We start from the raw sequence: 57,671 nt of genomic DNA on the forward strand, positions 1-57,671 counted from the left end.
ATTGAGCATCTTCCGTTGGAGTAAGGGAAACACCTCCCAGACGAGTGGAGAAATTCGTCTGAAACCAGAAAACGCAATGCGAATCTCGTCTTCCGCATACTTTGCCGAACATTTGGAATCAGGAATATTCGCCGCGATCGGGTGAAACAGGGCATTTGCGAGAGATTCTGCCGCGCCAAGCCAGAGCATCGTTGAACAGACCAATGACTGGCTGAAACGGTCAGGCTGTCTCCACCCCTCCCGCCTTGTGCGGAAGTCATTTCACCGCTGCCACTCGCTTGGTGACCTCAGTCCACGAACAACGTCTCTAGGCTGAGGCCCATAACCCCGTCTAGTGAAGAAGAACCGTTATCCCGGCACTGTTGCCGTTGGCATCGAGTACGGTCACATCCGCAAAACCGGGCGAGTCCGGCTGCCAGACCAGTTGCCGCTCCCGCTGACCGGTGCGGAGAGGCTGACCGTTGACCAGGAAGGAAAACGGCCCGGCACCGCCCTTGAACTTGACGACAAGGGGCTGCGCGGCTCGGTTCGTTGTGCTGTCCTCTGCGAATCCCAGATCCAGTTCGGCGCCATCCGGTGGATAGGAAATCTGCAAACTGTCGCCTGTGCGCAGCGTGCCGCGGTTTTGCGGCAACCGCGCGAAGCGGAGCGGTTCGGGAACCTGTCGCCCGGCAACACCCATGGCTTCCGCCGGACCATCGGGGAGCGGAACCCTGTCCGGCCCCAGTGTCTGAAATGTCTCGAAGAGAATCGGCACCGCGACAGAGGCTCCCGTCGCCCCGGGCACGGGCGTGCCATCCGGACGCCCCGACCAGATCGCCACCACATAACGCCCGTCATAGCCGACAGCCCAGGCATCCCGGTAGCCGTAAGCCGTGCCGGTCTTGTAAGCGACATGGTGCGTTTCCGCGCTTTGGGGCTGCGGTAGTCCAGACAGAATGTCGCCGACCAGCCAGGAAGCCTTTTCAGACAGGACATGGGCAGAAGACACCCTCTGCCTGATCTTCCCGCAATCCGCGCGGCAGACTGACAGAGCGACAGGCGCGCCCCCGCGCGCCATGGCCGCGTAGGCCTGGGTCAGGTCCCTGAGCGACATGCCGAGCCCCCCAAGACTGATGGCAAGGCCAGGGGCAATGCCTTTTTCCATCACGGGATTCGCGCCTGCCCGTTTCAGCCGCGCAATCAGCCGAGCAGGCCCCACGGCTTCCAGCAGTTTCACGGCTGGTGTGTTCAGCGACAGCTGCAGCGCTTCGCGCAAGGTGACCGTTCCCTGGTAGGACTGGTCGAAATTGGTCGGCTGATACCCGCCGATGTTGGTTGCCCGGTCTACAATGAAACTCTCCGGCAGACCGACACCTTCCTCAAAGGCGAGGCCGTAGATGAACGGTTTCAACGTCGAGCCCGGCGAACGGGTCGCACGCGTCATGTCGACATGTCCCTGACGGCGCGTGTCGAGCAGGTCTGGCGCGCCGACGCTTGCCAGAATCTCTCCGCTGTGGTGATCCGCCACCAGAATTGCCAGTGAGACAGGCGACGGCATTGTCTCGCTCTTGCGCCTTGCAAGGGATTCGAGCGCGCGCTGAAGGTCAAGGTCTATGGTCAACCGGTGAACGGGCGATTGTGGCGTGTCGGCCCGGGCTTGCCGGCTTTCGTGCGGTGCCAGGAAGGGCATTGCGTAACGAACGGTTCTTACCGGTTCGTTCGCAGCGGAAGCTGCCTCTTCCAAACTGAGAACACCGGCGGCCGCCGCCCGCCGCAGCACCCGGTTTCGGGCCTTTTTCGCGCGTTCGGGAAAACGGTCGGGCCGCCGTGCCTCCGGGCTTTGCGGCAACGCCACGAGCAACGCGGCTTCCGCAGGCGTGAGACGTCCCGGCTCCTTGCCGAACCAGGTCAGGCTTGCCGCCCGGACACCTTCCAGGTTGCCACCGAAGGGGGCCCGCAGTGCGTAAAGGCGCAGGATGTCTTCTTTTGAGAACACCGCTTCAAGCTGAACGGCTCGAAGCAATTGCTCATACTTGCGCTCGAGCGACTTCGTCGACTGCTCTTCCAGCAAACGCGCAACCTGCATGGTGAGCGTCGAACCGCCAGAAACAATACGGCCGTTCCGAAGGCTTTGCAGGGCGGAGCGAATCAGAGCCCGCGGATCGAACCCTCCATGTTCAAAAAACCGCTTGTCCTCAAAGGCCAGCAGCATTTTGAAATACAGCGGATCGACTTCGGCCAACTCAACCGGCAAACGCCACTTGTCATCCTGACTGGTGAAGGCGCGCAGCAGCCGGTCGTTCCGGTCCAGAACGACGACAGACAAAGGCAGATCCGCGACGCGAGGCGGCGCCGGCAGCGACGCATAGTCGTGCTCAACCTTTGCAAACAGACAGAGCGACAGCGCGGCGGCACCAAGACCGGTGGCGGCCAGCCACCGCCGGATCATGTGCCAGTCCCGCCGCGCCAATGTCTTCATCTTCGGGCCTTACCGAGTCGGCCCGAGAACAACCAGCCGGCCGGTCGACGTGATGGCACGCCGATCGGGACGATACATGTCCTCAACCGATGCCGGCGGGTGCGAGTAGTCCCCCGGGGTCGCCGCCCTTGCAAGATAGGCCAAAGTCAGCTCCTTGCCGCTCGAACGGGTCTGGTCGACAGCCACTTCGAAACGGTCCTTGTAGAAGGCCGTATGCTCCGGCTGATCAACCGTATCAAGGAACGAAAGGCCGCCGAGATCACCGGACCGTACCAGCCGCGGATTATCAATCACCAGACCGGCAGGCAAGCGATCGACCACCATCAGCCGGCCCGGATGATCCGTCAGGGCCCGCACGGTCACGACCACAGCCAGCCGGGTATTGACCGGAACTGCGGTTGGATCGATCGGGTTGCCGTCCAGGTCGTAGACCGTGCGTTCAATCGCATAGTCCTTGCCACCGGCCGGTTCGGGAACCAGCGGCTGACCGGCCACGGAAACGAGAAGCTCCGTTGCCGCGTCACCGTTGTTCTTCACTTCTGCCGGGAAGTCTGCGACTTCGCTGCCCGCCAGCGACCAGGCCAGGCGCCCGGGTGTCACTTCACCACGAACGGAGATCCGGGCGTCCTGCGCGGATTCGTTGAGCGCATTGGCTGCCAGCAGCAGCCAGGCCATGTCCTGGGTCGACCGGTATGGCTTGTTGGCCTGAGCGGTTTTCAGGAAATCGATGGCTTCGGATTTCAGACTGTCGTCCATGGACGCTGAAACGACATAGTCCGTCACCCCGGCGCTATCGCGCAGGATCGAGCCATAGTCGTCGCGATAATACTGAGGAGCTTCCTTCGGCAAGGCGGCAAGCGCCACCCGGAATCCGGTGGTAGCCCGCTCACGCTCTCCATAGAGGGCAAGCCCGGCGGCAACCTGCGCCTTGGCGAGCGGAGTCGCAAAGTTCTGCAGCTTGGCATCCAGGTAGTAGCGAAGATCCCCCATCGAAGCGCGGCCGTTGCGGGCCAACACATAAAGCGCATAGGCAACGCCTTCGCCGCCATCCTGGAAGTCGGACGAATAGGCCAATCTGTTTTCCAGATTGTCCAGCGCTGAAGTGAACGCGAGATCGGGAACCAGATAGCCCTTTTCGCGAGCACGCGTCAGGAAGTCGGTAACATAGGCGTCCAGCCAGGTGTCACCGCCGCCATAGCTGTTCCAAAGACCGAAATCACCGGACGACGACTGGTTCGACAGGATCCGTGCAATCGCCTTGACGACGCGTTCACGAATGGCGCTGTCGCCGCCGAGACCGGCAGCCTCGGCAACTTCGCTCAGATAGAGCAACGGCAGGGCTCGGCTGGTGGTTTGCTCGGTGCAGCCATAGGGATAGCGGTCGAGTGCAGCCAGGAGGCCTGCTACGTCAATGCTTGCCGCCCCGCCCGCAGACAGGGTGATGTCAACCGTGTCCGCCCGCAGGCCGTCAAACGTATCCGCATCCAGCGACAGGCTGTCTCCGGAAGCCAGCGAGAAGGCGCTCTGACGAACGATTTCGGGCTGGTTATCTTCAACCTCGAGGCTGAAACGCTTGACGAAGACTTCGCCCTGGGGCCCGGTGAGAGAGGCCACGATTTCAGACTTGGTCAGCTTGTCTTCCGCTGACACAGCCAGGAGAACCAGCGCCTTCTTGCCGTTTTCCAAATCAAGCGTGCGCGACTGATCCGTGCTGCCGCCTTCCAGCCGCAGGCCGTCCGCCACAGACACATCGAGTGCATAAGCGCCGGACGGACCATCGACATTGTCGATCTCCAGCGCGATGCGCGACTGGTCGCCCGGTGCCAGGAAGGCGGGGGCACTGGCCGTCATCACCACCGGCGAACGTACTTCCACTTCCTGATCCGCAGACCCGACACCATCCTTTGTCCAGGCAACCGCCATCAGTTTGACCGCGCCATTGAAGGCCGGGATATCGAAGGAGACTGTCGCTTCGCCGTTGTCGCCCACGGTCACCAGCCCGGAGAACAGGGCAAGCGGTTCTTCATCCGGCGGGGGTGCATCGAGCCGCATGCCTGCGGCATCTCCTCCGGATCGGACCCGCCCACGGGTTCCTGCCATCCGGTCTATCAACTGGCCATACAGATCACGGAAATCTGTGCCAAGGCGCCGCTGGCCGAAATACCATTTCTCCGGATCGGGCGTCTTGAAACCGGTCAGGTTGAGGATGCCGACATCAACGGCGGCAACCGTCAGATACGCCTGCTCGCCCGCTTTCAGGTTCGCCAGTTTCACCGGCACGTCCAGCGTCGTTTCGGGCAGTATCCGGTTCGGTGCCGACAATTCCACGTCAAGCACCCGGTCACCAGGATCGACCTGCAGCCAGGACAAGCCCACCGCACGCGACGGCATTCGCTTCTGCTCCAGGTCCATTGGCCGGTAGAGGCTGGCTGTTATGTAGGCCCCTGCCCCCCAGTCGTCACTGACCGGTATGTCGACCTCGGTTTCCTCGGCCGACACTTCAACGGTCTTGCTGGCCAGCAAGCCACCGGAAACAACATTGATCACGGCAATCCCGGCCATCTGTGGTTTCAGGCGCAGTTTGGCCGTGTCACCGGGCCGATAGCTGGTCTTGTCGAGACCAACGTCCAGATAATCAGGCGTATCGGAAGAAGCATCGGCGGAATACCAGCCGGCATCGAAGGTGACACGCGTGGATGTCTGCAGCGGTCCGCTGCCTTCGACATCAAGCCGGTACTCGCCCCATTCCACCGGAAGGGAAAGCTGGGCCGGCTGGCCGGCCGTCACCTGCAGTTTACCCGTGGCAACACGGCGGGTTGTGGTGATCGGCTCATACGACCAGTTGCCGTCATACCGGTACCACTGGTATCGCCGGTCGACCTTGGAAAGAGTCCAGCCAATATCAGCCGCATCCATTTCCTTGCCGTCCTCATCGATGACGATCACGGAGAAATCTGCAGGGCCGCCTTCATCGACATCACCGTCGAAAGCTGGCTTCACGCCAATGCGCGGACCGTCGATGGCCACGGGCAGATCCAGATCCCGCTCCACGTAGCGGCCGCCGGCTTCCACGAGGCGCGCAATCAGCTCGCCGGTATAAAGCATGGTGGTCTCTGGAAGGTCGGGCATGAAGACGTCAAAGGTAAGTTTGCCGTCGTCGTCGGTCTTCAGGCCGGACGAAAGTGAGCCGCGCTGGGAATAGGCATCTGCATCGGCAATGCCGAACTGATACCCGGGATGGGCTTCAAGCGTCCGGATGGGACGTACGATGACATCACCCTCCAGCGTCTGGCCACTGGCCGGCGACCCGTAGAGATACTTGGCATCCAGGGAAACCGATGTCGGTCCGGTCCGGTTGAAGGCCTTGGCGTCGGTCTTGAGGTCAAAATCGACGCGCTCGGGCTGATAGTCTTCCACAAGGAAGGTCTGCTCGGTCAGGGCCCGACCTTTCGGATCGGCAAAGACCTGCCAGGACCAGATGCCCTGTTGTGCAGACGCTGTCAGTGTCACGTCCTGAAGGTGGCCGCCGAGCCCGCCATCGTTCACGGTAAAGCGGGCGTGCTCAACCCCGTCGGGCCGGTTGAAGATGAAGGTGAGCGGAAAGTCTTCCTGCGCCGTTGCGCTTGCGTTGCGCAGCAGAGCCTGGGCGTGCACGGTTTCGCCAGCCTTGTAGATGCCGCGATCCGTCCAGGCAAAAACATCGAGCGGACCTGGTGCCGCGCGGCCTTCGACACCGCGGTCGGAAAGATCGAACGCAGGCTTGCGCAGATCCAGGAAGGAATAGTCCCCCTCTGATGTTTCCGCCACCAGAATGCCGGGTGCCTGGCCGCCGCGGCCTCGGGTGAGACCGACTGGAAATTCGGCAAAACCTTCCGCGTTGCTGACGGCTTCACCCAGGATATCGTTGTTGACGGCCAAAAGGCGAACGCTCACGCCTTCCAGTGCCTTGGCACTCGTCAGAGAACGGATATTGGCCGCAATTCCGTTGTCGCCCGACAGGGCCGTCAAACCAAGATCTGACACCAGGAACCACTGGGTTGCCAGTGTGCCCCAGCGGTTCTTCTGATCCAGCTTGGAGCGCGCCGTCATGGCGTAGACACCCGGTTCCAGCTCAATGCCGGTTTCGGAAATCGGTATGGCCGTGGTGATGTCCTGATTGAGGTCGTTGCCGGTCTCGACGATCCCGGTCCAGACCTTCTCGCCCAATTCGTCCTCGATCTGATCCGCCCGCCAAGTGTCGAGCTGTCGCAGGAAGCGATTGTCACGCAGAATATCGGCGATGGAGCGGTTGCCGATGCGGTAGATAGAGGTCTCGACTTGCGAAGTGTTTACGGAGACGATGGGAATCGTGGGATCACCGCCAGCGGGAAGAACATAGGAGCGGCTCAGAAAGCTCACGGACGGCGAGCGGTCCTTGACGTAGACAGTAAGGTCGGCGGTCTTTTCCAGTTTCTCGCCGTCGGCGGCCGGCAGGCCACTGCGAGCTGTGATCTGGTAGCGGCCGCCATGCTTGAGCCCATCGGCACAGATCTGGTTGCCTTCCGATTCGATGGCGAACGATCCCTCACCGCTTACGCTGACATATGGGCTCATGTCCTGGCCGAGCGGCAGTTTTTGCGAGAAGACCAGACAGATCCGCGGCGCCGCACTGTCGGAATCCACTTCGTGATCGACAATCCGGAAGCCATGTTCCGCCACCAGATCCGCATACTGACGGCGAATACTGGGGTTTTCCTCTGCTGCCAGTGACGCCCGCAGGGCCTTGATCGCGGTCTTGTATTCGCTGCTCTGGATCAGCGAGCGGCCCAGCAGTTCCAGCGACAAAGCACGTTCCTGTGCACTCACCGAGCGTAGATAGGCATTGATCGAGGCATATATCGCGTTCTTGCGCTTGGTTTCCCTATCCCGCCAGCTCTCGGGATTCTGCAGCAGCAAGGCAGTGGTGAGCTGGGTCCAGGCGTCGAATTCGCCAGGTTCCAGCTTGATCAGCTGGAGGAAATCGGCTTCGGCAAGTGCACCGTTCCGCGCGCCGAGGGCAGCCTGCCCGCTTCGGCGCAACTGATCCGTCGTCTGACCGTTGGGGCGCACCGAATTTACAATGCTGAGGGAATAGGTCTGCGCACCTTCCAACTGGGACTTGGGAACAAAAACGAGCTCGGCCTTGCGATCCGCGCTCTGGTCGGCGCGCGGCGCCTTGACTTCAACCACACGGCCGGCGATCGCGCCGGCGAAGCTCTGCAATTCGCCATAGTCTGTTTTCAGGAAACACCATCCCGCAGAGGTGTTGAAAGTAAAGGCGCGGCATTGCGTGTCGCCAAGGCAGACGGATTTGCACCCGTCCAGATCGACATCCTTCACAGTGCGATAGTCACCACCGAAGAAATCGGCGTCATCGATGGTGACGACCCGGCGGTCCTGCGCACCAGCGGATGTGGCCACCATACCGGCCAGACCTGTGGCTGCAACGGCCAGCAGTGCCGTCTTCGCAACTGTTTTGAAGCGATGTTTGAAATTCATGGAAAGCCTTTGGGAAAAAAACGAAAAAACGAACATGGCCAATCCTCCGGGGCCCATAGTTTGCCCTATCAAGGCACTGGAACGTGACAAGGACAAGGCAAAAAAGATTTTAGAGTGAACTCTGCTTACGCTAGGAGACTTGGGTAGCCCCGAGAGCTTAACCGATCCTGCCGACCAGTTCCTCGATCAGCAGTGCAACTTCCTGGGCTGCCTTGCTGGACGGCGCGTCCTCGGTCACGGCGTACCCTCTGCCCATTGCGGCGGCGAAAACGGTGCGGTTGCCCAAGCGGGCATTGAGCGCGTCATAGCCAGAGGCTGCAATGGCATCGGCCATTTCGCCGGTCAGGGATGCACGAGGCGGCACGCGATTCAGCACCAGCAGTGCCGGCGTATCTTCACGCGTCGCCATCTCGACGGTCTGCGCCGTCGCCCACAGGTCGACCGGCGTCGGCTGGATCGGCACAATCACGAAGTCCGCCGCGTCGATCGCCGGCTTGGCATCGCTGTCAATCTTGGGCGGTGTATCGATAACCACGTAGCCATGCGACTTGGCGAGCGAACGGGCCTCGCGCCTTGCTCCCCACCCGGAGGCGGTTCGGAATTCAAGACCGGTATTGTCTTCGCCCAGGTTGTCTTCCCGCGCCTCGAACCAGGTTCCCAGAGAGCCCTGCGGATCCACGTCGAGGATCGCCACCGGTTCTCCAGACTGTTTGGCAAGTGCAACGGCAAGGTGGGCTGCAAGGGTTGTTTTCCCTGACCCGCCTTTTTGCTGTGCAACAGTCAATATCCGCCCGGACATGCGTAACCCTCCAGAATTTCAACAATATATAGCGCCGTTGATTTTCGCAACGCAACAAATCTATGGCTTATCCCAATGAATTTCCGCTACGTTAAAAAAATATGCCTATGATACCCAATGATGATTTTTGGAACCTACCGTTGTGGGAGGCGCATCTGAAGGATTTGCAAGAGCGAAGCTGGGCCCTGCGATGGCGTAATCCGGCGTTTTGCAAACGCCTTTTGTACAACGCCCTGCAGCGGGACCCGACGCCGGATCCCGGCAACCGTCCGCTTCAGTTCAATCTTTCCTGGCTGGAACGCTGGTCCGGCCATTTTGATGCGGCGACAAGGCTGGCCGACAAGGCCTTCTCCATGATGGATCAAAAGCAGGATCCGCAAGGCTGGTCCAAGCTTCTGGTGATCAAGTCTGTCTGCGTCTACAGCCTTGGTGAACTCAGCAAGGCCGATGCCATCCTGGGTGAAAGTCTGGAGATCCTGGGCGCCGAAGCCCATGGCCGTGCCGGCATCGAATCGCTCACCGTGCTCGCGAACATGTGCGCCTACCATCATGACTACGAAAAGGCACTCTCCAAGCTACAGGAAGCCATGGCCATCGCCGACCGGCTGAACCTTGTTTATGAGCGCTCGCATATACTGCAAACCTTGTCGCGTATCGAATTGCGCTGCGGCACTGTTGAAGCTGCCGTCGACTCGGCAAAGGCCTGCCTGGCAGTTGCGCTCAAGCATCGCAATGCTGTCAATCTGCCTTACGCTTACGAGGTTCTGGGGGCCGCACTGGTGAAAGCCGGTGAGCTGGAAGAGGCCCGCACACTCGCCGCCAAGGGGCTGGTCGCAGCTCAGTTCAGCGAGGACCGCCGGGTCGCCTGTCACCTGCATTACGTGCTGGGATTGAGCCTGTTCGAGGAGCAGCGCTTTGATGAAGCGCAAGCCGAACTCGAAAGCGGCCTGCTGATTGCCGCCGAAGCCAACTATCACCACTGGACGCGCAATTTCTACCTGAAGCTTTCACATACTCATGAAGCTCTGGAAGATCACCGCAACGCACTCGGGTACCTGAAAGCCTATGTGACACTTCAGCAGAAGATGTTCACCGAGGAAACGGAACGTCAAAGCAACGACTTCCGGAACCGGTTGGAATTCCGGCTGGCGCACAGCAAGGCCGATTATGAGCGGGAACTGCGCACCAGAACCGAAACCCTGAATGCGGAATTGCAGGATGCCAACGCCAGCCTGCGGGACCTCAACGCCCGGATCGAGTTCAATGCCCTGCACGATGCGCTGACAGGTGTCGGCAACCGCCGGATTATGTCGAAATTCTTCGAAACGGCCAGAACCGGCCTCGCGCCGGGCGTCAAGGTCGCCGCCGTTCTGATCGATCTCGACCGGTTCAAAAGCGTCAACGATCATTACGGACACTCGGTCGGAGATCAGGTCATCCAGGCTATCGCCGGCCGGTTGTCGGGTCTGCTGCACAAGGACGAGACGCTTGTCCGCATGGGCGGCGACGAGTTTCTTATCCTGTCGACGCGACGCACGGAAGCCGACAATCTATCGGCGCTCGCCGAAAGAATCGTCCACGAGATCAACCTGCCGATTCCGATCGATGGCGCCGAGGACAGGACAGTCGGTGCGAGCGTTGGTATCGCGGCTCTGCCCAATGGACCTGATCTGGAATACGAGCTGCTGAGAAGCGCGGATGAAGCCATGTATCAGGCAAAGAAAACAGGCCGGAACAGAAGCTGCCTCCATTCCAGCCTGACTGTTTCCCTGCCTCAGAGCGTTGAAGCCAGGGTGTGAACTCATACTCGAAACCCGGTTCCGGCAAGAGCGCGCAAAATTCGCTTTCCGCTATTTGCCCCCAAGCACCGAATAGACATTCCAGGACGGGCGGCCCGTCACCGGCAGGCCGTGGCGTGCCTCCGCCTTGCGGATGCCTTCACGCGTGGCCGGGCCGACCTTGCCATCCGGCTCGCCGACATTGAAGCCATTGCGATTGAGGAGCTTCTGCAGCTCCACGCGCTGCGCACGGGAAAGGCCCGGGTTATCCGTCGGCCACGGTGTCTTGAACGGCTCGCCTCCGGAAACGAGTTCCGACAACAGGGCAATCGCCAGACCGTAGGAGGTCGACGCGTTGTAGGACCGCAGCGCCCGGAAGTTGCGTGTCACCAGGAAAGACGGACCGCCCGCGCCTGCGGGCTGGATCAGGGCCGCGTCCAGTTTGCCGGAAAGGGCGCTGCCATCGATATTGGTGAAGCCGCGCTTGCCCCAGGTCGACAGGGAGGAGTAGTTCTTCCGGCCGGACGGGCCGCTGTAGCTCTTGGGAGCCTTGACTTCATACCCCCAGGGCCGGCTGTTCCGCCACCCGGCGTTCTTCAGGAAGTTCGCCGTTGACGCAAGCGCGTCGGGGACGGAGTTCACCAGATCCTTGCGGCCATCGCCGTCGAAATCGACGGCAAGGCTGTTGTAGGTACTCGGCATGAACTGGGTCTGACCGAAGGCCCCTGCCCAGGAGCCGACAAAATCCTTGGCTGGAACATCGCCACGCGAGGCAATCTGCATGGTCTTGATCAGCTCGCCCCGAAAATACTTCTGGCGCCGCTTGCCGGCGCACGCCAGATTGGCCAGCGCGTGCGGTGTGTAGAAATCGCCCCGGAAATTACCGTAGTCACTCTCGATCCCCCAGACAGCCAGCACCACATGCCGGTCGACACCGTATCGCTTTTCGATGGAGGAGAGCGTTCGGCTGTGCTTCTTCAGATTGGCCTTGCCGTCCTGGATCCGCTGTGTGTCGACCAGAAAGGCCATGTAGTCCCAGATTTCGGTCTTGTGCTCGGGCTGGGACGTCGAGAAGCGAATGACTTTCTCGTCAAAGGTTGCGCCCGACAACATGCGCTCGGCGATTTCCGGACGGACACCGGCAGCAACCGCCTGCTTCTTCAATGAAGCCACACAGCTTTCGATGGCAAAGGCCGATCCTGTCATGGCCATCATCGACAGACCGGTTCCGAACGCAACATTTACCAGATGATTTCGCATGCCCTGACGCACAGGCCCCTCCGCAGCTTCGAAACGATTTGTCGAACGCTGACACGCTAGCGCGACATAAATACGGCAAAAAGAGGGTAGCTGAAGTTATCAAGACAAACCCGACGCCACTGCCGCGCCGGGTCATCCCTTTTTCCGGTCGGAAGGCCTTATTTTCCTTCAATCAGCTTCCGGCGCAACCAGCCAGACGCCTGGTCCATCATTATCACCACGACGATGGTCAGGATGATGATGTAGCTGGTGTTTTCCCAATCGCGCGAGGTCTTCATGGTTTCGACCAGCAAGAGACCGATGCCCCCTGCCCCGAGTGCGCCGATGACCGTGGCCGACCGGGTGTTGGATTCCAGGTAATAAAGCACCTGGGACACGAAAACAGGCAGGATCTGCGGGATCACCCCGTAGCGATACCGCTGGATCTGGTTGGCGCCGGTCGCCCTCACGCCTTCAACCTGCTTGTTGTCGATGTTCTCCAGTGCTTCGGAAAACAGCTTGCCGAGCGAACCGGTGTCGGTGAAGGCAATTGCCAGCGCCCCGGTCAGCGGTCCGAGGCCGAACGCGCGAATGAAGATCAGCGACCAGATCAGCATGTCGATGCCGCGCAGGAAGTCGAAGAGACGACGGGTTCCGAAGTGAAACAGTTTCGACGGCGTGAAATTGCGCGCGGCCAGAAATGCCAGCGGCAGACCGAAGAACGCGGCCGTCAGCGTGCCGAGCACCGCCATCATGATGGTCTCGAACAAGGCGGTGAAGACCTTGCCGTGCTGCCAGTCGGGGTTCTTAAGGAACTCGTTGACGATGAACCAGAGGTTCGATGTGTCCGGGTCCATGCGATCCGCGCTCAACGCCAGCGCATAAAGCTGGCTGAAGGACATGCCGTAGAGCGGCGAGCGGAACGGGAACCAGAAATTCTCCCAGCCACCGAAGTAGTTGTGAACCTCGATCTTCGTCTTGGTGATCTGCAGGCGCCGGTCAAGCGTCGGACGAACGTCGAGTTTGCGCGGATTGTCCTTGATCCAGTCCGGAACTGGCCCGTCCGGCAGAACGGTGTCGACGCCCTTGGCAGTCGCGGTGCCTTTGACCACGCCGTAGCCGGGAATCGTGAACAGGGCCGTCTTGCCGTCAATCTCGACCTGGTAACCGTCCCCGAGATCGACCACGCCGTTTTCGCCTTCGATCTGCACCCACTCCGGCAACTTCGCATTGTCGTATGTCGCAGTGCGCTCGCCTTCTATGGCGACTTTGAAGTCGTTGTGCCGGAAATCCTTGGTGACATGAACCTTGTAGGCAACGGAATCGGTTGCCAGAATCAAGGCCCGCTCCGGTTGGGCGCGGGAGAGCAGTTCCGGCACGCCGAAAGCAAACCACGTGTAGACGAGGTATGTGAGGACTGCGAGCGGTAGAGCCACTGTAACCAGCGCCCGCCGGCGGATCTGGCCCCAGACCAATGCCTGGGTGACGGGTGTTTCGAGCGTATCGACGGTCATGAGATTTTCCCTCAATGCGCCCGGCCGGAGCCAACCAGCTTGCCGCGCAGGTAGGACGAAAGCTGGTCGATGGCCATGATGGTTATGAACAGAAGGACGAAGATCGCGGCGGTTTCATCGCCCGCGCCCTTGCCCCAGCCGATGGTGCGACGCAGCTCCTGACCGATACCACCGGCACCGACGAAGCCGAGGATGGCCGAAGCGCGCACGTTGATTTCCAGGCGCAGCAGAAAATAGCTGAGATAGTTCGGCGCGACCTGGGGCAGCACGGCAAACCGGATGCGCTGCAACCAGCTGGCCCCGCAGGCCGACAGGCCCTCGATGGGCTTGCGGTCGATGTTCTCGTTCACTTCGGAGAAGAGTTTGCCGAGCGCCCCGGCCGTGTGAAAGGCAACCGCGATCATGGCCGGCACCGGACTGGACCCGAGCACGAAGATCAGGAACAGGGCGATGATCAGTTCGGGAAAGGCGCGCGTAATGTCCATGATGCGGCGGACCACCGGGATCAGCGGTCCCCAGCTATCGACATTTCGTGTGGAGGCCATGGCCAGCACCACCGCCATTGCACCGCCCAGAAGGGTCGCGACCGCGGCAATGTTCAAGGTTTCCATCATGGCCGGCACAAACTGCAACACCAGCGAGAAAAAGGCCGGTCCGGCATCAAAGGCTTCAACGACGATTTCGCCCGGATAGTCGAAGAACTTCGACAGGCCCTGAATGAACCCGCCGGAGTTCATGGCATTGGATTTTGAATATCCGGAGACCAGAACCGCGACGACCAGCAGCAGCCCTATCATTGAATAGAGCTGGCGGCGTTTGCGCATGGACAGGATTTCCTGCTCGAGTGCGGCAACAGCCATTGTTTGGAACCTTTACTTGATGCTCGCTTCATCCGGAGCGGAGTGGCGTTGCAGGCTTCATCCTGCCGAAGCCAGGCTCTTCGGGCGGCGTTGAGGCCGGTTGCCGACCCCCAAGGGCAATACGCGGGCCAGAAGCCGGCCCGCGCAAAGTTCGAAGCTGGCGATTATTCGCTCTTTGCCTTGCGGGCTGCGACGATCGACTCGTAAGCTTCATGGGTGATCGGTTCGAAGCCGCGTGCTTCACCGGCCATGACACCATAGGCACATTCCTGGTCGTCCTTGACGAGGTTGGCCATCAGTTCGGTCATCTTCGCCTTGACGTCGTCCGGAAGCTTCTTGGACAGAACGACCGGGCCTTCCGGGATCACTGGCGAACGCCAGATTTCCTTGATCTCGGTCATGTCGACCAGACCGGCATCGGTTGCCTTGCGCAGCGCACCGGAGTTGTAGCCGTCTTCCCATTCGCCGAGGCCGTCAGCCCAGGTCACACCGGCGGCAATGTCGCCGTTGAACACAGCAACGATGGTCTGCTCGTGACCACCGGTAAAGACGACGTCGGAGAAATAGTCGCCCGGCTCCATGGAGTAGCCGAGTTTCGGGATTTCGATGGACGGGATCAGGTAGCCGGAGGTGGAGTTCGGGTCGCCGAAGCCGAAGGTCTTGCCCTTCATGTCCGCGAGGGAATTGATCTCGCTGTCAACGCGGGCAAAGCCGATGGAATAGTAGCCGTAGCTGCCGTCGTTGTTGACCTTGACCAGAACCGGCTCAACAGCTTCCGGGTCAGTCAGGAACACTTTTGCGTAGCCGGAAGCACCGAGCCAGGCCATGTCGAGGTTGCCGCCAAGCAGGCCTTCGATGACGCCGTTGTAGTCAGCCGGAGCGAACAGCTTGGTGGGAACGCCGAGCAGTTCCTCGGTCTTTTCGCGCAGGCATTCGTTGGCACGCAGACGGTCGGAAGCGTTTTCGCCGCCGAGCAGGCCGATACGGAATTCAGTGATTTCCGCTGCACCGGCAACAGAAGCGTTCAGGGCAATCATGCTGACGGCAGCAAGTGCAGCAACTTTAGCAACGAGTTTCATTTGGGACACTCCCCCAGAGTTCTCAATAGTGATGACGTTAAGCGGGTGCGCAGACGGATCAGACCGCTGCCACCGCCGGGGTCATCGCACCGGCGGATTCTGTGGAGCCGGCCTGGCCGGCATCGATGGCGGTGGACGTCGCCGCCTCGTTGAAGCTCTCATCGGCCCCGTAGATTTCGCGTGCGACAGCCGTGGTCAGCGCTTCCGGAGGCCCGTCGAACACGAGGAAACCGTCGCGCATGCCAATCACCCGGTCGCAATAGGTCCGGGCTGTGTCGAGCGTGTGCAGGTTGCAGATGACGATCTTGTTGTCGCGCTCATGGATTTCGCGCAGCGCATCCATCACGATCTTGGCATTCATCGGATCGAGAGAGGCAATCGGCTCGTCCGCCAGGATCATGTGCGGGTCCTGCATCAGGGCGCGGGCAATGGCAACGCGTTGCTGCTGGCCGCCGGACAGCTCCTCGGCCCGTTTGGTGGCTTCCTGGGCAATACCCAGCCTGTCGAGCGCCGCGAGCGCGGAATTGACGTCTTCCTGGCTGAAGATATTGAAGAGACTTTTCAAGGTGCCGTGACCGTTGAGACGGCCAAGCATCACGTTGGTGACCACATCCAGACGCGGAACCAGGTTGAACTGCTGGAAAACCATGGCGCAATCGCGCTGCCAGCGGCGCATCATGCCGCCCTTCAAACCGAGAATGTCCCGGTCCTCGAACAGGATCTGCCCGGAGCTTGCCGGCGTCAGCCGGTTGATCATGCGCAGCAAAGTGGATTTGCCGGCGCCGGACCGGCCAATGATCCCGACCATTTGCGGTTTGTCGATATCAAAACTTACTTTGTTGACCGCGGTCCGAGACCCGAAGGTCTTGGTGACTTCCTTAAATTGAATCACGCGCCAGCCCTGTCCGTTGTGTTCTTTGTGCTGCGCGACAAGAGCCATCGGACGATTACAGAAAAATGACAGTCCTTTGTCTGGAGGCCTAAAATTTTATGACAAATCAATGACATCCAGACCTGGAGCGCGGTCAGGAGAACCGTCCAATGCAGGGATTCCGTAAGTCTCTCAGAGCTTTCCGAGTCCTGTCGGCATTTCACCTGCCTGACTTTAGTCTGCTCAGAAATCCGTGTTCAAAACGACAGCCCTCACTTGCCGGGGGCCCTTTCGCCTGTGGTGATGCCCGTGAAAAAAGATAAGGAAGTCACCTCACGGTCATCAAAGCGTCATGACGGTCGGTACAGGCAAGGCTAAAAGCCAGCTCAGATATCCCTGCCACCGATGATGGAGCCCACATGTCCGCGCCGATCCAGAAGCCTGCCCTCACCGAAGCCCCGAACATTCACCCGGACGCCAGGGTGTTGAACTGTGATCTCGGTATTTGGACCGAGGTGGGGGCACGCACGGAAATGCGCGAAAGCAGCATGGGGGACTATTCCTATATCGTGCAGGAAGGTGATGTCGTCTGGTCGACGATCGGCAAGTTCTGTTCCATCGCCCGGCGTGTGCGCATCAACCCGGGAAACCACGCGACCTGGCGGGCCTCCCAGCACCACTTCACCTATCGCGCGGCAGCCTATGACCTCGGCGAGGACGACGCTGAGTTCTTCCAGTGGCGCAAGGACGACTGGGTGACCATCGGCCATGACGTGTGGATTGGCCACAACGCTACGGTTCTGGCAGGCGTTTCCATCGGCACGGGGGCAATTGTCGCGGCCGGGGCCGTCGTTTCCAAGGATGTCGCGCCCTACACCGTTGTCGGCGGTGTGGCCGCCAGGGAAATCAAACGGCGTTTCTCCGAACAGCAGGAACAGGCCCTGATCGATATTTCCTGGTGGGACTGGAGCCACGACGAGCTGAAGCAACGGCTTCCGGACTTTCGCAAGTTGTCTATCGACGAATTCATCGAAAAATACCGCTGACCCTGCCGTGGCTGTGGCCCTGGCCTGAGTGGCCCGCGCGGCGTTTCCTGCTGCACAAAGGGACATGGACGCGTTACACTTGGCGTATGGGAACAGAAACCGCCGTTCTGGAAAGCAGTCTTGGCCCGTCGCTCCGGCGCTGGCGCGTGCTGAACCGGGTCAAGCAGGAAACCCTGGCTCATGAACTCGGCGTCTCTCAGACGCGGATTTCACGCTGGGAGAGCGGCAAAGTGCAGCCGGATGGCCATGACAGGACGAAAATCATTCGCCTGCTCAGGGCGCGTCCGCAAAGCGCCGCCGACAAGGCCCTGCTCGATCTGGTCTCCCGGTCAGCCGTTCCCGTGCATCTGGTCTGCGACCTCACACACAGGCTGCTGGCCATGTCCGGCCCGCGTGCCTGTGAATGGCGCGCCCCGGTGAGTGAGTTTCTCAATCGTCCCCTTTGGCGTTTTGCGTCCGAAGGCATAAGGGCAACCGAGCATCGGCTGGCCGACTATGGCTGGTTCGAACCAGACGCCCCGGACATTGTCTACAGCACGGAACATGTCGATTTTCCGGAAATGACCATTCCGGAAAGCACCATCCGGATATCGCGCCTGCCGCTTTCCGATGGGCGTTTTGCCCGCCTTGTCCGCGAAGAATTGCCTGGCACGTAAACCAGCATAAATGTCTGGCGCATAAATTATGCGGAAGCTCGTCCGAGCTGGCCACCAGGCCTAGTCTGGCCGCCATGACACAGACCGCCCCTCCCCTCAATCTTCCGGACATCTCCTCAGCCAGACTGACCGGTCTCCTGGATTTCCTGCAATCTGCCGAGCAGCTGAAAGACACGCTTCGCTCAGGGACGACCGCCAATGGCAGGCCTGAAAGCACGGCTGAACACAGCTGGCGGCTCGCCTTGATGGTCCTGCTGTTCGAACAGGAGCTGAAAGCGATCGACTTGCTCAAACTCCTGAAACTGACGCTTGTGCATGATCTCGGTGAAGCCATTTCGGGAGATATCCCCGCCCCCTTGCAGACACCCGGCGACAACCGGCAGGATCGGGAACGGCGGGACTTTCTAACCTTGTGCGAACCACTGCCGGCAGACGTGGCTGAAGAGCTGCTGTCGCTTTGGGATGAATATGCAGCGGCAAAAACGGCAGAGGCTCAAATCGCCAAGGCGTTCGACAAGCTGGAAACCATGCTTCAGCACGTCTTGATGCCCAGGCAGGCCCCTTCGTTTTACGCATTCAACATGGGTTATGGCCGCGATCGTACCGACTGCTGCGCCCTGACCCGCCAGATGCGGGAAACGGTCGACGGTCTGACCCAGGCCTTGATGACGGATGCCCGCCGGTAAAACGCCTGAGCGACCCATCATGACACACCTCCTCGACGACGTTTCCCGCCGAAGAGGCTCCGGTTCCGGTCAGACAGTTTCTTATTTGCCGAGAATGGGTTTACGCTTCCGGATGTACCAGTCAGACACTGCCGGAGGAAGCAGCATGTACACTATCCTGCCCCGCAGCCACGGTGCTGTTCTCGGGGTCGAAATTTCCGGAAAAGTCGATGTCGAACAGGAACAGAGCCTGATCGCCCGGGCAGAAGAAATGATCGAGGACCAGGGCAAGATCAGCGTTCTGGTCGTTCTGGGTGATCATGTCGGCGTGTCCTTCGAGGCTGCCAAGGAGGACATCAGATGGGTGCTGGCCAACATGCAGCATCTCAACAAGATCGCCATCGTGACGGACAGCAAATTGCTGGCGGCGCTTGTTGCAATAGACGCTACGTTCGCCAAGATGGTCGGCATTCAGGAAAAACACTTTGACCGGGACGAAATCGACATCGCCTGGCACTGGATCGAAAGTCCGGCCTGAAGTCTTTTGCAAAAGAGCCTCCGGCCAATCGCAGTTCGGCCTGATCAGGCCTGGTCGATCAGTCGGTGCGATCAGGCATCAACAAGCTGTTCGTCACTCAGGAAGGCAACCTGCTTCACCTTGCCGTCCCTGACTTCGATCATCTGGCCCTGGGGAACCTCCATCCAGCAGCCGCGCGCTTCGTCCAGCGGTTCTGAAACCACCATCACGCCGTCGTCATAGACACGGTAATAGAGTGTCGGTGCCAGGTTGTCCGAAGCGTACCGTGCCGCAAAGAGCGTTTCTCCATCCGACCAGCCGGCGGCAAAACGCATGTGCGGCGTCGTTCCGGCATATTTGGACAGCGCTTCAGCCTCGAACACCGCGCGTGCCATGGCCGCACGCGGGTGCAGATCAAGACCATAGGCAAGCGCCACCAGAAACAGGCTTTCGCTGTCGGTGCCGCCGATTCGGTCGCGGTAGAGGTCGTCCGGGATCATGTTGTCGAGGCGGCGACGTACCTTGTCGTAACCGCCAACCTGACCGTTGTGCATGAAGGTCCAGCGCTGAAAGGTGAACGGGTGGCAGTTGTCCCGCGAAGTCGCCGTTCCGGTGGACGCGCGTACATGCGCCAGAAAGTGGCGCGAGCGTATGTGTTTGGCGATCTGCAACAGGTTCGGATCCGACCAGGCCGGACGCACGTCCTTGTAAACACAAGGAATCTCCCGCTCACCATACCAGGCGACGCCGAACCCGTCGGCATTGACGGACGTCTTGCAGGAAAGTGCGTTACGGCTCTGATCAATCAGCGAATGCGCCGGGTCGCAAATGACTTCTTCCAGATATTTCGGAGCTCCGCTCCAGGCAGCCCAGCGGCACATGTCGACTTGGTATCCTTCAAGCTGCGTCTTGCATTGCCTTGAACCGGGCGGTGGTTTCATCGCACGCGTAATCGTCCGCGGCCGGATAGGGATGCAACGCCAGCTCATCAACGGCGGCAATGATCCTGTCCGCCTTGTCTTCTGTCATGAGCACCGAAAAATTGAGCCGTGTCCAGCCGGGTTTCTTCAGTTCTTCACCGGAAAGAATGCCTGTCCGCAGCGCTTCGGACTGTTCCGGTCCGATATCCAGCAACCGGTGAGCATAAGGCCCCGCGCAGGCGCAACCGCCGCGCGCCTGAATGCCATGAAGGTCCGACAGCATACGGGTGACAAGCTGCTGGTGGACATAACCTCCACGCTCCAGATCACGCACACGGAACGAGAACACCGGCAACACGTGCGACGCCTTGTCGTTTCCAAGAATTTCGATGGCCGGATTGTTGCGCCAGACGGCCAGCGCCCTCGCCCGCCAGGCGGCATTCCGCTCGTCCATCACCTGTTGTCCGATGGCTTCCTTGACCAGAAAGGCAAGGGCTGCGCGGATGTCGCCAATGACATTCGGTGTTCCCGCTTCCTCGCGGGCGGAAAGATTGCCGGAGTAGTCATGTGCCCAGGGCGACACGAAACGCACGGTGCCGCCTCCCGGAAAGACCGGTGTTGCCTTGCTGACGGCGTCCTTGCGCACGATCATGATACCTGAGGCGGCAGGTCCGCCGATGAACTTGTGTGGCGAGACGACAACGGCATCCTTCTGCGCATCCGTCCCGGCCTTCATGTCGACCGGCAGATACGGACCCGAGCCTGCACAGTCCCAGACGCTGAGAGCGCCGTAGCGCTTCAGCAACCGCGTGACCGCTTCGTCGTCGGTAACGATGCCGGTTACGTTGGACATCATGGAAAACGCACCGACGATCAGTCGACCGGAGCCTGCGTTGCGCAGCACATCTTCCAGTTCGGCAAGATCAGGACCGCCAGTCTCTGCTTCGTTAATCTCGACAACCTCAGCCCCACTTTCACGCCATGGCAGAATGTCGGAATGATGCTCGTAGGGCCCGATCACGACGAGCGGATTCTCACCCCGCTCAGCCGCTTCGGAAACGCCAAGAAGATGCACCAGCCGGTTGAGCCCCGCCGTTGCACCTGAGCCGCAGAAAACGGTCGCATAGGTGTCATCTGCCCCGCAAATGCGCGCGATTTCAGACCGCGCTGCCTCGCGCATCCGCGTCATGGCACTGCCGCAGTAGGAGGCTTCCGTGTGACTGTTGGCGTAGACCGGCAGGATGTCTTCCAGAACGAACTCCTCAATCTGGCGCAAGGCGCGTCCGGAGGCCACGTAGTCGGCATAGATCAGCTCGCGCTCACCGTACGGACCGGAGACGGATTTCCCCTCGCCGATCAATCCCGCCCGCAAGCGGGAGATCAGATCCGGGGCCTTCAGATCCTCGATGAAATGATCGAGTGCGGTGCCAGTTTTGTGGGTCATCATATGCTCCGAAACGTCTTTTCCGGATCATACGACCACTTTGTATGTGATTTCCTCACCTTATTCGATTGTCATACTTCTGAAATTGTGTCATTTGATCGAATATGGAGAAAAAATTCGATCAAATTGATCGCGCGCTATTGCGCGCCCTGCAACGGGACGCCCGCCTGTCGCAACGCGACCTTGCAGATACGGTTGGCCTTTCCCAGAACGCTTGCTGGCGCCGGTTGAAAGCACTCTATGACAGTGGTTTGATCGAAGGGCACACGATCCGGCTGGATCCGGCCAGGATCGGGCTGAACCTCACCGTCTTCGTGATGATCCGGACCCGGCATCACTCCAAGGAATGGCTGGAGAGGTTCCGGAGCGAAGTGGTTGCCATTGCGAACGTGATCGATTTCTACCGGATTGCCGGTGATTACGATTACATGCTGAAAGTCGTTGCCGAAGACATGAATGCCTTCGACAGGGTGTATCAGCGCCTGATCGAGAAGGTCGACCTGGATACGGTCACGTCGTACATGACCATGGAATCGATCGCGGACGCCCGCGATCTTCCAATTTAAAGAGCCTCAGCGGCGGCGTCCGCCGCCTCCCCTGCGCACACCACCGCCAGAACGCTGGGGCCGCGCCTGCGGGCGTGAGCGCTGAACATTGCGCTGACGGTTGACCTGCCGGTTGCCGGCCGTTCTGGCCCGCTGATCCCGGCTCAAATGTGCAGGCGCCTGGGGCCGCGCTGCCGGACGCGTGGCGGGACGGGTCGCAGGGCGCTGCACAGTTGGCTTCTGGACGCTCGGCCGCTGCACATTGGGACGCTCCGCCGGCCTTTGCACATTTGGACGTTGAACACTGGGACGTTGAACATTGGGACGCTCAACTTTCGGTCGCTGGCCGGCAGGAAGGTTGGTCGGGCGCTGAACGTTGGGCCGGTTCTGTGCCTTGTCGCCCAACGGTCGGTTGGCAAGGGCGGCCCCTGCCCCGGCACCAATCGCACCGCCAGCCAGTCCGGCGCTGACATCACCCGCACGATCCCGGATTGCGTCGCGGGATGGTGCGGCAACCTGATCCCAACGGCCTCCCTGGAATTTCTGCCACGTATCTCCGTCACGGCGATAAACGCTGCCGTCCCGGCCGGCGAAGACGTCACCCCGGCGATCAAGGTTGGCCACCTGGCCGAGATTGCCGTCCTTTTTCCAGCGCTGGACGGTGCTCGCCTGAACATCACGCGTGCGCGACCATTCCGGCCCGCTTACGACCTTGCCACCCCAGGAGCCATAAATGCCCCTGGCCCCACCAGCCACGACGCGGTTGCCGGTACGCGGATTATACGCGCTGATAAAGCCGGCACTGCCGCGCGGCCCGCTGATGGCGCCGCCGCGGATATAGCCGCCGGTACGGGGATTGTAGATACCGCCTCCGGCAATGCCTCTCAGCGGTCCATAGGCGTAACCGTAGCGGCCGAAAGTGCCCCGGACCGGGTTATAGAAAGCACCGATGCCATAGGTTACGGGTCGTGGAAAGTAGATGGGACGCAGACCCGGGCGATACCAGGGCCGGTAATAATATCCGGTGCCATAGACGAAGACGCCCCAGGACAGGAACCCGGCCAGATAGCCCATCGTATACCCGTACCAGACCGCACCAGGCTCGCTGTCGTAGATGCGAACATAGGTGGTGTTGTAGACCGGGGAAGACGGCGGAATGGTATAGATCTCGTCCGGCACGGCCGTTGCGACGGTGAACGGCCCCTGTGGACTGTCCCCGACAAACCAGACACCGTTCTGCAGCACGTAGTACTTCGCGCCGACCTGGATGACCTGGTCGCTGGTATTGACTGCATAGGACATCGACGTGCCGTCGATCTTTTCAAATTCCGGATCGCCCGCATAGGAAACGTCCGCACTGACGGAACCGACCTCGACACGGGCAGTTGTCGGAATGCTTGCTTTCAGCCTGGCCTGAGAGGCCTCCGAAGTGCCCGGAATGGAGGAGCGGACAGAATAGTAAGGTGCATCTTCCGGCAGGTTCTGAAAATCAGACGGCATGTCCGGTGTCGTGAACGTCCATGGCCCTTCGAGCGAGGCAGACTTGAACCAGCGTCCGGAGACGAGAATGTACCAGGTGGACGTGGATTTCAGGAAGAACACATCGCTGTCGGTGTTGGAGGCCCACTCAAGATCGGTGCCTTTTACCGGTTCCAGCGCAGGTTTGCCGTCAAAGACGATCATTTCCGCCGGTTTGTCGGAATAGATCACCTTCGGCGGCGCGTTGTCGGCAAACGGTTCGCCCGGGATCGCTTCCCTGGTTTCCTTCCAGTTGTCGTCATCGGGCAGAGATCCGATCAGATCCGGCAACTTGTCGACTGCTTGCCAACCGGCGGACACATCCTTGGTTTTCATCCAGGACTTTTCATCGCGAAGATAAAGCTCCCCGCTCTCGTCGATTTTCAGAATGTCCCAGTTGCTGTTGACCACGAAGCTGAGGCCCTGGTCGCCCTTGACGGGCGCAAAGATCGGCGCGCCTTCGGTCTGCACGAGAATGGCCGGTTCGGTGGAGATGAAAATCGGTGGTGCTTCCGAATTCAGGCCCTGGACATCGTCCATGCGTTTGTATTCGGCAAGGCCGGCGGTGATCCGGTCTTCCTTCACCGTGATTGTTCCGGTTGGCATGATCTTGCCGACCTGAAGTGACAGGTCGGTGAGCGACTGCCGGTCCAGTGCCGAAAAATCCAGCTCCGTCACCTGAAGCTGATTGATATCCACTTCGCTCTTGCCGGTGTCTGCCACAGTCGTGCCGCTGACGCCGATTACGCCAAACACCGGCTTGGTATCCTTGTCCTTGATGTATTCCGCGGCCACGAGCGCCTTCAGCGTCTTGAAGTTGTCCCACTCTGTAAATTGCGGCTGATAGAGCACCAGCGTGGCGCCAGCGTCGGTCTGGAAGGACCGGGGCCAGCCGGTTGTCTGTTCCGGTTCGCTGAGCTGAAGATACTGGCCGCTGACGAAGCCGTTCTGACCGTTGTAGCTGATGGAACACCAGGCGCCGCTATCGTCGCAGTCTTCCATCTCGACCTGCGTGCCGGAGGGGACGGTTCCGAGGGAACCGAAGTTCGTTCCCGGGCCTTGCCGGAAATTGACGTTGGCCGTCGTGACGGCAGGCGCGGCAAGCACCCCGTTGATGAAAACCGTTTGCAAAATCAACGTTGAAGACAATAGAACGGAGAGTGACTTACGCATTTGGACCTCCCAGGGGCCGGTTCGACCAGCTCTGTCAATGTCAGTGCATGTGTCTGCGTAGCTTCCGGAGCCTGCCTGGCCCCGCAACAAACAGAAATTTGCCGTAACGCCTATTCCTTGTGAGGGTCGTCACCGCCAAATCTTAGTTTGAGTGATATTCAATCCGCAAGATCACGTTGAAAAAAACCGCATTTCGACCAGGAGTTTATTGGAATGTTGAAACGCTTCGCTCTGCCAGCCGTTCTTGCGGGGATTGTGTCGATCGGCGCCTTCCCGCCAGCCGGTCCGAAGGAAGCCAGGGCCGAGGTCTTTTATTGTGAGAGCACGCGGACACCCAAGGGCACCGAGCCCTACTGCAATTTTCTGCTTTTCGACAAGGGCTTCACACGCCACATGCAGGTGATTGTCGCTCAGGGAGCGCATCGGAACATCGATGTGAACGGCCGCTACGACCTATTTTGCGTCCTGGTGCAAAACCACAGGAACGTGCCGGACAACTTCGCTTACCGAAAGCAGCAATGCAAAAAGACGGATACCGGCCGTGAATACAAGGTACCGATCCGTGCGATCAACATGCGCCGCGGACGTGACGGCTTCAGTTCCAACAACGTTCAGTCCCTGTTGCCGAAGGAACGCTGGTAAGCCGAGACCTCATCTCCGGTGCAAATGAAAAAGGCCGGCACGACGGACGTCGCACCGGCCAGGTATCCGGAGGAGAACCGGCTTGTCAGCAGGCGACGGATGAAAGCGTCTGGGCCCGCAGCGTGACGGCTTGGCCTGTCCGGGCAGACTGCTGCGCCGCCAACCCCATTTCCACGGCCCGCCATCCATCTTCCAGCGTCACTTCAGGTGCCGGCTTTTCACCACGCACGACCGCAACGAAGCCTTCGTGCTGATAGAAGGTTGAGCCGTTGTGGTCGCCTGCGTCGAGGATCAGCGGATCGACCGGAATGTCGATCTGACGCGGGCCCTTCGGGTATCTTGGCGACACGACGAGCTGGGGAACCGGCGGCTCGCCGAGGTGTTCGGGCCAGAAGCGGCCGGGGCCCGGTACGAAGGCTTCGATCTTGCCTTCCGGACCGACCGCCGAAACCTCTTCCTGATACCGGGCGCCTTCAGCGAACATGCACAGTTCCAGCATGGCCCTGGAACCGTTTTCAAAGTCGACGATCACATAACCGTTGTCGAGGATATCCGGCTGCTCGCCGTCGTAGATCTCATCCTTGTGGTTGGCGTCCTGCCCGGCGGAGGCCATCACACGGACGGGTTCGCATTTCATGATAAGCCGCATGAGATCAAAGAAATGGCAGCATTTCTCGACGAATGTTCCGCCTGAATAGCGGTTGAACCGGTTCCATGCGCCGACCTTGTCGAGAAACGGAAAGCGGTGTTCGCGGATCGTCAGCATCTTGATGCCGCCGGTGGCAGGCTCCGCCTGCTCGATCAGCGCGGCGATCGGCGGCATGTAGCGGTATTCCATCGCCACCCACACAGGCGCCGGATAGGACGCCTTGAAAGCCTCCAATTCGGCAACGTCCTTCGGATCGGTGAAGAGCGGCTTTTCGACGAGAAGCGGCAGCGGACGCTTGCGGCGGATTTCTTCCATCTGCGGTACATGGCAGTGGTTCGGGCTGGCAATCAGGATGCAGTCCAGATCTTCCACGTCCAGCAGCTCCGAAACGGATCCGACGAACTGCGCCCGGGGCGCAAAAAGTTCCGCAGCTTCCGCCATTCCGGCGTCCGGCTCGAAGATCACCGTCACTTCGGTGTCCGGCAGGAGTGCAATGTTGCGCAGGTGTTCACGCCCCATCATCCCGCAGCCAATGACGCCATATCTTACCTTTGCAGGCATTCAGTCCTCCATGCGTGGTGGCTTTCCCTGTCCACCTACTTCAAACGCTGCACGTAATGCGCCCGGTCCGTATCGAACCAGGTTCGCGAATATTCGACCGGTTTGGGGCGATCCGCCCAACTGAACCGTTCAATAAATCCAGTGAAGGTGCCCGGCGTCTTCTGAAAGATGTCAGGCGTCCAGTCCGGAAGCGCACCTATGGTGACCCGGTCTTCCGCGCGCACGATCCAGAACCCCAGGTGTTTCTGGTAAAAGCGGTAGAGAGAATCGGACAGGAGCTCGCGGCGGACGAAACCAGCGTCCCCGTCCAGCCAGATTTCCTCGACAGCGATCATCACATCGTTGAGAAACCTCAAACGCCGGATGCGAGTGCCCTGCACGCTGGTGCCGAAGGCTGGCAGGTCGTCGGGCTTGTCCATGCGCTGCACGTCAAGAACGTCCGCTTTCGGCAGACCTCCGCCAGTCAGAAGCTCCAGACGGAACATGGCGTAGACGCTTTCATGCGTGCCGCCCTGGCGTATGTAATTTCCCGACCCCTGTATCCGCTCGAGTAAGCCCTTTTGCGTAAGATCGGCAAGTGCCTTGCGCAGGGTTCCGATAGAGATACCAAGCTCCTCCGCCATCTCCCGTTCCGGCGGCAAGCGCTCTCCGTCGATCAGCCGACCAGACGCGATATCCCTGATCAAAAGCTCGCTTATCTGCACGTATAACGGCAACGCGGTCGAGGTTTGCGAGGCGGTTGGCATGACGGTTCGAAGGTCTCGTTTTCAAAATTGATACACTATTGATTTACATCAAACCGGGTGATATGCAAGAAGAAATCGAAGGCAGAATGAAGCCATTCGAAAACAAACGAAAATAGCGAAACCTCAATCGCGCCTCAGGTGACGCACGCCGGTTTCGCTTTTCGACAAGTTGGTCCAAGGGAGGCACTTCATGACCGTAGTCCCAGTAACGTCACCGGATCTCGATGCAGCGGAGGTATCCTGGTTCGCCGCATTGTGTTCCGACGACTACCAGTTTCTGGGCGTCCCCGAAGGCCACCTGCGGTCCTCCTGGGAGCATTGCTCCTCCATCGTCAAGACAGCCGAACAGCAGGGCTTTCGCAACATTCTGTGCCCGTCTTCCTATCAGGTCGGCCAGGACACACTGTCCTTCGTCGCCGGCTGCGCACCGATCACCGACAAGATCAACCTGCTTGCGGCCGTCCGCTGCGGCGAGATGCAGCCGATCATGTTGGCACGGACCATTGCCACGCTGGACCACATGCTTGAAGGCCGGTTGACGGTCAACATTATCTCGTCCGACTTTCCCGGCGAACAGGCCGACAGCAGCTATCGCTATCAGCGCTCGCGGGAAGTGGTGGAAATCCTGAAGCAGGCCTGGACCCGGGACGAGATCAACCACGAAGGCCAGATCTACAACTTCAAGGGCCTGACCACGGATCCGGTGCGCCCCTACCAGACCGGTGGACCCCTGCTCTATTTCGGCGGGTATTCGCCAGATGCGCTGGACCTGTGCGGACAGCATTGCGACGTCTATCTGATGTGGCCGGAAAAGATGGAAGAACTGGAAGGCCGCATGAAGGCGGTCAACGCAGTTGCCGAAAAATACGACCGGACCCTCGACTATGGCCTGCGCGTGCACATGATTGTGCGCGACACCGAGAAGGAAGCGCAGGAATACGCCGACTACATTGTCTCAAAACTCGATGAAGTTCAGGGAACAGCCATCCGCGAGCGGGCGCTCGACGCCAAGTCTCTTGGGGTAAGCCACCAAGCCAAGAACCGCGAGATCGCTGATGAATTCGGCTATATCGAGCCGAGCCTGTGGACGGGCGTCGGCCGGGCAAGGTCCGGCTGCGGCGCTGCGCTGGTCGGCTCAACCGATCAGGTGATGTCAAAGATCGAGGCCTATCAGAAGATGGGCATCCGCGCTTTCATCTTCTCCGGCTATCCGCATCTGGAAGAAGCCAAGCATTTCGGAGCGCGGGTTCTGCCGAACCTGAAAACCTGTTCCCTGCCGCACGCCTACGGCCGTGTCCCGGCAGAAACCCCGGCAACGCCGCTCGGCAAAGGAGTGCGCCGCTAATGGATCGCGTGAAACTTTCTGACACCCTGGAATTCTCCCGCCTGATCTACGGCATGTGGCGCATCGGCGACGACAGCGACACCTCGCCCGCCCATGTGGAACGGAAAATCCAGACCTGCCTCGACCAGGGCATCACCACTTTCGACCAGGCAGACATCTATGGTGGGTACACCGCGGAAGCCGTGCTGGGCGGGGCACTGAAAGCCAATCCGTCCCTGCGTGGCCAGATGGAAATCGTCACCAAATGCGACATCGTCGCGCCGGCCGGACGGTATTCCGATGCCAGGGTGAAACATTACGACACCTCGCGCGCTCATATCGAAAAGTCCGTCGAGACGTCCCTCACCGACATGGGCATCGAGACCATCGACCTGCTTCTGATCCATCGCCCGGATCCGTTTATGGACCATCACGAGACCGGAGCGACGCTCGACGATCTGGTCAAGAGCGGCAAGGTGCGCAGCGTCGGCGTCTCCAACTTCCGCCCCTGGGATTGGGAACTGCTGCAGTCGGCCATGTCGAACCGGCTTGCGACCAACCAGATCGAGATCTCGCTGAAGGAAATCTCGCCGTTCACCAATGGCGACCTGGCGTTCCACCAGCGTCTCGGCACCAGGCTGATGGCGTGGTCTCCGCTCGGCGGCGGCTCGCTTATTTCCGAAAGCGGAAAGCTGGGTACAGTCATGGATGACATCGCTTCGGAGGCCGGTGTCGACCGGTCCGCAATCGCGGTCGCCTTCCTGCTGGCTCATCCGGCGCAGCTGTTGCCGGTCATGGGCACCAACAATCTGGAGCGCATCGCGCAGATCTCCGATGCGCTGAAAGTCAACCTGGATCGCGAAACCTGGTACCGTCTTTACGAGGCGGCTCTTGGAACAGAGGTGCCATGATGACCATGCAGAATGCCAATCATACCGTTACCTTCGAACCGGATGCCGAAAACACGCGCCTGTTGCGCGATGCGTTCAGCCGATTCGCCACCGGCGTTACCGTGGTGACAACCGGATCGGCCGACGGCCCTGTCGGCATTACCGCAAACAGTTTCTCTTCCGTCTCTCTGGAGCCACCGCTGGTGCTGTGGATGCCGGACAAGGGGGCGCGCAGGTTCCGCTACTTCGAAACCGCCGAACATTACGCCATCCACGTTCTGAGCCACGAACAGGCGGAAGTCTGCAGCAGTTTCGTGCGCAATGCCCATGCCTTCGATCAGCTTCCCTACACGATCGACGACAACGGTGTGCCGCTGATCGAAAACTGCCTCGCCCGGTTCGAGTGCAGGAGGTTCACCGCCTATGAAGGCGGCGATCATCTGATCGTTCTGGGGCATGTTCTGCAGGCGGAGATGCGCTCGGGAGAAGCCCTGACGTTTTACGCAGGCAAACTCGGACAAACCGCCCCAAAATAAGGGCGAAAAACGGGGCGACAAGCGGCCCGTTGAGGAGGAAAGTGACAGGCCTTCTGTTCTGTGTCAGGAGATCGCAGAAGACTGCTTCGCCACTTTAAACGAGATCAGCTTTCCGGTTCTCATGTTCGCGTACATGGCAACCGGTTGGTCCAGGGAGGAGCCCGGATGGGCATATTGCTGGCGGTCCTCGCACCGCTCGACTTCGTCAATTCGCTGCTGTTGCGGATTGGACGGGGCATCGGCATCGTCGCCGTGGCTCTGATGGTGATCGCGATCCTTGTGCAGGTCGTGTGCCGCTATGTCTTCAACAATGCCCTGCCCTGGCCGGACGAAGCAGCCCGTTTCTGCATGCTCTGGATGACGGGACTGATGGCGCCAACCGCGTTCCGAAGAGGCGGTTTTGTTGCCATCGACATGTTCACCCATTCCCTGCCCCGCTTTCTGGGCAGCGCCATTTCGCTGTTCCTCCTGCTGATTTCTCTTGTGGTGCTCGTCGTCGCCCTGAAGATCGGATATTCCGAGGTTACGGGCTTCGGAGGCCGTTTCGCGACCGCTTCCCTCTATGTGCCGGGCAATCTTTCCTTCAGCGAATGGATCCGCGTCCCACGAAGCTGGATGATGGCTTCCATCCTCGTCGGGGTTTTCCTGCTGACACTCGTCAACATCGAACTGATCCTGCGGAACATCATCGCCAACTTCGGCGGCAGCGACCGATTGCCGGCCATCCCCGACCCCGACATGGCAGGAGCTGATTGATGCTGATCTGGTTCCTCCCCGTCTTTCTTGTCTTCCTGCTGATCGGACTGCCGGTTTTCTTCGGCCTTCTGGCTGCCCCTGGCCTTCTGCTCTGGCTGAACGGGCAGGAAAAGGACATCACGCTGCTTTACCGCAACGTCTACAATGGCATGGACAGTTTTCCTCTGATGGCGATTCCGTTCTTCATGCTCGCAGGCGAGCTGATGAACAAGGGTGGCATCACCTTGCGGCTGGTGGAATTCAGCCAGGCTCTGATGGGGCATCTGCGCGGTGGCCTCGCGCATGTGAACATCCTGTCGTCGATGCTCTTTGCCGGTCTGTCAGGTTCGGCAGTTGCCGACACCTCCGCCCTCGGGTCCATGCTGATCCCGGCGATGGAGAAACAGGGCTACACGAGACGCTTTGCGGCGGCGATCACTGCAGCGAGTTCCGTCATCGGACCGATCATTCCGCCATCGGGCATCATGATCATCTATGCCTATGTGATGGGCGAAAGCGTTGCCGCGCTTTTCCTTGCCGGCATCGTGCCCGGCGTCATGGTCGGCATCGGTCTGATGCTGATGGTCAAGGTCATGGCCAACAAGTACGATCTTCCCAAAGCCCAGAGGATCGTCAATCCCGGCCAGACCCTGGCACCGGTCGAGTACTGGTTTTCCTTCGTTGTCCTGCGAGCGAACCTGGCTGCCCTGTTCACCACCCTTGCGGGGCTGATCGGCGGTGTTGCCGGGTTCGAAGACCTGTCCACCACAACCACGCTGCTGCTTTTTGTGGTCTTCCTTGTTGTCTCCCACTTCCTGTTGTGGAACCTCAGAAGCGCCGTCTCGGAGGATTTCCGGGTTGTCTGCAAGAAGGCCGTCGCCCCGCTGCAAACCCCGATCATCATTCTCGGCGGCATTCTGCTGGGTGTGTTCACACCGACGGAAGCGGCCGCGGTCGCGGTTGCCTATGCGCTTGTCATCGGTTTCTTCGTTCTGCACTCAATCAAGGTGTCCGAGATCCCGGGCGTCCTGAACAGGGCCGGCATAACTTCGGCAGTGGTGCTTTTGCTGGTCGGCGCGGCGATGGCCTTCAAGACCGTCGTCAGCCTCAGCCACGCGCCCGAAATCATGGCCGAGTTTGTCCTCACCCTGTCGGAAAACCCGCTGATCCTGCTGTTCCTGATCAACCTGTTGCTGTTCGTGGTCGGCATGTTTCTGGATGCGGGTCCGGCGATCATCATTCTCGGGCCTATCCTTGGACCGATTTTCGTCAACCTGGGCGTCGATCCGATCCATTTCGCCATCATCATGAGTGTCAACCTGACCATCGGCCTGGCAACACCGCCAATGGGTCTGGTGCTCTTCGTTGCGGCCTCGGTTTCAAGAGAACGGGTTGAAACCATTGCCAAGGCCATTCTGCCGTTTCTGGCGGTGGAGATCGCGGTGATCTTCCTGATTACCTATATTCCGGCACTTTCGATGACGATCCCGCGTCTTACCGGATTTGCCCAATGATTATGAGCTTTTAAAGGGAGGAACCTCATGCTCAAAACTGCACTGAAAACGCTCACCGTCGCGGCAATGCTTGCCGGATCGTCGCTGAGCGCGCTTGCCGCGGACTACACGCTGCGTGCAACCGCCAACTCCAACGAAAACGACGAAGACTATGATGGCCTCGTCGTTTTCAAGAACTTCGTCGAAGCCGCCTCCAACGGTGCCATCGAAGTTGAACTGTTCATCGGCACCCAGCTTTGCTCCAACGGCGCAGAATGCCTGCAGGGCATTTCCGACGGTGCGATCGACATCTACATCTCCACCTCCGGCGGTGCGGCCGGGATCTTCCCGTATGTGCAGGTTCTCGACCTGCCCTACATGATGAGCGACGACCGGATTGCCGAACACGTGCTGTCCGGCCAGTTCACCCGCACCATGCGTGACATGGCGCTGGAAGACTCCGGCAACACCATCCGCCTGATGACCATCGGCAACACCGGCGGTTGGCGCAACTTCGCCAACACCAAGCACCGTGTCGCCACGCCGGAAGACATGAAGGGCCTGAAGATCCGCACCGTCGTGGCCGATCTGCCGCAGGAACTGGTCAAGGCCCTTGGGGCTGCTCCGACGCCGATCCCGTGGCCGGAACTCTTCACCTCGCTTCAGACAGGCGTTGTCGAAGGTTCCAAGAACGGCATCACCGACATCATGGGCATGAAGTTCCCCGATGCGGGTCTTCAGTACGTCACCCTCGACGGTCACGCCTACATGGGCGCGCTGTGGTGGATGAACAACGAGAAGTTCCTGTCCATGCCGGAAGACCTGCGCCGCGTCGTTGTGGATGGTTTCTATGCCCTGCAGCAGGCAACCTTCGCCTCGCCGAAGCGCAAGTCGATCAAGGCCTATGAAGACTTCGTCGCCGGTGGCGGCGACCTCTACGTTCCGACCCCGGAAGAAAAGGCAGCTTTCAAGGAAGCTGCAGCCCCGGTCTATGACTGGTTCAAGGGCAATGTCGGACGTGGCGGCGAGATCTTTGGCGCTCTGGAAGAAGCTGTGGCAACAGCCGAAGCCGAAATCGATGCTGATCGCTCTGCCGATCTGAACTGACGAAACTCCGTGTCACGCCCTGCCTCAACAGGGCGTGACACGTGCTATCGCTGCACAACGACGGCCCCTGCACAGGTCCTGACCGGTAGCGGCCGCCGCCTTCAATTGAACGGATACATCCAGACCTTGTAATCGCCGACCAGGATATGCGCCTTTTCAATCTCTTCCCTGGTCATCTTCTTGACCACCTCTTCGAGAGAGATCGCAGCATCGGGGTCTCCCCCGATGGCGGAGAGCGTGTACCACATGTAGGCCCGCACGAGATCGGGAGCCGGCAGGCCACGGCCCACCTCGTAGTACCAGCCGACACCGGACTGGGCGCCGGGATGGCCCTTCATCGCACTTCTGAGATACCACTCGAACGCCCGCTGGTCGTCGCGCTCGACACCCAGACCCATGGCGTACATGACACCGATCAGCTCTTCGGCATCCGCGTTGCCGGAACGCGCCGCCGGCCAGAGTTCCTTCATCGCCTCTTCGTAGCGATTGGCCTCCATCAGGTCGCGCGCGGCTTCGATTTCCGCATGGGCGGTTGCCGTGCAAAGCCCAAGGGCGAGAAGAGCGGCGGTCAGCGTGGTCTTCATGTCTTGCGGTTGCTCCCTCTGGTGTTCGGCCTGTCGGCGCCAGCGTTTTCCGCCGAACTTCCGCCTCCTCTGACGGACGACGACTTCATCGCGTTCGACAGAAAGCAGGCAGCGCTCGGCCAGCTGCTTTTTTACGACAAGATCCTCTCCGGTAACAGGAATATCGCCTGCGCGACCTGCCATCATCCAGCCCTTGGCACCGGAGACCGGTTGTCGCTCGGCATCGGCGAAGGCGGTGAAGGGCTGGGCCCAAAGCGGATTGCCGGAACCGGTGACAACCGCATTAAGAAACGGATTCCGCGAAACGCCCCAGGTCTTTGGAATTTGGGGGCAAAACAGCTTCACGTCCTGTTTCACGACGGCCGCCTGTCCATTGCTGACACCTTCGAGAACGGCTTCAACTCTCCGGCGGAAGAATGGCTGCCCACCGGCTTCAATTCCCTGCTCGCAGCCCAGGCCGTCTTTCCGGTTTCAGCCCAGTTCGAAATGGCGGGCAATCCGAAGGAAAACGAAGTCGCCGGCGCCATCTACGACCGCATCGACATCGCCTGGCCGATCCTGGCCAAGCGCGTCCGCATTATCCCCGAATACGGCCGCCTGTTTGTCGAGGCCTTCGACCACATCGACACGCCGGAAGCCGTCACCATCGTGGAGATCGCCAATGCACTGGCGGCCTTTCAGGCGGTGGAGTGGCAGAGTATCGACAGCCCGTTCGACAGATATCTGGCCGGAGAAGACAGCGCTCTCGAACCGGGCCAGCAACGCGGCCTCGCTCTTTTTTACGGCAAGGCAAACTGTGCGTCCTGTCATTCCGGCAAGCTGCTGAGCGACCAGAAGTTCCACGCCCTTGGCCTTCCCCCCTTCGGCCCGGGCCGCACGCGCAGGTTCGATCCGATGGTGCGCGATGTTGGCGTGATGGGTGAGACAGACCGTCTGGAAGATGCCTACCGGTTCCGGACCCCGATGCTGCGGAACGTCGAGCTGACGGCGCCCTACGGGCACAATGGCGCCTATCCCACGCTCGAGGGTATCATCCGGCATCACCTCGACCCGGACGGGATGCTGAAAGCCTGGAAGCCGCAAACCGCCGCCTTGCCTCAGGCACCCTGGCTGGACGCAATCGATTTCGTGGTCTGGAATGATGCCCGGGAACTGGCGCGCCAGGCCCATTTCAGGGATATTGAACCTCTCTCCTTATCGGATTCGGAGATTGCCGATCTTGTGGCTTTCCTGAAAAGCCTGACTGGAACGCAGTCTGTTACGTCTCCGCCTTTTGGCATTCCTGCCACGGTCCCGAGCGGCCTTCCGGTCGACCGGTAAACATCAACAAGGATCTAGAGCTTTTCATGGTTAGTCCATTGAAAGACCGGGCAAGCCGGCTGTTTCCGGGTATTGCGATTGCCGGCCTTGTCGCCATCGCGGCGCAGTTCCTCAACGAGCACTATGGTGCGCCGGCCATGCTGATGGCCATCCTGCTCGGCATGCCGCTGAATTTCCTGTCGGAGGAACAGCGTACGGGCGAAGGCATCGCCTTTGCTGCCCGCACGCTGCTGCGCATCGGCGTCGCCCTGCTTGGGGTGCGCATCAGCGTGGAAATGGTGCAGCAACTGGGCCTGCCGTTTCTGCTGCTGGTGATCCTCGGCGTTCTGGCCACGATCGGATTTTCTCTGCTGATCGGCGGGCTGTTTGGGCGGGACAGGTTGTTTTCGTTCCTGACCGGCGGAGCCGTCGCCATTTGCGGCGCCTCTGCGGCCATGGCCATCGGCTCGATCCTGCCGAAGCGGGAGCACGCCGAACGCGATCTTGCCTTCACGGTGATCACCGTAACGGTGCTCTCTACCCTTGCCATGATCTTCTATCCAATTCTCAGCTCCTATCTGGGCCTTTCCATGGATGCGACCGGCGTTTTTCTGGGCGGCACCATTCACGACGTCGCCCAGGTCGTGGGGGCAGGTTTCTCGATCTCCGAGGAAACCGGAGACCTCTCCACCCTTGTCAAACTCATCCGCGTCACCATGCTGGCCCCCATTGTGCTGGTCGCAGCGCTCATCCTGCGCAAGAGCTCCGAGCCGGGCAGCGCCCGTCCCCCGATCATGCCGGCGTTTGTCGTTGCCTTTCTGGTGCTTGCCGCGCTCAATTCGTTCGGTTTCATTCCCCAGGTTGCCAAGGATGCAGCCGGCCATGTTTCCCGCTGGGCGCTGCTGGCCGCGATTGCGGCGGTGGGCATGAAAACGTCAATTCCGAAACTGCTGGAAGTCGGCGGTCCGGCCATCTGGATGCTCGTCACGCAAACGGCGTTTCTGGCGCTCTTCGTCATCGGCGGGATCTGGTTGATCGGCTGATCTTTTCATCAGCCTTCCGGCACACCATATCAGCACGTGAAACCCCGGTTCTTTTCAAGGGCCGGGGCTTTTCTTGTGCGGGCGAGTATGGAATATAGCTCGCACCTCTTTTGGCGGAACGGCCGATGCGCCGTGACAAGCCGGACCGGACTTGTTTCCGCCCAAACATTTCGAAAGCGTTTGGATGAAAAGCTACATCACCACCCCGATCTACTACGTCAACGGTTCTCCGCATATCGGTCACGCCTTCACGTCCGTGATGGCCGATATCCTGAAACGCAACCGGCAGGCGCTGGGGTATGACATGATGCTGTCCACCGGCGTGGACGAACATGGGCAGAAGAACCAGGAAGCGGCGGAAAAAGAAGGTATGTCCGTCGAGACCTACCTGGACATGCGCTGCGCGGAATTCCGGGCTGTCTTCGACCGGCTGGATGTGGCTTACGACTATTTCGTGCGCACCAGCCGCGAAGGCCACAAGACGGCCGTTGCCGGTATGGAACAGTCGATCTTCGACAAGGATCTGATCGTCAAGAAGAACTACACCGGCACCTACTGCAAGGGCTGTGAAGAGTTCAAGAAGGAATCCGATCTGACCGAAGACGGTCAGTGCCCGCTGCACCCGACCATGAAGGTAGAGCAGACGGAAGAGACCAACTACTTCCTGAAGATGGAGCCGTTCCGCGAGCGTCTTCTGCAGCACATTGCCGACAATCCGGATTTCGTTCAGCCCGAAGCGTTCAAGAACGAACTGAAGCAGATGTTGTCCGAACCGCTGGAAGATCTTTGCATCTCCCGGCCGAAAGCCCGCGTGACCCTTGGTATCGAACTGCCGTTCGACACCGAGTTCGTGACCTATGTCTGGTTCGATGCGCTGGCGAACTACCTCACCAACATCAACTGGCCGGAAGAAGGCTACGAGAGCTGGTGGGCGGAATGCGAGCATCTGATCGGCAAGGACATTCTCAAGCCGCATGGCGTCTACTGGCCGATCATGCTGATGGCCGCCGGTCTGCCACTGCCGAAGAAGCTGTCCGTGCACAGCCACTGGGTTGGTGCGGGCGGCGTGAAGATGTCCAAGTCCATCGGCAACGTCGTCGATCCGATCGAGGTGATCGAGAAGCTGGGTGTCGATGCTTTGCGCTGGTACCTCGCACGGCACATGCGCGCGGACAGCGACAGCCAGATTTCGGTCGACTTCATCACCCAGTCCTACAACACGGAACTGGGCAACAAGATCGGCAATCTGCTGTCGCGGGCAGCGAAGTTCTCCAAGGCTCGTTTCGACGGCAAGCTGCCTGCGCCAGGTCCCCTGTCAGCCGAGGACGAGGCCATCCGCAAGTCCGTACTTGAGGCGACCAAGGGCATGGGTGAATGGATCAACCTTGCTGAAATTCCGGCGCGCGTGCAGTCGATCATCACCGTCGCCGACGAAATGAACAACTACTTCGCCGAGCAGGCTCCCTGGGATCTGATCAAGAACGAAGAGACCCGCGAGCGCTGCCAGACAGTGATCTACGTGACGCTGGACAGCCTGCGTGTCGTCATGGAAGCGCTGACCCAGGTGATCCCGGCATCCGCCGACAGGGCTCTGGCCATGTTGAACGCACCGGCTATCGCCTGCCCGTGGAAACCGGAACTCGACCGGCTGGAAGGCAATAGCGATCTCGGTGAAATCGAGACGCTCTTCCCGCGCGTTCAGTAAGACGCGGCGAGGATAGAATGGAACGAAACCGCCCGGCGGCAGCCGCCGGGTGGTTGAACCTGGCGCTCAAACATCAGCCAGAACCCGCCTTGCCCGCCAGAGTGAAGAAAGCGGCCCGCCTGTTTCTTCAGCTGGCCTAAGAAATCATCTCAAGACCGGCCACTTCCATGGCCTTGTCAATTTCTCGGCGCGTTGCCTCGGTAACCGCAGTCAGTGGCAGACGGACCTCTTCCCTGCAAAGCCCAAGTCTGGACAGAGCGTATTTGGCGCAGGCCGCGGGCGGTTCCAGAAACATCGCTGAATGAAGCGGCAACAGTCGATCCTGATAATCCCGGGCAAGGTCGAGATTTTCGGCAAGCGATGCTCTTTGGAAATCCGCGCAAAGGCCCGGCGCCACGTTGGCGGTCACCGAAATACACCCACGCCCACCGTGGGCATTGAAGCCCAGCGCAGCAGCATCCTCCGCACTGAACTGCAGAAACGCCTTGCCACAAAGGGCCCTTTGTTTGCTGACCCGCTCCATGCTGCCGGTGGCATCCTTGACGCCGACTATCCGTGGCCAGCGCGCCATCTCGGCCATGGTTTCCGGCAGAATATCGATCACGCAGCGCCCGGGAATATTGTAGAGAATGATCGGGATCGCGCTGTTGTCGTGAAGAACCTTGTAGTGGCTGAGCAGCCCTGCCTGGTTCGGCTTGTTGTAATAGGGCGTCACCACCAGCGCCGCATCCGCGCCAACGGCTTCTGCGTGCTGTAGCATGTCGAGGGACTGTGCCGTTGCGTTGGAGCCCGTGCCGGCAATAACCGGAATGCGGCCAGCCACGAGGTCGACGACACGCTTGATGATGTCCTTATGCTCGATCTTGGAGACAGTCGGGCTTTCACCCGTCGTCCCAACAGCAACCAGCCCGTCGCTGCCCTCGGCTATGTGCCACTCCACCAGACGCTCGAGCGCTTCGATGTCCAGGTTTCCATCCCGGAACGGTGTGACAAGGGCGGGAATGGATCCCTTGAGTTCGAGCATCTGACATCCTCCCGGAGCCATGCCGCATGAGAGCGCCGCCCCGTGTCCATCGATTGACTTGCGTAACCGATGTGCCACCAAAAGCTTGCTGCTGGCAACCTGCTCTGCCCTTGCATGAACACCTTCCTGCGGTCAGGCAGCCAGAAACTCCAGACGATCATCCAGACGTGCCGGGGTGATTTCCAGAATTTCTGCGGTCACGACGCCTTCCGCAACGAAGGGATCCTCGGCAACGAAAGCTTCCAGCTTCTCCAGGCTTGCGCCATGGGCCAGAATCCCGCCGCCACGGTTCGGCTGCAAACTGCCGACCATCAGGAAGTATCCTTCCTCGAAGCCGCGCTGGATCCAGGCCTTGTGACCTTCCATCAGCTCCCCTGCTCGGGCCTTGTCCGCAAAGGTCAGTGTCACGACAAACATATCCGTCTCCATTCCAGTTTATGTGAAAGGCAAAAAGGGGGATTACTGGCTGCGTTTCTGATCCGTTGCAGCCACGATGCCGTCCAGCCAGGTCAGGATCTTCGACACCTCGCGCTCGACATAGGCTGGGTCCTTGAACGCCTGGGCGAGCGTCGCGACGCCCTGGCTCCAGCCAAGGACATGCAAGGCATTGTCCCTGGAGTTTTCACCGCAGCCGAGTTCGAGGAACTGCTGCTCGAGCCAGTCCCCAAACAGAGCCATGATCTCGTTCGCCCTGTCCCCGGAGGGGTGATCGATCTTGGCAAGTTCCGTCGTCAGTGTGCCAACGGGGCAGCCATAGGCCATTATCTTCGCCTGATTGACGATGACGATCCGGATGAAACACTCGATCCGGTTTCGTGCGCCGTCCGCCGTCTCGTCCCATTTGGCGAGCAGCTTTCTGCGGTCCGACAATCGTTTGTCGATGACCGCGTCCAGGATCTCGTCCTTGGTCTTGAAGTGATAATAGAAGTTGCCGCGCGAGATTTTGACCGCTGCGGCAATGTCGGCAAAGGACGTCTGCGCAAAACCCTGGGCATAGAAAAGGCCGTCTGCTGCATCGATGATCTGTTGCCGCGTTTCAGTTGCCGCCACCAAATTCACCTCCTCTTGCTTTCTCCAACGCGCCCCTAGGACAATTGACCTAATCAAGAATTAGGACAATCGTCCAAATTCGTCAAGCCCATTCGGCCGTAGACGGAAGGCGCTTTAAACAAGGGCGCAGATGCACGGGGAACACGGAAGCTTCGCGATGCTTCCTAAGCAGTTTCCGTACGATTTCGTTGCGCCTCACATCAATGTGAAAGGCGGTTGCAGTATCTCCTGACACACCCTGTCAGGAGATCTCATTCAGGATGCCAGCAGGCAACAACGCCGAAGCCACATGATCGCACCCCGAAAAAAACACCATCATTTTCAACAACTTGTTGAATTTACCAACAATAAAACCTCAAATGCAGATTAAATGAAACAATGATATTTTTCATCAACACCATGCAACCAACCTCTTTGACAGCGCATTTACGCACAGGGTGGGCGCAATTTCCGGCATTGGAATGTCACGTTCGCTGCCTATCTAAGGTCCGCTTGGTGGCAGACACAGGTTCGGCTGGAGGCACAGCAGCCGGTTCCCGCGTGGAGGGATATATATGACTTTGCTGGATGGGCGGATGCAGGATGCACCGCGTTCCGACGTAACGGACCTGTTCGATCAGGTCAGAGCGCAAACACTTGCGCTCGCCGCTTCACTTACTGCTGAAGACATGGGGCTGCAATCCATGGAAGACGCCAGTCCGCCAAAATGGCATCTGGCGCATACAACCTGGTTTTTCGAAGAGTTTATCCTAAAGCCTTCCCTGCCCGGCTATCAGCCACGTGATGATCGCTTCGCCGTCCTGTTCAACTCCTACTATGTTCAGGCAGGGCCGAGGCACACCCGGTCAAAACGGGGTCTGCTTTCGCGGCCCAGCGCGAACGACGTGCTTGAATATCGCTCACACGTGGAAGACGCCCTGCGCGAAGGGCTGGTCGGCAACGCGTTTTCGCTGGATCAGGACAAGCTTGAAGACCTGATCACGCTCGGGTGTCACCACGAAATGCAGCACCAGGAATTGCTGGTGACAGATCTTCTGCATGCCTTTTCCTTCAATCCTCTGCTGCCTGGCTATGTCGAAGCGAAACCGGCTCCGGTGAGCGCGGTAGAGGATGCAGAGTGGATATCCTATGACGGCGGCCTTCTTGAAATCGGCCACGACGGCACCGGCTTTGCCTATGACTGCGAAGGACCGCGTCACAAGGTCTGGCTGGAGCCTTACCGACTAGCGGACCGTCCCGTCACCAACGGCGAATGGATCGCCTTCATGGAAGACGGCGGCTACTCCAACCAGACGCTTTGGCTGATGGAAGGCTGGGCCGTTCGCGAAAAGAACGGTTGGGACAGTCCCCTCTACTGGTGGCAGCAGGACGATCAATGGTGGACCTTCACCTTGCAGGGCCCCCGGCCCGTCGACCTTGCCGCACCGGTTGTCCATGTCAGCTACTACGAAGCAGATGCCTTTGCCCGTTGGGCAGGACACCGGCTGCCGACGGAGGCGGAGTGGGAAGCAGCTGCAGAGCCTACCCTGATCGACGGCAATTTTCTGGAAAACGGAGCCTTTCTGCCGGTTGGCCGCAGGCCCGGGCTCTGGGGCGACGTCTGGCAATGGACCAGCAGCGCCTTCAGCCCCTATCCCGGCTTCAAACCGCCCGAAGGGGCCATTGGCGAATACAATGGAAAATTCATGGTCAACCAGATGGTTCTGCGCGGCGGGTCCTGCGCAACGCCGAAGGAGCAGATGCGGGCCTCCTACCGCACGTTCTTCTATCCACACCAACGCTGGCAGATGCTCGGCCTGAGGCTGGCAGGAGACCTATGATGACCAAACATGTATCGCCTGAAGCGCAGGCAGATCTGTTTCGCGACGATATTCTTGCAGGGCTCCTGAAAGACCGGAAGGTCGTCAGCAGCAAATGGCTCTATGACGATGTGGGGTCGCATCTTTTCGAAGCGATCACGGAACTTGATGCCTATTATCCAACCCGGACCGAGATCTCGATCCTGGAACGGAACGCAAAGAAATACCGCCGGCTTCCCGGGGCACGCGGAGCAATGGTGGAACTTGGCAGCGGATCCAGCCGCAAGACCGACCTGTTGCTGGATGCCTTTCCGGATCTGTCCGTCTATATGCCGATCGACATTTCAGCCAATCACCTGAAAGCCGCAGCCGAACGGGTTCGCCGTGCCTACCCGTCCTTGGCTGTCATTCCGGTCGCCGCCGATTTTACACAGCCCTTCGGTCAGCTCCCCTTGCTGCCTGAATTGCCTGTCCTGATCTTCTTTCCCGGCTCCACGATCGGCAACTTCGAAAAATCAGAGGCAGCGGCCCTCCTGTCGAACATTCGCTCCGCCATGCCGGAAGCAAGCCTGATCATCGGGGTGGACCGGCCGAAGGACGCCCAGGTTCTGCAGGATGCCTATGACGATCCGGCCGGCATCACTGCGGCGTTCAACCAGAACCTTCTGCAACGGATCAACCGGGAACTGGACGGCACTTTCGATCTCGCCGCCTTTGCGCATAAAGCCGTCTGGAACGTCAGTGAAAGCCGGATCGAGATGCACCTGGAAAGCAAGGCACAGCAGACGGTGACCATCGCCGGTGAAACCGTTGCATTTGCGAAGGGCGAGACCATTCACACCGAAAACTCGCACAAATACAACGAAGACGCCTTCGAAGGCATCGCCCGCGAAGGGGGATGGCAGATTACCGACGTCGACAGCGACGAGAACAACTGGTTCTCCGTCTACACGCTACAGGCCGCCTAGTTCCGGCCGAAAGGACGAACAGGTGAGGCTACCCTTTAGCCTCACCTGTTCCCGAAGCCGTTCCCTCACCTTGGAGCCCCTTCGACCTGCGCGCTCCCGCGCCTGTTTCTTTTTCTGTGACAGCAGCTTCCGATCTCCAACGAGACCTTCATGTGTAAAAAACACGCATGAATTACGTGCGTGCGGCACGGGAAGTTTTCGCGCACGAAACATTTGTTTCACAAATTGACAATGCAAAAAACAAATGAAACAGTAACCGGATGGAAACCATTTCGCCGCCCCATCTGCGTTCCGCCATTTCGGCCAATTATGCCGAGTTGAGCGATGCTTTGCGGACAGCGGCGGACTATGTTGCTGAAAACCAAGTGGAAATCGCCACCCGCAGCCTGCGATCCATCGCATCGGCCAGTGGTGTTTCACCAGCAAGCTACACAAGACTTGCCAGAGCCTTGGGCTTTTCCGACTACGAAGCGTTGCGTGAGCAGGCCCGGAACGAATTAAGCCATCGGGGGCGGGACACGTTTCAGGACAAGGCCAGGAAGCTTCGCTCCGATGCCGACCTGCCTTTGTTGCCGCGCCAGGTTTCCGCCTGCATCGACAACATCAAGGCGCTGGTGGACGACATCGACCCGGCGGTTCTGCACGCCGCAGTCGACCGGCTCAGCCAGTCCCGAAAGATCATCCTAATCGGTGCCCTCGCCTCTGCGGGTTTCACCGACTATTTCGCCTATCTGGCGAAGTGGTTCGACGACAGGTGGATTGTTGCCGGACGCAACGGAGCGACACTGGGCAGCACGCTTGCGAGTATCACCTCGGAAGACACGGTCATTGTCCTGTCCAAACACCCTTATGCCCACCGTTCGGTGCGTGCGGTCGAAGTGGCTGCAGGAAATGGTGCACAAGTGATTGTCCTGACCGACAGCCACACTTTCCCGGCATTACAATTCGCGACTTACCACTTCATACAACGCACTGATAGTCCTCACTTTTTCTCGTCTTACGCAGCCACGCTCGTGCTTATCGAAACCATCACAGGCATGCTGGTTGCGCGGGCCGGAGCCGAGGCGGAAGCCCGGATCCAGGAGGTCGACAGACACAATCGTCTGCTCGACGAATTTGAAAACGTCTAGCGTGGATCGCCATGCCGGACATAAGAAACGAAACAAAGGGAAGCCAAGTCAAATGATGATGAAACTGAACCTTGCGGGCGCCGTTCTGGCGACCAGCATCGCATTCTCCGGCGCAGCCTCTGCAGAGCAATTCATCACCATCGGCACCGGTGGTGTGACTGGCGTCTATTATCCGACAGGCGGCGCCATCTGCAGACTGGTCAACAAGGGCCGGAAGGATCACGGTATCCGCTGCTCCGTGGAATCCACCGGCGGGTCCGTCTACAACATCAACACGGTTCGCGCAGGCGAATTGGAATTCGGTGTTGCCCAGTCCGATTGGCAGTACCACGCCTATAACGGCACCTCGAAGTTCGAGGACAAAGGCCCGTTTGAAGACCTGCGCGCCGTCTTTTCCGTACATCCCGAGCCGTTCACCGTCGTTGCCCGCGCCGATAGCGGCATCAAGACCTTCGAGGACCTGAAAGGCAAGCGCGTCAACATCGGCAATCCGGGTTCCGGTCAGCGCGGCACCATGGAAGTTCTGATGGAGGCCATGGGCTGGACCGCCGACGACTTCGCGCAGGCAACCGAGCTGAAGGCCGCGGAACAGTCTGCCGCCCTTTGCGACAATCAGATCGACGCAATGGTCTACACGGTTGGCCACCCGTCCGGCTCCATTCAGGAAGCCACCACCGCATGCGATTCCAAGCTCGTGACCGTTGACGGCCCGGTCGTCGACAAGCTGATCGACGACAACAGCTACTACCGCAAGGCCACCATCCCTGGCGGCATGTACCGCGGCAATGATGAGGACGTCACCACGTTCGGCGTCGGCGCGACCTTCATCACCTCTGCGAAGGTTGACGATGAAGTCGTCTATACGCTGGTCAAGTCGGTCTTCGAGAACTTCGATGCCTTCAAGAAACTGCATCCTGCGTTTGCCAACCTGACGCCGGAAGAAATGGTGAAGGACGGTCTGTCCGCACCGCTGCATCCGGGCGCTGCGAAGTACTACAAGGAACAGGGCTGGATCAACTAAGCCCTTCATTCAATGCGGGCCCGGTCATTATCCGGGCCCGTTTCTCAGCTGCGGCCCATTGACCGACAGGCGGGCCAAGGCATTTCATATATCAATTGACAGATGCCACGGCCTGCGTGGTTTTCGGGTGCCAGCCTCGCGCAACACATCCGTTGCGCTTCAGCCGGAAGACCGGGGGGAACTTCATGTCTGAGCAGAACCAGCCGAACGGACGGGACCAACGACAGGGACTATCCGAAGAAGAACTTCAGGAACTCGTAGCGTCCTCCGATTCCGGGTCCAGAAACCCTGCGGGATCCGTCGGGCTGCTGATCGCCGGCGTTGCACTGATCTGGTCCTGTTTCCAGGTTCTGCTTGCCTCCCCCATCGTCTATTACGTGCTGCCGTCCGACATCATCAACAACAGCCGTCAGTTTCACCTGGCCTTCGCGATGTTCCTGGCTTTCATGGCCTATCCGGCGCTTACAAGCAGCCCGAGACATCGCGTCCCGATTCAGGATTGGGTTCTGGCAATTTTCGGCGCCTTCATTTCGCTCTACGGTTTCTTCTTCTACGAAAAGATCGTTGCCAATGGCGGGCTTGCGGACAACATGGACAAGTGGTTCGCGCTCGCCGGCATCGTCGTTCTGTTTGAAGCCGCGCGCCGTGCGCTAGGCCCGGCCATGGCCATCGTCGCAACCGTTTTCCTGCTCTACGTCTTCTTCGGCTCTTCCGAATGGGTTCCGGAGGTCATCCGCTGGAAGGGCGCTTCGCTGCAAAAGGCGATGAGCCACATGTGGATCACTTCGGAAGGCGTTTTCGGCATCGCACTCGGTGTATCCACCAAGTTCGTCTTCCTGTTCGTGCTTTTTGGCGCCTTGCTGGACAAGGCCGGTGCGGGCAACTACTTCATCAAGATGGCCTTCGGTGCGCTTGGCCACCTGAAGGGCGGCCCGGCAAAGGCAGCCGTCGTCGGCTCTGCGGCCACCGGCCTCATTTCCGGCTCGTCCATCGCCAACGTTGTCACAACGGGCACATTCACCATTCCGCTGATGAAACGGGTCGGCTTCACGTCCGAGCAGGCAGGCTCCGTCGAGGTTGCCTCTTCGGTGAACGGTCAGATCATGCCTCCGGTGATGGGAGCCGCCGCCTTTCTGATGGTCGAATACGTCGGCATTTCCTATGTCGACGTGATCACCCACGCCTTCCTGCCGGCCGTGATTTCCTACATCGCGCTCGTCTATATCGTGCACCTGGAAGCCGTTAAGCGGAACATGCCCACCATCGGGCACAAGTCCGTCTCAACCCTGCGCACGATCATCGGCATGTTCGTCTTCTTCGCCGCCTTTGCAGCGCTTTGCTACAGCGTGCAATATCCGGTCGGCTGGGTTGTCGCCCTTGTGCCGGAAGGCGCATCCTGGGTTCTTGCTCTGCTGGTTTTCGTTGCCTATCTCGCCCTTCTGAAACTGGCCGCAAGCGTCGACGATCTTCATCCGGATGATCCCAACGCAAAAGAAATCACGCTTCCGGATATTTCGCAGATCTACAAGGCAGGCCTTTACTACCTGCTGCCGATCGTCGTTCTGGTCTACTTCCTGATGATCGAGCAGAAGTCGCCGGGGCTTTCCGCCTTCTGGGCAACGGCACTGCTTTTTGCGATCCTTCTGACACAGCGCCCCATCAAGGCGATCTTCCGCGGTGAAAGCGAGACCGTCGAAGCCTTCAAGGCAGGTGTCGTCGACCTCGGTCACGGCATGATCGACGGTGCGCGCAACATGATCGGCATTGGTCTTGCCACCGCGACCGCCGGCATCATCGTCGGCACGGTCACACTGACCGGTATCGGCCAGGTGATGGCGGATCTCGTCGAGTTCGTCTCAGGCGGCAATCTTGTGCTGATGCTGATCTTCGTCGGCATCCTGTCACTCGTGCTGGGCATGGGGCTGCCGACAACAGCCAACTACATCGTCGTGTCTTCCCTGATGGCCGGTGTGGTGGTCGAACTCGGCGCGCAATCCGGACTGATCGTGCCGCTGATCGCCGTCCACCTGTTCGTCTTTTACTTCGGCATCATGGCGGATGTGACGCCACCCGTGGGGCTAGCCTCCTTTGCCGCGGCAGCGGTGTCGGGGGGCGATGCGATCAAGACGGGGTTCACCGCATTCTTCTATTCCCTGCGGACCGTCGCCCTGCCCTTCGTCTTCATCTTCAACACCGATCTTCTCCTGATCGACGTCACGGTCACCCAGGGCATACTCGTCTTCATCATGGCGACGATAGCGATCCTGGTGTTTACCGCCGGCACGATGGGCTACTTCCTGACCAAGAACAGGATCTACGAAAGCGTCGCCCTGGTGCTGGTTGCCTTCATTCTGTTCCGTCCGGATTTCTTCATGAACCGGATCCAGCCTCCGTTCGAGATCGTCTCTCCGGACCATTTCGTCCAGGCGGTTGGCGATGCGCCGGCAGGAAGCGAAATCCGACTGGTGCTGAGCGGCCCGGACTTCGATACCGGCAAGACGATGGAAACGCGCATCGCGATCACGCCCGGAAGCGAAGACGGCGGAGAAGCGAGGTTGCAGGCGCTTGGCCTGACGACCATCGAGGAAGACGGCGTTCTGAAGCTGGATGAACCCTTCCCGGGAACGCCCTACTTCGAGCAGCTTGGCACCTTCGACTTCTATGGTGACGAACCGGTGATCGTGAAGGAAGCCCGGCTCGAGGCCGATCAGTGGCCGAAGGAACTGATCTATATTCCGGGGCTGCTGTTTCTCGCCATCATCTTCCTCCTCCAACGCGCCCGTGCAGGCCGGACCACCCGTGAAGAAGGAGCAGCGGCATGACGAAATCCATCCTGTGCGCCCTCGATGTTCAGCACGAAAACGACACCATGGTGTTGCAGACGGCTGACAAGCTTGCCCGTCTGGACGATGCCCAGCTCGATGTGATCACCGTTGTTCCGAGCGCGGGCATCAATCTTGTCGCCTCCTACTTCGATGAGAACTTCCAGGGCCAGATGGTGGCGGAAACCCAGAAAAAACTGGTCGAGAAAGTCTCGAGCATTCTGGGGGCGGAAAGAAACAGCGAAATCCGTCATCTGGTCGCTACCGGCTCGATCTACGAGGAAATCCTGGAAGCGGCAAAAAAGACTGGGGCGGACCTGATCGTCATCGGTTCCCACCAGCCGCATTTGAGCGAATTCCTGCTCGGGCCCAATGCGGCCCGGGTCGTGCGTCACTCCAAGTGCTCGGTCTATGTTGTGCGCGACTAGGGTATCAGCCGACTGAAAGAAGTGCGTCTTTCATCCGCTCGGCTTCCACGCCGAGCGGCCGCATGTTCGGCCAGGCAATGAAATAGCCCATCCCCGTCTTGAGCGTGGCGCTGTCCAGTGGCACGAGGCGGCTTGAGGAAATCTCCTCCTGCAACAACGGCAAGGCGCCGAGCGCGAGCCCCTGCCCCTTCAAGGCGCGCCCGATGGACTGGTTGTAGCTAGCACATATGTGAACAGGCCAATTCTTGAGTTCCGTTCTCCCGGTTCGCTGGATCCAGCCCGGCCAGTCGATCCAGTTTGGCGCCAGACGCGGGTAATTGAGAAGTGATGGCGATAGTCCGTTCCCGCCGTGCAGCACATGCTCGATAACCTCCGGCGTCCCGACCGGGGTCAGAACCTCCTGAAACAGCAGTTCCGACTGCCAGCCCGGAAACCGGCCGTCGCCATGCAGGATGACAAGGTCGTGCTCCGGTTTGAGGAGGTCCCCCAGGTCGTCTGCCGTTGCCAGATTGAACAGACAGGCCTCTTCGGAAAGCGCAAAGTCCTTCAGCTTCGGCTGAAGCCAGAAGGCAGCAAGTGCTGTCACGGACGCAATCCGCACGACGGGCCTCTCCGGCACTTTCAGCGCGCTCAGCGCCTGTGTCAGATAGTCCAGCGTCATGCCTGTCTTCTCGGCAAGGTATGTCCCAGCTTCCGTTGGCTGAAGCCTTCGGCCGGACCGCTCGAACAGGTCAACGCCCAGCCACTCTTCCAGCTGCCGGATGCGTTTGGAAACGGCGGCCTGGGTCACGAAGAGTTCTTCGGCGGCCTCTGTGAAATTCAGATGACGCATGGCGGCTTCGAAGAAGACCAGCGTGTCGAGCGGCGGAAGGGACTTGCGATAGGCTTGCATTACCAGAAGTTATCTAACGCCCCGAATTTTTCCAACCTTTTAAAGCGACATCGACCGTTCGATATTCCGGTCAGTTGAACTGGAGACGATGACAGATGGCGGAACTGGACTGGCACGCGGAGCGCAGCGACCTTCAGGGTCTGGCACAGCTCGACCGGGCACCCGAGGTGGACGGCATAGACCTTGTGGCCGTTCGCACATACCGGCAGCAACGTGTCCGTCAGAAGATGGCCGAATATGGCGTCGACGCGGTGATCCTGTCCGATCCGGTCAACATCCGCTATGCGACCGGTACGCGGAACATGCAGGTGTTTTCCATGCGTAATGCGCCGTCGCGTTACCTGCTTTTGACCCAGAACCGCGCCATTTTGTTCGAGTTCACCGGCTGTCTTCATCTTGGCGAAGGGTATGAAACCGTCGATGAGGTCCGTCCTTCGAAGACCGCAAGTTTCGTTGCCGCAGGGCCTCATATTGCTGAACGTGAGCGCGTCTGGGCCGCGGAGATGGCGGATACGATCCATGAGTTGACGGGTCTGAAGGATGCCACAGTGGGGCTGGAACGGCTGAATGCGGGCACAGCCATCGCGCTGAAAGAGGCCGGTCTCAATGTGGTTGATGCCCAGCAGCCCGTGGAAATGGCGCGCGCGATCAAGTCACCGGAAGAAATGAAATGCGTGATTGCCTCCTTGCGCGCAACGGAGATTGGCGTCGGCAAGCTGCGCGAGGCCATCCGCCCGGGGCTCACGGAGGCCGAACTCTGGTCAGTGCTGCACAAGTCGATCATCGAGCAGAACGGCGACTACGTCGAAACGCGGCTCCTGAACGCGGGAGCCCGCACCAATCCGTGGTTCCAGGAAACATCGGACAATGTCATTGGAGAGAACGAGCTGATCGCCCTCGATACGGATGTCGTCGGCTGCCACGGTTACTACGCAGACTTTTCCCGCACCTTCCATTCCGGCCCGGATCGGCCGACAGACACCCAGCGCGAGCTTTACAAGGTTGCCTATGAGCAGGTTCACCACAACATGGGCATTCTCAAGCCCGGCATGAGCTTTCGTGATTATGCCGACCGGGCGTGGAACATCCCCGAGCGCTACTATGCCCACCGTTACTACCTGTCCGCCCATGGCTGCGGCATGACCGGCGAATACCCTTATCTCTATCACCACGGCGATTTTCCGGATGCCGGCTATGACGGTATCGTGGAGCCAGGCATGACGCTTTGCGTTGAAAGCTTCATTGGCGCGGAGGGGGCGAAGGAAGGCGTGAAGCTGGAACAGCAGGTCTTGATCACCGAAACCGGCATAGAGACCCTGTCCCGGTTTCCGTTCGAGGCACATCTGCTGGTTTAGCGTATGGACCTATCGGCTCAGCTGCGAAGCGCCAGGAAAAGGGCGAACACACCGACGAGAACAAGGCTGGACGCCCAGACGCGGTCCAGGTTGAACCACGCCTTTTGCAAAAACCTTAAGCCCAGCCAGCAATAGACACCGATTGCAAGACCACCGCCGGCCAATGCCATGGCGAGCGTGTGAACCGCTGCGACCAGCAACGCCATCCTCACATCCGCCCCCATGAGCGTGCCAGCCGCCGCGTGGCCCGCCTCCTGCTCCATCGCGCAGATACCCAGATAGATCGGCACGAGCATCAGCCCCGCCCCATGGGCGATTGCCACCAGAAAGGACCAGAGGCCGAGCTTTGCCGGTGAGATCCTGGCCAGAAATCGCGGATGGCGATCGGTGATCAGCAGGTAAAGCCCCATGCCGATCACCAGACAAGCGGCGCCAATGCGGATTTCCCGCTCCAGGTTCACCAGCGTGACCATCGCCGAAAAGGGCAACAGAACAACCAGCATCGCCGCCAGATGTCCGGCCGCCAGCAGGATCAGCGCACGCGGCAGGGCCAGCGCACGCTGCTCCATCAAGGCGGCCGACACAGCCAGGGGCCACCCCATGCCCGGGTTCAGGCCGTGATAAAGCCCCGATGCGATGACGGCCCACCAAAGAGCCGTCACATTTGCCTCTTCCAAAACCTAGACCGACGGAAAGCAGAAACTGTCGGTCGAGCAGTCGCCGCCCTCGAGCCGGATCTGGTGCGACCGGTAGCCCTTTGGAAAGTCGACCCAGAAATCCGGATCGAGCGTCAAGCCGCCTCCGGTTGCCGCCCGGGCCATCACCATCGCCGCCCCGCCCTCTCCGGGATAGAACTGATCGTCCCACGTGGAATAAAGCGAATTTGTCCAATAGACCCGCTGGCCGTCGCGGCTGATCTCGACCATTTGAGGGCCGTAGCCGAAAGTCTTGCCGTTCGGATGTTTGGTCTTTTTTACAATTCCACCGATCTCGACCTTGCCCGCGAGCACCGGCTTCATCGGGTCTGAGACATCATACTGATGCATCTCGCCCGTGCCCCAGCAGGCAACATAGAGATACTTGTCGTCGAGGCTGAGATCGATGTCGGTTACCAGAGGCGGAACGGCGGAAAACCCCTTCAGCAGTTCCGGCAGGTCCGCGGGGTCGGCCGGTTGTGGGTCAATGGTGATGGTTTTCTTGGCTTCAAACGTGCCGTCGTCCTTGCGCCACCAGGTGAAGATCGCGCCTTGCAGGTTGGTGGTGTCAACGACAACGCCGCAAAAGCCGTATTGTTTTGCGGGATCGTGGGCAGGGCGAACTTCAAGGGCCATCTGATGGTTTTCGCCCAGATCGATGGTCTGTATGTTTTTCCGTCCGCGCAGATCCCAGAAATGCAGGCTGTGGCCGTATTTGTTGGACAGAAGATCTTCCGCGACGAGACCGTTTTCGAATTGCGGCGGCAGCCCCCATTCGGATGACACCATGTAGTCTCGCGGCAGGTTCCACCAGAAATCATAATGTTTGTCCTGGACGCCGCGATCCATTTCGTATCGGCCGAGAATGTCGAAGGTCTCGCAGTCCATGATGAAGATGCCAGGAGGCCCGTCGGTGCCGTCAGCGCCACCGCCGCCAAGGGTCGAGACATATATGCCCTCCGGTCCGCAATGGATCGTGTGGGGGCGGGAATAGCCTGTCTTTGCAAAGAGTTCTTCCGGTTCGATGATCTTGTGAATCTTCGCCTGCAGCGGCTCTTTCACATCGATAATGTAAATTCGCGACGACCGGATGCCCGGAATGATCAGATAGCGGCGTTCCAGAAAGGCGTGGCCCGTCAAGGGTGACAGGGCCGATGAACAGGCGTTCCAGCCGAAATGGTGGAATTCGTCGCCCTTGTTCGGCATGAAGACGGAATGCACGATCTTGCCGTAGTCCGGGCTTTCCGGATCGACATTGACGACGGCAAGGCCGTCGGGCTGTGAGAAATCGGGACTGAGCATCAGTGTGAATGCCAGTTTTTCAACTGGCGCTTCCATCGCCATGCGTGGCGTCGGATAAAAACTCGGATCGGGCCTCAAATTCATGTCGTCCTCCCTCAACGTGATGACATTCAAGACGGGATGTCCGCATTCATTTTCTTGTTTTTGCCGACCTCCCGAATACGTCTCCAATGCTGCTTCTCATGCGCTTTGTACCCGGATTTTGCCGATGATCTTCTACCGGACAAGCGGCCATTCCGAGTGCAATTCCAAAAGAATGCCTGAAATACGAGCACGGGTCGATGGCGAAAACGCATTCCAACTTCTTGAGAATACATAGAACGCCAAACTTCAATCTCGCCTTCAACTGCAACGGGATTTTCAAGATGCCCGCGCCGGCGCAATTATTTGCCCTTGTCCTAAAATCAACCCTAGGCAATCCTGCCATGACCGCCTATCTAATCGTAAGATTGCGATGGATCACGTTGTCCATTGCTCTGTTCTTATCATCCGTTTACCGCACGACCCGTTCCGGAGACTTGCCTCATGAGTGACCCGACCTACACCCCGCCTAAAGTCTGGACCTGGGAACAGCCAAGCGGCGGCCAGTTTGCCAGTATCAACCGGCCTGTTTCAGGTGCGACCCATGAAAAGGAACGGCCCGTCGGCAAGCACCCGCTTCAGCTTTACTCCCTGGCGACCCCGAATGGCGTCAAGGTGACGGTGATGCTCGAAGAGCTGCTCGCGCTCGGCCACAAAGGCGCTGAATATGATGCCTGGCTGATCAAGATCAACGATGGCGATCAGTTCTCCAGCGGCTTCGTTGAAGCCAACCCCAATTCCAAGATCCCGGCGCTGGTCGACCACTCGACCGACACCCCCACCCGGGTGTTCGAATCCGGCTCCATTCTGCTGTATCTAGCAGAGAAGTTCGGTGAATTCCTGCCCGAGGATCCTGCCAAACGCACCGAAACGCTGAACTGGCTGTTCTGGCAGATGGGGTCAGCTCCCTATCTCGGCGGCGGTTTCGGCCACTTTTATGCTTATGCGCCGGAAAAGTATCAGTATCCCATCGACCGTTTTGCCATGGAAGCCAAGCGGCAGCTCGACGTTCTCGACAAGGCGCTGGCCGAACGCCCCTACATTGCGGGCGACGACTACACCATCGCCGACATGGCGATCTTCCCCTGGTATGGCGGAATGGTCCTTGGCCGCGCCTATGATGCAGCCGAATTCCTGTCTGTTCACGAATACAAGAACCTTCTGGCCTGGGCCGAGAAGATCGATGCACGTCCGGCGGTTGTCCGTGGACGCAAGGTGAATCGGACCTGGGGCGAAGATCACGAGCAGCTTCCAGAGCGTCACGATTCCGCTGATCTGGATGCAAAGGCCGCTCTGGACCCGGCCGCAGAATAAATTTTATTTGGCAGCGGTTCTGTTTTCAGGAACCGCTGCTCCAATTTTTTACACGATCAGTCTTGGATCAATGAGGCCGGATATTTTAGGCGGCCGGGAAAATTCACTATTTCCGGGCCATTTTTGAGTATTCCGGTTTCGGAATGTCCTTTCTCATAGTTTCCAATACCCTTGTTTTGTAAACCCCGTTAAATTTATATCACGCAGCTCTGATTGTGCGTTGCGGCAATACCCGCCAAATTCAGTCGGAAGACACCTTGTCATAAGTAAAATTTTCGTTTCTAAATCTCAGGACGTTTGTGAGGGACAGGGCGCATGGGGGCAGCTTGTTCGCCGAACCGGCCAACTTGACCCCTCCACGGGCCATTTCCTCGACACTTGCTGGAGAGACGTATGCCAGAAGCCCTAACGATAGGCGCACCAAAGGAAACCTTCCCCGGGGAAAACCGTGTGGCGATGACACCGGACTCCGCTAAGCAGTTGCAGAAGCTCGGCTTCACCTGCCTTGTGCAAAGCGGAGCTGGAACTGCCGCCGGATTTTCCGACCAGGCTTATGAAGAAGCCGGCGTCGAAATCGTCAAGACAGCCGCCAACCTTTGGAAAAAGTCGGACATCGTGACCAAGGTCCGGCCGCCGAACGACAAGGAATTGGGCTATCTGACCAAGGACAAGACCCTGATTTCCTTCTTCAACCCGGGCGGCAACACCGACGGGCTTGAAAAAGCGAAGGAATCGGGTGCAAACGTCATTGCCATGGAAATGGTGCCGCGCATCTCGCGCGCCCAGAAGATGGATGCTCTCAGCTCCATGGCCAACATTGCCGGCTACCGGGCCGTGATTGAGGCAGGCAACAATTTCGGCCGCTTTTTCACTGGCCAGATTACGGCTGCGGGCAAGGTTCCGCCGGCGAAGGTGCTGGTTGTCGGCGCAGGCGTTGCCGGCCTTGCTGCCATTGGCACCTCCACATCGCTCGGTGCAATCACCTATGCGTTTGACGTCCGCCCGGAAGTGGCCGAACAGGTCGAATCCATGGGCGCAGAATTCGTCTACCTAGATTTTGAGGAAGAACAGCAGGACGGCGCCGCGACCGGCGGTTACGCCAGCGTCTCCTCTCCGGAGTTCCGTGAAGCCCAGCTTGCCAAATTCCGGGAACTGGCTCCGGAGATGGACATCGTCATCACCACGGCGCTGATTCCAAACCGTGACGCACCGAAGCTTTGGCTGGAAGACATGGTCAAGGCCATGAAGCCGGGCTCGGTGATTGTCGACCTCGCTGCCGAACGCGGCGGCAACGCGGAAGGCACGGTGAAGGACGAGAAGGTCGTCACCGAAAACGGTGTCACGATCATTGGTTACACCGACTTCCCTTCGCGCATGGCGGCTCAATCCTCCACGCTCTTTGCCACCAACATTCGCCACATGCTGACTGACCTGACCCCTGAAAAGGACGGTCAGATCGTTCACAACATGGAAGACGATGTCATCCGTGGCGCAACGGTGACCCATGAAGGTGAGATCACCTTCCCGCCACCACCGCCGAAGGTTCAGGCAATCGCGGCTAAATCGAAGGAAAAGCCGAAGGAGCTGACGCCGGAAGAAAAGCGCGCGGAGGAAGCGGCTGCCTTCAAGGCACAAACGAAACAGCAGGTGACCCTGCTGGCAATCGGCGGCCTGTTATTGCTGCTCGTGGGCCTCATCGCCCCGGCCAGCTTCATGCAGCACTTCATTGTCTTCGTGCTGTCCGTGTTTATCGGTTTCCAGGTCATCTGGAATGTCAGCCACTCGCTGCACACCCCTTTGATGGCTGTCACCAACGCCATTTCGTCGATCATCATCCTCGGCGCGCTGATGCAGATTGGATCCGGATCCTTCCTGGTCATCCTGCTGGCTGGTCTCTCCGTCTTCATGGCCGGGATCAACATCTTCGGCGGTTTCCTCGTCACCCGGCGCATGCTCGCCATGTTCCAGAAATCCTAAGGAGGCCGGCAGATGGAATTCGGTTTCACGACCGCCGTTTACGTTGTTGCGGCTGTTCTGTTCATCCTGTCCCTGGGAGGCCTTTCCGGCCAGGAAAGCGCCAAGCGCGCGATCTGGTACGGCATTGCCGGCATGGGACTGGCCGTTGTCGCCACCCTCATCGGCCCGGGCTCGGGCCTGTGGCTGTTGTCTCTCATCCTGATCGCTGCCGGCGGTATCATCGGTTATTTCGTGGCGCAGCGCGTCCAGATGACCGAAATGCCCCAGCTTGTCGCGGCCATGCACTCGCTTGTGGGTCTGGCCGCCGTCTTCGTCGGCTACAACGCCTACATCGAACTCGGCAACGTACTGGCGATGGGCGAGGAAGAGCGCCATGCGCTTGAGGGCTTTGCCGCGATCCTGGCGCACAAGACGCCAATCGAGCAGTCGATCCTGAAGGTTGAAGTGTTCCTTGGTGTCTTCATCGGTGCCGTCACCTTTACCGGCTCTGTCGTCGCCTTCGGCAAGCTGGCTGGCAAGGTGACCTCCAAGGCAGAAAAACTGCCCGGCGGTCACATGCTGAACGCCGGTGCGGCAGCCCTCAGCGTCATCCTGCTGCTGTTGTTCTTGAACGGTGCCGGCATCTGGACGCTGATCCTGATGACACTGCTGGCTTTCTTCATCGGTTATCACCTGATCATGGGCATCGGCGGCGCCGACATGCCGGTGGTGGTGTCGATGCTGAACTCCTATTCGGGCTGGGCTGCGGCCGCCATCGGCTTCTCGCTCGGTAACGATCTCCTGATCGTCGTCGGCGCGCTGGTTGGTTCGTCCGGTGCGATCCTGTCCTACATCATGTGCAAGGCGATGAACCGGTCGTTCGTCTCCGTCATTCTCGGCGGTTTCGGCAACACAACCGGCCCGGCCATGGAAGTGGAAGGCGAACAGATCGCCATCGACAGCGACGGCGTCGTTACGGCGCTCGAAGACGCCGACAGCGTCATCATCGTTCCGGGCTACGGCATGGCGGTGGCCCAGGCGCAGCAGTCGGTCAGCGAGCTGACCAAACGTCTGCGGGCCAAGGGCAAGGAAGTGCGTTTCGCGATCCACCCGGTTGCAGGCCGCCTGCCCGGCCACATGAACGTGCTTCTGGCAGAAGCCAAGGTGCCATATGACATCGTTCTGGAAATGGACGAGATCAACGAAGACTTCCCGTCAACGGATGTCGTGATCGTCATCGGCTCCAACGACATCGTCAATCCGGCAGCCCAGGAAGACCCGAACTCGCCGATCGCCGGCATGCCGGTTCTGGAAGTCTGGAAGGCGAAGCAGGTCTTCGTTTCCAAGCGCGGCCAGGGCACGGGGTATTCCGGCATCGAGAACCCGCTGTTCTACAAAGAGAACACACGGATGTTCTACGGCGACGCCAAGGCCAGCCTCGACAAGCTGCTCACCCAGATCGGCTAGGATCGAACGCAAGAAAACGAAAAGCCGTCCCGGGCAACCGGGGCGGCTTTTTTTGATGGCGGAGCCCCGCCCCATCCACCGTCATTCCAGACAAGCGCAACACAAGTTGCGCGCCGATCCGGAACCCGGATATCAGCGTGAACGCAGCGAACACCGTCGCACTTTCAATTCCGGTTCGGTGTGCCTTCAGCACGAATATATCTGGATTCCGGATCGGCGTTCGGCTTCGCCTTACTTGTCCGGAATGACGGCCCCTAAAAAACAAAGGCCACCGGGATCTCTTCCAGGTGGCCTTTGTGTTGTTTCTAAAAGAAGTGTCCTATACGCGAAGCCGCGCGCCGTCCTTGTCGAAATAGAACGACTTGCCGTCCGCGATGCCGAAGCTCAACTCGGCACCTGGCTTGATGTCGTGCTGGCCGAAAAGGCGTGCGGTGATCTGGTGATCTTTCAC

The 57,671-nt window shown here is 59.5% G+C and carries 47 protein-coding genes (1 of these 47 running past the window's edge); 26 read left to right on the forward strand and 21 right to left on the reverse strand.

Annotated features, from left to right (window positions below):
* Positions 1 to 331: 331 nt before the first annotated feature.
* The 3 genes from pbpC to parA form a co-directional block, all read right to left on the reverse strand.
* On the reverse strand, positions 332 to 2,461 hold the full coding sequence (gene pbpC / locus AC2A6O_RS03110; protein ID WP_498925686.1) for a penicillin-binding protein 1C: 2,130 nt from the start codon (positions 2,459 to 2,461) through the stop codon (positions 332 to 334).
* A 9-nt stretch (positions 2,462 to 2,470) separates the two neighbouring features.
* On the reverse strand, positions 2,471 to 7,978 hold the full coding sequence (locus AC2A6O_RS03115) for an MG2 domain-containing protein (RefSeq protein ID WP_498925687.1): 5,508 nt from the start codon (positions 7,976 to 7,978) through the stop codon (positions 2,471 to 2,473).
* A gap of 157 nt (positions 7,979 to 8,135) precedes the next feature.
* Positions 8,136 to 8,777, reverse strand: a complete 642-nt coding sequence (gene parA, locus AC2A6O_RS03120) for a ParA family partition ATPase (RefSeq protein ID WP_498925688.1) — start codon at positions 8,775 to 8,777, stop codon at positions 8,136 to 8,138.
* A 221-nt stretch (positions 8,778 to 8,998) separates the two neighbouring features.
* Here parA and AC2A6O_RS03125 point away from each other — a divergent pair, with 221 nt between their 5' ends.
* The gene (locus tag AC2A6O_RS03125; protein ID WP_498925689.1) at positions 8,999 to 10,576 is read left to right on the forward strand and encodes a diguanylate cyclase domain-containing protein; all 1,578 of its coding nucleotides are present in this window, start codon (positions 8,999 to 9,001) and stop codon (positions 10,574 to 10,576) included.
* Positions 10,577 to 10,627: 51 nt separating this feature from the next.
* Here AC2A6O_RS03125 and AC2A6O_RS03130 read toward each other — a convergent pair whose 3' ends face one another.
* The 5 genes from AC2A6O_RS03130 to phnC form a co-directional block, all read right to left on the reverse strand.
* The gene (locus AC2A6O_RS03130) at positions 10,628 to 11,770 is read right to left on the reverse strand and encodes a lytic murein transglycosylase (RefSeq protein ID WP_498925914.1); all 1,143 of its coding nucleotides are present in this window, start codon (positions 11,768 to 11,770) and stop codon (positions 10,628 to 10,630) included.
* A gap of 203 nt (positions 11,771 to 11,973) precedes the next feature.
* A complete protein-coding gene (gene phnE / locus AC2A6O_RS03135) occupies positions 11,974 to 13,308 on the reverse strand; it encodes a phosphonate ABC transporter, permease protein PhnE (protein WP_498925690.1) in 1,335 nt (444 codons plus the stop codon).
* A gap of 11 nt (positions 13,309 to 13,319) precedes the next feature.
* Positions 13,320 to 14,168, reverse strand: coding sequence for a phosphonate ABC transporter, permease protein PhnE (gene phnE / locus AC2A6O_RS03140; protein WP_498925691.1), 849 nt, complete (start codon positions 14,166 to 14,168; stop codon positions 13,320 to 13,322).
* A 164-nt stretch (positions 14,169 to 14,332) separates the two neighbouring features.
* On the reverse strand, positions 14,333 to 15,247 hold the full coding sequence (gene phnD / locus AC2A6O_RS03145) for a phosphonate ABC transporter substrate-binding protein (RefSeq protein WP_498925692.1): 915 nt from the start codon (positions 15,245 to 15,247) through the stop codon (positions 14,333 to 14,335).
* Between the two features lie 58 nt (positions 15,248 to 15,305).
* Positions 15,306 to 16,139 carry a phosphonate ABC transporter ATP-binding protein gene (phnC, locus tag AC2A6O_RS03150; protein ID WP_148584377.1) on the reverse strand — a complete coding sequence of 278 codons (834 nt, stop codon included), beginning with the start codon at positions 16,137 to 16,139 and terminating at the stop codon, positions 15,306 to 15,308.
* A gap of 398 nt (positions 16,140 to 16,537) precedes the next feature.
* Here phnC and AC2A6O_RS03155 point away from each other — a divergent pair, with 398 nt between their 5' ends.
* The 4 genes from AC2A6O_RS03155 (at position 16,538) to AC2A6O_RS03170 (ending at position 19,023) form a co-directional block, all read left to right on the forward strand.
* On the forward strand, positions 16,538 to 17,164 hold the full coding sequence (locus AC2A6O_RS03155) for a DapH/DapD/GlmU-related protein (protein WP_148584378.1): 627 nt from the start codon (positions 16,538 to 16,540) through the stop codon (positions 17,162 to 17,164).
* Between the two features lie 86 nt (positions 17,165 to 17,250).
* The gene (locus tag AC2A6O_RS03160) at positions 17,251 to 17,820 is read left to right on the forward strand and encodes a helix-turn-helix domain-containing protein (protein WP_498925693.1); all 570 of its coding nucleotides are present in this window, start codon (positions 17,251 to 17,253) and stop codon (positions 17,818 to 17,820) included.
* A gap of 74 nt (positions 17,821 to 17,894) precedes the next feature.
* Entirely contained in the window at positions 17,895 to 18,506 is a 612-nt protein-coding gene (locus AC2A6O_RS03165) for an HD domain-containing protein (RefSeq protein WP_498925694.1), read from the forward strand.
* A gap of 145 nt (positions 18,507 to 18,651) precedes the next feature.
* Positions 18,652 to 19,023: a SpoIIAA family protein gene (locus AC2A6O_RS03170; RefSeq protein ID WP_148584381.1), complete on the forward strand. Its 372-nt coding sequence runs from the start codon at positions 18,652 to 18,654 to the stop codon at positions 19,021 to 19,023.
* Between the two features lie 71 nt (positions 19,024 to 19,094).
* Here AC2A6O_RS03170 and AC2A6O_RS03175 read toward each other — a convergent pair whose 3' ends face one another.
* Positions 19,095 to 19,883: a class II glutamine amidotransferase gene (locus AC2A6O_RS03175; RefSeq protein WP_148584382.1), complete on the reverse strand. Its 789-nt coding sequence runs from the start codon at positions 19,881 to 19,883 to the stop codon at positions 19,095 to 19,097.
* Positions 19,884 to 19,899: 16 nt separating this feature from the next.
* Positions 19,900 to 21,369: an aminotransferase class V-fold PLP-dependent enzyme gene (locus tag AC2A6O_RS03180; protein WP_498925695.1), complete on the reverse strand. Its 1,470-nt coding sequence runs from the start codon at positions 21,367 to 21,369 to the stop codon at positions 19,900 to 19,902.
* Positions 21,370 to 21,470: 101 nt separating this feature from the next.
* Here AC2A6O_RS03180 and AC2A6O_RS03185 point away from each other — a divergent pair, with 101 nt between their 5' ends.
* The gene (locus tag AC2A6O_RS03185) at positions 21,471 to 21,932 is read left to right on the forward strand and encodes an Lrp/AsnC family transcriptional regulator (protein ID WP_498925696.1); all 462 of its coding nucleotides are present in this window, start codon (positions 21,471 to 21,473) and stop codon (positions 21,930 to 21,932) included.
* 6 nt (positions 21,933 to 21,938) lie between these two features.
* Here AC2A6O_RS03185 and AC2A6O_RS03190 read toward each other — a convergent pair whose 3' ends face one another.
* Complete coding sequence (locus AC2A6O_RS03190) at positions 21,939 to 24,602, reverse strand: SH3 domain-containing protein (protein ID WP_498925697.1); 2,664 nt, start codon at positions 24,600 to 24,602, stop codon at positions 21,939 to 21,941.
* A 213-nt stretch (positions 24,603 to 24,815) separates the two neighbouring features.
* Here AC2A6O_RS03190 and AC2A6O_RS03195 point away from each other — a divergent pair, with 213 nt between their 5' ends.
* Entirely contained in the window at positions 24,816 to 25,244 is a 429-nt protein-coding gene (locus AC2A6O_RS03195; RefSeq protein WP_148584386.1) for a hypothetical protein, read from the forward strand.
* Between the two features lie 85 nt (positions 25,245 to 25,329).
* Here the strand turns inward: AC2A6O_RS03195 and AC2A6O_RS03200 are convergent, their stop codons facing one another.
* Both AC2A6O_RS03200 and AC2A6O_RS03205 read right to left on the reverse strand, forming a co-directional pair.
* Positions 25,330 to 26,454, reverse strand: a complete 1,125-nt coding sequence (locus AC2A6O_RS03200; RefSeq protein ID WP_498925698.1) for a Gfo/Idh/MocA family protein — start codon at positions 26,452 to 26,454, stop codon at positions 25,330 to 25,332.
* A 35-nt stretch (positions 26,455 to 26,489) separates the two neighbouring features.
* A complete protein-coding gene (locus tag AC2A6O_RS03205; protein WP_498925699.1) occupies positions 26,490 to 27,200 on the reverse strand; it encodes a GntR family transcriptional regulator in 711 nt (236 codons plus the stop codon).
* Positions 27,201 to 27,390: 190 nt separating this feature from the next.
* Between AC2A6O_RS03205 and AC2A6O_RS03210 the strand changes: the two genes are divergently transcribed.
* From AC2A6O_RS03210 to AC2A6O_RS03235, 6 genes are all read left to right on the forward strand, one after another.
* Positions 27,391 to 28,545 (forward strand): LLM class flavin-dependent oxidoreductase, encoded by a 1,155-nt coding sequence (locus AC2A6O_RS03210; protein WP_498925700.1) that lies wholly within the window; start codon positions 27,391 to 27,393, stop codon positions 28,543 to 28,545.
* Positions 28,545 to 29,435 carry an aldo/keto reductase gene (locus AC2A6O_RS03215; RefSeq protein WP_498925701.1) on the forward strand — a complete coding sequence of 297 codons (891 nt, stop codon included), beginning with the start codon at positions 28,545 to 28,547 and terminating at the stop codon, positions 29,433 to 29,435. Before AC2A6O_RS03210 ends, AC2A6O_RS03215 begins: the two co-directional genes overlap by 1 nt.
* On the forward strand, positions 29,435 to 29,950 hold the full coding sequence (locus tag AC2A6O_RS03220) for a flavin reductase family protein (protein WP_162855051.1): 516 nt from the start codon (positions 29,435 to 29,437) through the stop codon (positions 29,948 to 29,950). Before AC2A6O_RS03215 ends, AC2A6O_RS03220 begins: the two co-directional genes overlap by 1 nt.
* 165 nt (positions 29,951 to 30,115) lie before the next feature.
* Entirely contained in the window at positions 30,116 to 30,706 is a 591-nt protein-coding gene (locus tag AC2A6O_RS03225; RefSeq protein WP_148584392.1) for a TRAP transporter small permease, read from the forward strand.
* A complete protein-coding gene (locus AC2A6O_RS03230; protein ID WP_148584393.1) occupies positions 30,706 to 32,199 on the forward strand; it encodes a TRAP transporter large permease in 1,494 nt (497 codons plus the stop codon). Before AC2A6O_RS03225 ends, AC2A6O_RS03230 begins: the two co-directional genes overlap by 1 nt.
* 27 nt (positions 32,200 to 32,226) lie before the next feature.
* Positions 32,227 to 33,285: a TRAP transporter substrate-binding protein gene (locus tag AC2A6O_RS03235; protein WP_498925702.1), complete on the forward strand. Its 1,059-nt coding sequence runs from the start codon at positions 32,227 to 32,229 to the stop codon at positions 33,283 to 33,285.
* Positions 33,286 to 33,386: 101 nt separating this feature from the next.
* Here the strand turns inward: AC2A6O_RS03235 and AC2A6O_RS03240 are convergent, their stop codons facing one another.
* On the reverse strand, positions 33,387 to 33,869 hold the full coding sequence (locus tag AC2A6O_RS03240; protein ID WP_148584395.1) for a tetratricopeptide repeat protein: 483 nt from the start codon (positions 33,867 to 33,869) through the stop codon (positions 33,387 to 33,389).
* Between the two features lie 3 nt (positions 33,870 to 33,872).
* Here AC2A6O_RS03240 and AC2A6O_RS03245 point away from each other — a divergent pair, with 3 nt between their 5' ends.
* From AC2A6O_RS03245 to metG, 3 genes are all read left to right on the forward strand, one after another.
* A complete protein-coding gene (locus AC2A6O_RS03245) occupies positions 33,873 to 35,189 on the forward strand; it encodes a cytochrome-c peroxidase (RefSeq protein ID WP_498925703.1) in 1,317 nt (438 codons plus the stop codon).
* A 26-nt stretch (positions 35,190 to 35,215) separates the two neighbouring features.
* Positions 35,216 to 36,211: a YeiH family protein gene (locus tag AC2A6O_RS03250; protein ID WP_148584396.1), complete on the forward strand. Its 996-nt coding sequence runs from the start codon at positions 35,216 to 35,218 to the stop codon at positions 36,209 to 36,211.
* A 184-nt stretch (positions 36,212 to 36,395) separates the two neighbouring features.
* Positions 36,396 to 37,916 (forward strand): methionine--tRNA ligase, encoded by a 1,521-nt coding sequence (gene metG, locus AC2A6O_RS03255; protein WP_498925704.1) that lies wholly within the window; start codon positions 36,396 to 36,398, stop codon positions 37,914 to 37,916.
* A 136-nt stretch (positions 37,917 to 38,052) separates the two neighbouring features.
* Here the strand turns inward: metG and dapA are convergent, their stop codons facing one another.
* From dapA to AC2A6O_RS03270, 3 genes are all read right to left on the reverse strand, one after another.
* Positions 38,053 to 38,940, reverse strand: a complete 888-nt coding sequence (gene dapA / locus AC2A6O_RS03260) for a 4-hydroxy-tetrahydrodipicolinate synthase (protein ID WP_148584398.1) — start codon at positions 38,938 to 38,940, stop codon at positions 38,053 to 38,055.
* Between the two features lie 132 nt (positions 38,941 to 39,072).
* Complete coding sequence (locus AC2A6O_RS03265; RefSeq protein ID WP_498925705.1) at positions 39,073 to 39,357, reverse strand: YciI family protein; 285 nt, start codon at positions 39,355 to 39,357, stop codon at positions 39,073 to 39,075.
* 42 nt (positions 39,358 to 39,399) lie between these two features.
* Entirely contained in the window at positions 39,400 to 39,990 is a 591-nt protein-coding gene (locus AC2A6O_RS03270) for a TetR/AcrR family transcriptional regulator (RefSeq protein WP_498925706.1), read from the reverse strand.
* 554 nt (positions 39,991 to 40,544) lie between these two features.
* Between AC2A6O_RS03270 and egtB the strand changes: the two genes are divergently transcribed.
* The 6 genes from egtB (at position 40,545) to AC2A6O_RS03300 (ending at position 48,158) form a co-directional block, all read left to right on the forward strand.
* On the forward strand, positions 40,545 to 41,810 hold the full coding sequence (gene egtB / locus AC2A6O_RS03275) for an ergothioneine biosynthesis protein EgtB (RefSeq protein ID WP_498925707.1): 1,266 nt from the start codon (positions 40,545 to 40,547) through the stop codon (positions 41,808 to 41,810).
* Positions 41,810 to 42,757: an L-histidine N(alpha)-methyltransferase gene (gene egtD / locus AC2A6O_RS03280; protein ID WP_498925708.1), complete on the forward strand. Its 948-nt coding sequence runs from the start codon at positions 41,810 to 41,812 to the stop codon at positions 42,755 to 42,757. Before egtB ends, egtD begins: the two co-directional genes overlap by 1 nt.
* 260 nt (positions 42,758 to 43,017) lie before the next feature.
* Entirely contained in the window at positions 43,018 to 43,887 is an 870-nt protein-coding gene (locus AC2A6O_RS03285) for a MurR/RpiR family transcriptional regulator (protein ID WP_498925709.1), read from the forward strand.
* A 58-nt stretch (positions 43,888 to 43,945) separates the two neighbouring features.
* Entirely contained in the window at positions 43,946 to 44,908 is a 963-nt protein-coding gene (locus AC2A6O_RS03290; protein WP_498925915.1) for a TAXI family TRAP transporter solute-binding subunit, read from the forward strand.
* Positions 44,909 to 45,093: 185 nt separating this feature from the next.
* A complete protein-coding gene (locus tag AC2A6O_RS03295; RefSeq protein ID WP_498925710.1) occupies positions 45,094 to 47,730 on the forward strand; it encodes a TRAP transporter permease in 2,637 nt (878 codons plus the stop codon).
* The gene (locus AC2A6O_RS03300) at positions 47,727 to 48,158 is read left to right on the forward strand and encodes a universal stress protein (protein ID WP_498925711.1); all 432 of its coding nucleotides are present in this window, start codon (positions 47,727 to 47,729) and stop codon (positions 48,156 to 48,158) included. Before AC2A6O_RS03295 ends, AC2A6O_RS03300 begins: the two co-directional genes overlap by 4 nt.
* Positions 48,159 to 48,162: 4 nt before the next feature.
* Here AC2A6O_RS03300 and AC2A6O_RS03305 read toward each other — a convergent pair whose 3' ends face one another.
* The gene (locus AC2A6O_RS03305; protein WP_498925712.1) at positions 48,163 to 49,050 is read right to left on the reverse strand and encodes a LysR family transcriptional regulator; all 888 of its coding nucleotides are present in this window, start codon (positions 49,048 to 49,050) and stop codon (positions 48,163 to 48,165) included.
* A gap of 95 nt (positions 49,051 to 49,145) precedes the next feature.
* Between AC2A6O_RS03305 and AC2A6O_RS03310 the strand changes: the two genes are divergently transcribed.
* On the forward strand, positions 49,146 to 50,405 hold the full coding sequence (locus tag AC2A6O_RS03310) for a M24 family metallopeptidase (protein ID WP_498925713.1): 1,260 nt from the start codon (positions 49,146 to 49,148) through the stop codon (positions 50,403 to 50,405).
* Positions 50,406 to 50,422: 17 nt separating this feature from the next.
* Here the strand turns inward: AC2A6O_RS03310 and AC2A6O_RS03315 are convergent, their stop codons facing one another.
* Positions 50,423 to 51,007 (reverse strand): hypothetical protein, encoded by a 585-nt coding sequence (locus AC2A6O_RS03315; RefSeq protein WP_498925916.1) that lies wholly within the window; start codon positions 51,005 to 51,007, stop codon positions 50,423 to 50,425.
* A gap of 78 nt (positions 51,008 to 51,085) precedes the next feature.
* On the reverse strand, positions 51,086 to 52,486 hold the full coding sequence (locus AC2A6O_RS03320; RefSeq protein WP_498925714.1) for a selenium-binding protein SBP56-related protein: 1,401 nt from the start codon (positions 52,484 to 52,486) through the stop codon (positions 51,086 to 51,088).
* 441 nt (positions 52,487 to 52,927) lie between these two features.
* Here AC2A6O_RS03320 and yghU point away from each other — a divergent pair, with 441 nt between their 5' ends.
* The 3 genes from yghU (at position 52,928) to AC2A6O_RS03335 (ending at position 57,220) form a co-directional block, all read left to right on the forward strand.
* Positions 52,928 to 53,797: a glutathione-dependent disulfide-bond oxidoreductase gene (gene yghU, locus AC2A6O_RS03325; protein WP_498925715.1), complete on the forward strand. Its 870-nt coding sequence runs from the start codon at positions 52,928 to 52,930 to the stop codon at positions 53,795 to 53,797.
* A 393-nt stretch (positions 53,798 to 54,190) separates the two neighbouring features.
* Positions 54,191 to 55,774 (forward strand): Re/Si-specific NAD(P)(+) transhydrogenase subunit alpha, encoded by a 1,584-nt coding sequence (locus AC2A6O_RS03330; protein WP_498925716.1) that lies wholly within the window; start codon positions 54,191 to 54,193, stop codon positions 55,772 to 55,774.
* Between the two features lie 12 nt (positions 55,775 to 55,786).
* Positions 55,787 to 57,220, forward strand: a complete 1,434-nt coding sequence (locus tag AC2A6O_RS03335) for an NAD(P)(+) transhydrogenase (Re/Si-specific) subunit beta (protein WP_148584411.1) — start codon at positions 55,787 to 55,789, stop codon at positions 57,218 to 57,220.
* A gap of 319 nt (positions 57,221 to 57,539) precedes the next feature.
* On the opposite strand, the gene AC2A6O_RS03340 is transcribed toward AC2A6O_RS03335, so the two are convergent.
* A protein-coding gene (locus AC2A6O_RS03340; RefSeq protein ID WP_498925717.1) for an ABC transporter ATP-binding protein crosses the window boundary here: on the reverse strand, positions 57,540 to 57,671 show its 3' portion. Its footprint extends 867 nt past the window's final position; 132 of the gene's 999 nt are visible here — the last part of the coding sequence; its start codon lies off the right edge, out of view; it ends in the stop codon at positions 57,540 to 57,542.

Source organism: Labrenzia sp. ATLA3 (assembly GCF_057180185.1).

Coding starts and splice junctions, on each gene's coding strand:
- AC2A6O_RS03300 (WP_498925711.1), top strand. CDS start 47,727: ATGACGAAATCCATCCTGTGCGCCCTCGATGTTCAGCACGAAAACGAC.
- AC2A6O_RS03250 (WP_148584396.1), top strand. CDS start 35,216: ATGGTTAGTCCATTGAAAGACCGGGCAAGCCGGCTGTTTCCGGGTATT.
- AC2A6O_RS03295 (WP_498925710.1), top strand. CDS start 45,094: ATGTCTGAGCAGAACCAGCCGAACGGACGGGACCAACGACAGGGACTA.
- AC2A6O_RS03200 (WP_498925698.1), bottom strand. CDS start 26,454: ATGCCTGCAAAGGTAAGATATGGCGTCATTGGCTGCGGGATGATGGGG.
- AC2A6O_RS03305 (WP_498925712.1), bottom strand. CDS start 49,050: ATGCAAGCCTATCGCAAGTCCCTTCCGCCGCTCGACACGCTGGTCTTC.
- yghU (WP_498925715.1), top strand. CDS start 52,928: ATGAGTGACCCGACCTACACCCCGCCTAAAGTCTGGACCTGGGAACAG.
- AC2A6O_RS03205 (WP_498925699.1), bottom strand. CDS start 27,200: ATGCCAACCGCCTCGCAAACCTCGACCGCGTTGCCGTTATACGTGCAG.
- AC2A6O_RS03115 (WP_498925687.1), bottom strand. CDS start 7,978: ATGAATTTCAAACATCGCTTCAAAACAGTTGCGAAGACGGCACTGCTG.
- AC2A6O_RS03320 (WP_498925714.1), bottom strand. CDS start 52,486: ATGAATTTGAGGCCCGATCCGAGTTTTTATCCGACGCCACGCATGGCG.
- phnE (WP_498925691.1), bottom strand. CDS start 14,168: ATGGCTGTTGCCGCACTCGAGCAGGAAATCCTGTCCATGCGCAAACGC.
- AC2A6O_RS03170 (WP_148584381.1), top strand. CDS start 18,652: ATGTACACTATCCTGCCCCGCAGCCACGGTGCTGTTCTCGGGGTCGAA.
- AC2A6O_RS03215 (WP_498925701.1), top strand. CDS start 28,545: ATGGATCGCGTGAAACTTTCTGACACCCTGGAATTCTCCCGCCTGATC.
- AC2A6O_RS03230 (WP_148584393.1), top strand. CDS start 30,706: ATGCTGATCTGGTTCCTCCCCGTCTTTCTTGTCTTCCTGCTGATCGGA.
- metG (WP_498925704.1), top strand. CDS start 36,396: ATGAAAAGCTACATCACCACCCCGATCTACTACGTCAACGGTTCTCCG.
- AC2A6O_RS03225 (WP_148584392.1), top strand. CDS start 30,116: ATGGGCATATTGCTGGCGGTCCTCGCACCGCTCGACTTCGTCAATTCG.
- AC2A6O_RS03130 (WP_498925914.1), bottom strand. CDS start 11,770: ATGATGGCCATGACAGGATCGGCCTTTGCCATCGAAAGCTGTGTGGCT.
- AC2A6O_RS03315 (WP_498925916.1), bottom strand. CDS start 51,007: ATGGGGTGGCCCCTGGCTGTGTCGGCCGCCTTGATGGAGCAGCGTGCG.
- egtB (WP_498925707.1), top strand. CDS start 40,545: ATGACTTTGCTGGATGGGCGGATGCAGGATGCACCGCGTTCCGACGTA.
- AC2A6O_RS03195 (WP_148584386.1), top strand. CDS start 24,816: ATGTTGAAACGCTTCGCTCTGCCAGCCGTTCTTGCGGGGATTGTGTCG.
- AC2A6O_RS03190 (WP_498925697.1), bottom strand. CDS start 24,602: ATGCGTAAGTCACTCTCCGTTCTATTGTCTTCAACGTTGATTTTGCAA.
- AC2A6O_RS03285 (WP_498925709.1), top strand. CDS start 43,018: ATGGAAACCATTTCGCCGCCCCATCTGCGTTCCGCCATTTCGGCCAAT.
- AC2A6O_RS03235 (WP_498925702.1), top strand. CDS start 32,227: ATGCTCAAAACTGCACTGAAAACGCTCACCGTCGCGGCAATGCTTGCC.
- AC2A6O_RS03175 (WP_148584382.1), bottom strand. CDS start 19,883: ATGTGCCGCTGGGCTGCCTGGAGCGGAGCTCCGAAATATCTGGAAGAA.
- AC2A6O_RS03335 (WP_148584411.1), top strand. CDS start 55,787: ATGGAATTCGGTTTCACGACCGCCGTTTACGTTGTTGCGGCTGTTCTG.
- AC2A6O_RS03210 (WP_498925700.1), top strand. CDS start 27,391: ATGACCGTAGTCCCAGTAACGTCACCGGATCTCGATGCAGCGGAGGTA.
- AC2A6O_RS03265 (WP_498925705.1), bottom strand. CDS start 39,357: ATGTTTGTCGTGACACTGACCTTTGCGGACAAGGCCCGAGCAGGGGAG.
- phnE (WP_498925690.1), bottom strand. CDS start 13,308: ATGACCGTCGATACGCTCGAAACACCCGTCACCCAGGCATTGGTCTGG.
- AC2A6O_RS03185 (WP_498925696.1), top strand. CDS start 21,471: ATGGAGAAAAAATTCGATCAAATTGATCGCGCGCTATTGCGCGCCCTG.
- AC2A6O_RS03155 (WP_148584378.1), top strand. CDS start 16,538: ATGTCCGCGCCGATCCAGAAGCCTGCCCTCACCGAAGCCCCGAACATT.
- phnD (WP_498925692.1), bottom strand. CDS start 15,247: ATGAAACTCGTTGCTAAAGTTGCTGCACTTGCTGCCGTCAGCATGATT.
- AC2A6O_RS03160 (WP_498925693.1), top strand. CDS start 17,251: ATGGGAACAGAAACCGCCGTTCTGGAAAGCAGTCTTGGCCCGTCGCTC.
- parA (WP_498925688.1), bottom strand. CDS start 8,777: ATGTCCGGGCGGATATTGACTGTTGCACAGCAAAAAGGCGGGTCAGGG.
- egtD (WP_498925708.1), top strand. CDS start 41,810: ATGACCAAACATGTATCGCCTGAAGCGCAGGCAGATCTGTTTCGCGAC.
- pbpC (WP_498925686.1), bottom strand. CDS start 2,461: ATGAAGACATTGGCGCGGCGGGACTGGCACATGATCCGGCGGTGGCTG.
- AC2A6O_RS03220 (WP_162855051.1), top strand. CDS start 29,435: ATGACCATGCAGAATGCCAATCATACCGTTACCTTCGAACCGGATGCC.
- AC2A6O_RS03180 (WP_498925695.1), bottom strand. CDS start 21,369: ATGATGACCCACAAAACTGGCACCGCACTCGATCATTTCATCGAGGAT.
- AC2A6O_RS03330 (WP_498925716.1), top strand. CDS start 54,191: ATGCCAGAAGCCCTAACGATAGGCGCACCAAAGGAAACCTTCCCCGGG.
- AC2A6O_RS03290 (WP_498925915.1), top strand. CDS start 43,946: ATGAAACTGAACCTTGCGGGCGCCGTTCTGGCGACCAGCATCGCATTC.
- dapA (WP_148584398.1), bottom strand. CDS start 38,940: ATGCTCGAACTCAAGGGATCCATTCCCGCCCTTGTCACACCGTTCCGG.
- AC2A6O_RS03240 (WP_148584395.1), bottom strand. CDS start 33,869: ATGAAGACCACGCTGACCGCCGCTCTTCTCGCCCTTGGGCTTTGCACG.
- AC2A6O_RS03310 (WP_498925713.1), top strand. CDS start 49,146: ATGGCGGAACTGGACTGGCACGCGGAGCGCAGCGACCTTCAGGGTCTG.
- AC2A6O_RS03165 (WP_498925694.1), top strand. CDS start 17,895: ATGACACAGACCGCCCCTCCCCTCAATCTTCCGGACATCTCCTCAGCC.